Annotated in this window: 49 protein-coding genes (1 of these 49 running past the window's edge); 31 read left to right on the top strand and 18 right to left on the bottom strand. The window is 67.9% G+C overall.

Features of this window, described 5'->3' with window-relative positions:
• Window positions 1-725 (bottom strand): IniB N-terminal domain-containing protein (locus tag GONAM_RS16990; RefSeq protein WP_006867992.1); only part of this gene is annotated, 725 nt, incomplete at its 3' end.
• A gap of 344 nt (window positions 726-1,069) precedes the next feature.
• On the opposite strand from GONAM_RS16990, the gene GONAM_RS16995 reads away from it, so the two are divergent.
• The 4 genes from GONAM_RS16995 (at window position 1,070) to GONAM_RS17010 (ending at window position 6,859) form a co-directional block, all read left to right on the top strand.
• On the top strand, window positions 1,070-2,788 hold the full coding sequence (locus GONAM_RS16995; protein ID WP_006867993.1) for an Hsp70 family protein: 1,719 nt from the start codon (window positions 1,070-1,072) through the stop codon (window positions 2,786-2,788).
• The gene (locus GONAM_RS23040) at window positions 2,775-5,273 is read left to right on the top strand and encodes a LuxR family transcriptional regulator (RefSeq protein WP_006867994.1); all 2,499 of its coding nucleotides are present in this window, start codon (window positions 2,775-2,777) and stop codon (window positions 5,271-5,273) included. The genes GONAM_RS16995 and GONAM_RS23040 overlap by 14 nt, the downstream gene beginning before the upstream one ends.
• A 245-nt stretch (window positions 5,274-5,518) precedes the next feature.
• The gene (locus tag GONAM_RS17005; protein WP_040536799.1) at window positions 5,519-6,208 is read left to right on the top strand and encodes a hypothetical protein; all 690 of its coding nucleotides are present in this window, start codon (window positions 5,519-5,521) and stop codon (window positions 6,206-6,208) included.
• Window positions 6,209-6,361: 153 nt separating this feature from the next.
• Window positions 6,362-6,859, top strand: a complete 498-nt coding sequence (locus GONAM_RS17010; protein ID WP_006867997.1) for a DUF421 domain-containing protein — start codon at window positions 6,362-6,364, stop codon at window positions 6,857-6,859.
• A gap of 120 nt (window positions 6,860-6,979) precedes the next feature.
• On the opposite strand, the gene GONAM_RS17015 is transcribed toward GONAM_RS17010, so the two are convergent.
• The 5 genes from GONAM_RS17015 to GONAM_RS17035 form a co-directional block, all read right to left on the bottom strand.
• A complete protein-coding gene (locus GONAM_RS17015) occupies window positions 6,980-7,444 on the bottom strand; it encodes a hypothetical protein (RefSeq protein ID WP_040536789.1) in 465 nt (154 codons plus the stop codon).
• Window positions 7,445-7,730: 286 nt separating this feature from the next.
• The gene (locus tag GONAM_RS17020) at window positions 7,731-9,020 is read right to left on the bottom strand and encodes a sensor histidine kinase (RefSeq protein WP_006867999.1); all 1,290 of its coding nucleotides are present in this window, start codon (window positions 9,018-9,020) and stop codon (window positions 7,731-7,733) included.
• A gap of 10 nt (window positions 9,021-9,030) precedes the next feature.
• Window positions 9,031-9,669 carry a response regulator gene (locus tag GONAM_RS17025; RefSeq protein WP_006358886.1) on the bottom strand — a complete coding sequence of 213 codons (639 nt, stop codon included), beginning with the start codon at window positions 9,667-9,669 and terminating at the stop codon, window positions 9,031-9,033.
• Between the two features lie 57 nt (window positions 9,670-9,726).
• Window positions 9,727-10,047, bottom strand: coding sequence for a DUF4286 family protein (locus GONAM_RS17030; protein ID WP_006868000.1), 321 nt, complete (start codon window positions 10,045-10,047; stop codon window positions 9,727-9,729).
• A gap of 31 nt (window positions 10,048-10,078) precedes the next feature.
• Window positions 10,079-11,029 carry a hydroxymethylglutaryl-CoA lyase gene (locus tag GONAM_RS17035; protein WP_051992597.1) on the bottom strand — a complete coding sequence of 317 codons (951 nt, stop codon included), beginning with the start codon at window positions 11,027-11,029 and terminating at the stop codon, window positions 10,079-10,081.
• 183 nt (window positions 11,030-11,212) lie between these two features.
• Between GONAM_RS17035 and GONAM_RS17040 the strand changes: the two genes are divergently transcribed.
• The 4 genes from GONAM_RS17040 to GONAM_RS17055 all read left to right on the top strand — a co-directional run bounded on the left by GONAM_RS17040 (window position 11,213) and on the right by GONAM_RS17055 (window position 14,746).
• Entirely contained in the window at window positions 11,213-11,908 is a 696-nt protein-coding gene (locus GONAM_RS17040) for a GntR family transcriptional regulator (protein WP_006868002.1), read from the top strand.
• Window positions 11,909-12,115: 207 nt separating this feature from the next.
• Window positions 12,116-13,348, top strand: a complete 1,233-nt coding sequence (locus GONAM_RS17045) for a CaiB/BaiF CoA transferase family protein (protein ID WP_006868003.1) — start codon at window positions 12,116-12,118, stop codon at window positions 13,346-13,348.
• A 130-nt stretch (window positions 13,349-13,478) separates the two neighbouring features.
• Window positions 13,479-14,261, top strand: a complete 783-nt coding sequence (locus GONAM_RS17050) for a 2OG-Fe(II)-dependent halogenase WelO5 family protein (RefSeq protein WP_006868004.1) — start codon at window positions 13,479-13,481, stop codon at window positions 14,259-14,261.
• Window positions 14,262-14,308: 47 nt separating this feature from the next.
• The gene (locus GONAM_RS17055) at window positions 14,309-14,746 is read left to right on the top strand and encodes a cupin domain-containing protein (protein ID WP_006868005.1); all 438 of its coding nucleotides are present in this window, start codon (window positions 14,309-14,311) and stop codon (window positions 14,744-14,746) included.
• 213 nt (window positions 14,747-14,959) lie between these two features.
• On the opposite strand, the gene GONAM_RS17060 is transcribed toward GONAM_RS17055, so the two are convergent.
• Complete coding sequence (locus GONAM_RS17060; RefSeq protein WP_006868006.1) at window positions 14,960-15,796, bottom strand: mycofactocin-coupled SDR family oxidoreductase; 837 nt, start codon at window positions 15,794-15,796, stop codon at window positions 14,960-14,962.
• A gap of 53 nt (window positions 15,797-15,849) precedes the next feature.
• A complete protein-coding gene (locus GONAM_RS17065; RefSeq protein ID WP_006868007.1) occupies window positions 15,850-16,266 on the bottom strand; it encodes a GlcG/HbpS family heme-binding protein in 417 nt (138 codons plus the stop codon).
• A 353-nt stretch (window positions 16,267-16,619) separates the two neighbouring features.
• On the opposite strand from GONAM_RS17065, the gene GONAM_RS17070 reads away from it, so the two are divergent.
• The 5 genes from GONAM_RS17070 to GONAM_RS17090 are packed head-to-tail and all read left to right on the top strand — an operon-like array spanning window position 16,620 to window position 21,855.
• Window positions 16,620-17,363 (top strand): maleate cis-trans isomerase family protein, encoded by a 744-nt coding sequence (locus GONAM_RS17070; RefSeq protein ID WP_006868008.1) that lies wholly within the window; start codon window positions 16,620-16,622, stop codon window positions 17,361-17,363.
• 47 nt (window positions 17,364-17,410) lie between these two features.
• Entirely contained in the window at window positions 17,411-18,538 is a 1,128-nt protein-coding gene (locus GONAM_RS17075) for a substrate-binding domain-containing protein (protein ID WP_006868009.1), read from the top strand.
• A gap of 46 nt (window positions 18,539-18,584) precedes the next feature.
• On the top strand, window positions 18,585-19,622 hold the full coding sequence (locus tag GONAM_RS17080; protein WP_006868010.1) for an ABC transporter permease: 1,038 nt from the start codon (window positions 18,585-18,587) through the stop codon (window positions 19,620-19,622).
• Window positions 19,622-21,196: a sugar ABC transporter ATP-binding protein gene (locus GONAM_RS17085; RefSeq protein ID WP_006868011.1), complete on the top strand. Its 1,575-nt coding sequence runs from the start codon at window positions 19,622-19,624 to the stop codon at window positions 21,194-21,196. Before GONAM_RS17080 ends, GONAM_RS17085 begins: the two co-directional genes overlap by 1 nt.
• A complete protein-coding gene (locus GONAM_RS17090) occupies window positions 21,193-21,855 on the top strand; it encodes an isochorismatase family protein (RefSeq protein ID WP_006868012.1) in 663 nt (220 codons plus the stop codon). Before GONAM_RS17085 ends, GONAM_RS17090 begins: the two co-directional genes overlap by 4 nt.
• Window positions 21,856-22,085: 230 nt before the next feature.
• Here GONAM_RS17090 and GONAM_RS17095 read toward each other — a convergent pair whose 3' ends face one another.
• Complete coding sequence (locus tag GONAM_RS17095; RefSeq protein WP_006868013.1) at window positions 22,086-23,147, bottom strand: alpha/beta hydrolase; 1,062 nt, start codon at window positions 23,145-23,147, stop codon at window positions 22,086-22,088.
• 564 nt (window positions 23,148-23,711) lie between these two features.
• Here GONAM_RS17095 and gltB point away from each other — a divergent pair.
• The 3 genes from gltB to GONAM_RS17110 all read left to right on the top strand — a co-directional run bounded on the left by gltB (window position 23,712) and on the right by GONAM_RS17110 (window position 30,763).
• The gene (gene gltB / locus GONAM_RS17100) at window positions 23,712-28,295 is read left to right on the top strand and encodes a glutamate synthase large subunit (RefSeq protein WP_006868014.1); all 4,584 of its coding nucleotides are present in this window, start codon (window positions 23,712-23,714) and stop codon (window positions 28,293-28,295) included.
• Window positions 28,288-29,742, top strand: a complete 1,455-nt coding sequence (locus GONAM_RS17105; protein WP_006868015.1) for a glutamate synthase subunit beta — start codon at window positions 28,288-28,290, stop codon at window positions 29,740-29,742. The genes gltB and GONAM_RS17105 overlap by 8 nt, the downstream gene beginning before the upstream one ends.
• A 133-nt stretch (window positions 29,743-29,875) precedes the next feature.
• Complete coding sequence (locus GONAM_RS17110) at window positions 29,876-30,763, top strand: cutinase family protein (protein WP_006868016.1); 888 nt, start codon at window positions 29,876-29,878, stop codon at window positions 30,761-30,763.
• A gap of 1 nt (window position 30,764) precedes the next feature.
• Here the strand turns inward: GONAM_RS17110 and GONAM_RS17115 are convergent, their stop codons facing one another.
• Window positions 30,765-31,379, bottom strand: a complete 615-nt coding sequence (locus tag GONAM_RS17115; RefSeq protein ID WP_006868017.1) for a DUF937 domain-containing protein — start codon at window positions 31,377-31,379, stop codon at window positions 30,765-30,767.
• 613 nt (window positions 31,380-31,992) lie between these two features.
• Entirely contained in the window at window positions 31,993-32,223 is a 231-nt protein-coding gene (locus GONAM_RS17120; RefSeq protein WP_040536805.1) for an RNA-binding S4 domain-containing protein, read from the bottom strand.
• 129 nt (window positions 32,224-32,352) lie between these two features.
• Between GONAM_RS17120 and lysX the strand changes: the two genes are divergently transcribed.
• From lysX to GONAM_RS17165, 8 genes are all read left to right on the top strand, one after another.
• On the top strand, window positions 32,353-35,766 hold the full coding sequence (gene lysX, locus GONAM_RS17125; protein WP_040536807.1) for a bifunctional lysylphosphatidylglycerol synthetase/lysine--tRNA ligase LysX: 3,414 nt from the start codon (window positions 32,353-32,355) through the stop codon (window positions 35,764-35,766).
• 28 nt (window positions 35,767-35,794) lie between these two features.
• Window positions 35,795-36,712: an alpha/beta fold hydrolase gene (locus tag GONAM_RS17130; protein WP_006868020.1), complete on the top strand. Its 918-nt coding sequence runs from the start codon at window positions 35,795-35,797 to the stop codon at window positions 36,710-36,712.
• A gap of 34 nt (window positions 36,713-36,746) precedes the next feature.
• Entirely contained in the window at window positions 36,747-37,235 is a 489-nt protein-coding gene (rraA, locus tag GONAM_RS17135) for a ribonuclease E activity regulator RraA (RefSeq protein ID WP_040536790.1), read from the top strand.
• A 60-nt stretch (window positions 37,236-37,295) separates the two neighbouring features.
• Window positions 37,296-38,849, top strand: coding sequence for a succinic semialdehyde dehydrogenase (locus GONAM_RS17140; protein WP_006868022.1), 1,554 nt, complete (start codon window positions 37,296-37,298; stop codon window positions 38,847-38,849).
• A gap of 58 nt (window positions 38,850-38,907) precedes the next feature.
• A complete protein-coding gene (locus GONAM_RS17145) occupies window positions 38,908-40,128 on the top strand; it encodes a PQQ-dependent sugar dehydrogenase (protein ID WP_006868023.1) in 1,221 nt (406 codons plus the stop codon).
• Window positions 40,129-40,159: 31 nt separating this feature from the next.
• Window positions 40,160-41,011, top strand: a complete 852-nt coding sequence (locus GONAM_RS17150; protein ID WP_006868024.1) for an alpha/beta fold hydrolase — start codon at window positions 40,160-40,162, stop codon at window positions 41,009-41,011.
• Window positions 41,012-41,257: 246 nt separating this feature from the next.
• Window positions 41,258-42,355: a ferredoxin reductase gene (locus tag GONAM_RS17160; protein ID WP_006868025.1), complete on the top strand. Its 1,098-nt coding sequence runs from the start codon at window positions 41,258-41,260 to the stop codon at window positions 42,353-42,355.
• Between the two features lie 42 nt (window positions 42,356-42,397).
• The gene (locus GONAM_RS17165) at window positions 42,398-43,804 is read left to right on the top strand and encodes a fatty acid desaturase family protein (RefSeq protein ID WP_006868026.1); all 1,407 of its coding nucleotides are present in this window, start codon (window positions 42,398-42,400) and stop codon (window positions 43,802-43,804) included.
• 8 nt (window positions 43,805-43,812) lie between these two features.
• Here the strand turns inward: GONAM_RS17165 and GONAM_RS17170 are convergent, their stop codons facing one another.
• The gene (locus GONAM_RS17170; RefSeq protein WP_006868027.1) at window positions 43,813-44,415 is read right to left on the bottom strand and encodes a hypothetical protein; all 603 of its coding nucleotides are present in this window, start codon (window positions 44,413-44,415) and stop codon (window positions 43,813-43,815) included.
• A gap of 98 nt (window positions 44,416-44,513) precedes the next feature.
• Entirely contained in the window at window positions 44,514-45,206 is a 693-nt protein-coding gene (locus tag GONAM_RS17175) for a DUF6474 family protein (RefSeq protein WP_006868028.1), read from the bottom strand.
• A 116-nt stretch (window positions 45,207-45,322) separates the two neighbouring features.
• Here GONAM_RS17175 and GONAM_RS17180 point away from each other — a divergent pair, with 116 nt between their 5' ends.
• Entirely contained in the window at window positions 45,323-46,969 is a 1,647-nt protein-coding gene (locus tag GONAM_RS17180; RefSeq protein WP_006868029.1) for a TM0106 family RecB-like putative nuclease, read from the top strand.
• Between the two features lie 47 nt (window positions 46,970-47,016).
• On the opposite strand, the gene GONAM_RS22985 is transcribed toward GONAM_RS17180, so the two are convergent.
• Window positions 47,017-47,967, bottom strand: a complete 951-nt coding sequence (locus tag GONAM_RS22985; RefSeq protein WP_245548637.1) for a hypothetical protein — start codon at window positions 47,965-47,967, stop codon at window positions 47,017-47,019.
• A 346-nt stretch (window positions 47,968-48,313) separates the two neighbouring features.
• On the opposite strand from GONAM_RS22985, the gene GONAM_RS17190 reads away from it, so the two are divergent.
• The 3 genes from GONAM_RS17190 (at window position 48,314) to GONAM_RS17200 (ending at window position 50,787) form a co-directional block, all read left to right on the top strand.
• Window positions 48,314-48,889 (top strand): helix-turn-helix transcriptional regulator, encoded by a 576-nt coding sequence (locus GONAM_RS17190; RefSeq protein ID WP_040536809.1) that lies wholly within the window; start codon window positions 48,314-48,316, stop codon window positions 48,887-48,889.
• Between the two features lie 183 nt (window positions 48,890-49,072).
• On the top strand, window positions 49,073-49,585 hold the full coding sequence (locus tag GONAM_RS17195; protein WP_040536793.1) for a hypothetical protein: 513 nt from the start codon (window positions 49,073-49,075) through the stop codon (window positions 49,583-49,585).
• Window positions 49,576-50,787 carry an MAB_1171c family putative transporter gene (locus GONAM_RS17200; protein ID WP_006868034.1) on the top strand — a complete coding sequence of 404 codons (1,212 nt, stop codon included), beginning with the start codon at window positions 49,576-49,578 and terminating at the stop codon, window positions 50,785-50,787. Before GONAM_RS17195 ends, GONAM_RS17200 begins: the two co-directional genes overlap by 10 nt.
• Here the strand turns inward: GONAM_RS17200 and GONAM_RS17205 are convergent.
• From GONAM_RS17205 to GONAM_RS17215, 3 genes are all read right to left on the bottom strand, one after another.
• Entirely contained in the window at window positions 50,784-51,545 is a 762-nt protein-coding gene (locus GONAM_RS17205; RefSeq protein ID WP_006358859.1) for an SDR family NAD(P)-dependent oxidoreductase, read from the bottom strand. The two genes, GONAM_RS17200 and GONAM_RS17205, sit on opposite strands and share 4 nt — an antisense overlap.
• A gap of 118 nt (window positions 51,546-51,663) precedes the next feature.
• Complete coding sequence (locus tag GONAM_RS17210) at window positions 51,664-52,386, bottom strand: TMEM165/GDT1 family protein (RefSeq protein WP_006868035.1); 723 nt, start codon at window positions 52,384-52,386, stop codon at window positions 51,664-51,666.
• Between the two features lie 151 nt (window positions 52,387-52,537).
• The gene (locus GONAM_RS17215; RefSeq protein ID WP_006868036.1) at window positions 52,538-53,059 is read right to left on the bottom strand and encodes a hypothetical protein; all 522 of its coding nucleotides are present in this window, start codon (window positions 53,057-53,059) and stop codon (window positions 52,538-52,540) included.
• Between the two features lie 178 nt (window positions 53,060-53,237).
• Between GONAM_RS17215 and GONAM_RS17220 the strand changes: the two genes are divergently transcribed.
• Both GONAM_RS17220 and GONAM_RS17225 read left to right on the top strand, forming a co-directional pair.
• Window positions 53,238-55,358, top strand: coding sequence for an ABC transporter ATP-binding protein (locus tag GONAM_RS17220; RefSeq protein ID WP_006868037.1), 2,121 nt, complete (start codon window positions 53,238-53,240; stop codon window positions 55,356-55,358).
• A complete protein-coding gene (locus GONAM_RS17225; protein ID WP_006868038.1) occupies window positions 55,355-56,107 on the top strand; it encodes an energy-coupling factor transporter transmembrane component T family protein in 753 nt (250 codons plus the stop codon). Before GONAM_RS17220 ends, GONAM_RS17225 begins: the two co-directional genes overlap by 4 nt.
• Window positions 56,108-56,166: 59 nt before the next feature.
• Here the strand turns inward: GONAM_RS17225 and GONAM_RS17230 are convergent, their stop codons facing one another.
• Window positions 56,167-56,796 (bottom strand): superoxide dismutase, encoded by a 630-nt coding sequence (locus tag GONAM_RS17230; protein WP_006868039.1) that lies wholly within the window; start codon window positions 56,794-56,796, stop codon window positions 56,167-56,169.
• Window positions 56,797-57,277: 481 nt separating this feature from the next.
• On the opposite strand from GONAM_RS17230, the gene msrA reads away from it, so the two are divergent.
• A protein-coding gene (gene msrA, locus GONAM_RS17235; RefSeq protein WP_006868040.1) for a peptide-methionine (S)-S-oxide reductase MsrA crosses the window boundary here: on the top strand, window positions 57,278-57,671 show its 5' portion. It continues 320 nt past the right edge of the window; the window shows 394 of its 714 coding nt (coding positions 1-394); its start codon is at window positions 57,278-57,280; its stop codon lies beyond the right edge, outside the window.

Here is a 57,671-nt window from a genome sequence, read left to right on the forward strand (position 1 = left end):
GATGCGCCGAGCTGACCGGCCAGCGCACCGTCGGCATCGATCGCGCCGGCGAGCGCACCGGCGATCAGCGGTCCGGCGCCCGCACCGAGTTCGAGGCTACCGGCGACCAGGGAGTCGAGGGCAGCACCCAGCGTGGCGCCGAACTGTGCCGCCACCGCGCCCCCCGCGCCCAGCCCGGCGGACAGGGCCGCACCGAGAGCGACGGCCAGCTGACCGGCCAGGTCGAGATCACCGAAGGCGATACCGCCGAGGTCCAGGTCGGCGAGAGAGAGGCCGGACAGGTCGACATCCCCGAGCCCGATACCGCCGAGGAGACCGCCGAAGTCGAAGTCGCCCAATCCGATTCCGCCCAGTCCGATTCCGCCGAGGTTCACCCCGCCGAGGTCGAGGCCACCACCCCCGACGTTGATGCCACCGAGATCGACGTCACCGAGGCCCAGCCCACCGAGACCGAACCCGATACCGCCCCCGGCGCCACCGCCGACGGCCCCGCCGATCGCTCCGCCGCCGGCACCGATGGCACCGCCCAGGCCACCACCGGCAGCGCCGCCGGCAGCCAGGCCGGAGTCGGCGACGAGCGGCGCCGCGGCCGAGATGTGGGCGGGCGTGATCCCGGTGAGCCCGGCGCGGTCGATCGCGGCCTGGGGGTCACCGCAGTAGGTGTTGAACGCGTCCTCGTCGCGGAGCAGACCGAGGATGAAGTCGAGTACCGCATTGGTCGGCATGGCGTCGTTCCTTGCGTCGGAGAGATCGCAGTTCGATCCCGTGTCGAGTTCGACGCTAGGCAGCGGTGGGCTCCGGGACATCGGGGCAAATCCCTAGTCCTGTCACGGACCCGGTGAACGGGGGATCGACCCGGGAGTCTCCGTGCACCGGTAGGGGGCAGGGAGTTTTCCCCTAATCGCGGCCGAAACGCTAACGGCCGGGTCATGGCCCGCGACACACTCTGTGACGTGCAGCGCCCGCATCGGCCGCGGCACGCGCCATCAGACGAACACCCACGCCGCGCGAGTGGCCGGACGGTGATCGCCATCGACCACCCCGCGGGTGGGAACAGGAGCTGACCGACATGGGCATCACGATCGGTGTGAAGGTCGGGAGCGCGAACAGTGTCGCGGTCGTCGCCACCGAACACTCGTGGGAGAACTCGCTCTCCGTCGAGACCACCGGCCTGGTGGGTTCCGGCGACTTCCTGGACCGCGTCGGCGATCCGGTACCGGTGCTCGACGACCGCGGACGGAGCCGACCCGCCGCACAGATCCACGCCGAGGCGGTCGCCGCGCTCCTCACCCGACTCGACCTCGCCGATCCGGTCGATCACCTGGCCGTCGTGCATCCGGACACGTGGACGTCGCAGGCCGTCGACGAAGCCCACGCTGCCCTCCTCGAGCGGGACGACCTGCAGACGGGCGAGATCAGCTGGGTGCGGGAGTCGCGCGCGACGCTGGCCGCCGTCGAACACAGCGAGGGTGCCCTCGGCGAGGGCCTCGTGATCGGCTACGACCTCGGCGCATCGGCGCTGACCGTCACCGTGCTCGCCACCGGCGACGAACCCCGTGTGGTGAGTCGGCCGTTGCGCCTCGACTCGGTCAGCGGAAACGAGTTCGACCGGCTGCTGCTGGCGCACACGCTGCGGGTCACCGGTGTCGACGCCGAACTCGCCGACCCCGGTCGAGCCTCGGCGGTCCTCGACGATCTGACCCGGCTCCGCACCGAGTGCCGAGCAGCCAAGGAAGCCCTGTCGGTCGACACCGACGCGGTCGTCGACGTCCGGGTGGGGGAGGCGACCACCGTCGCCCGACTCGTTCGCGACGACGTCGAGGAGTTGGTCCGGGGACCGATCGCGGAATCGGTGGCGCTGATCCGCGAGGCCCTCGCGAGTGCGGGGGCAGACCAACCGGGAGGACGCCCGAGCCCGGTGACGGCGATCGTTCTCGGCGGCGGGGGCGCGTCGATCCCACTCGTCACCGAGGTGATGTCGGCAACCCTGCGCATGCCGGTCCTCCTCGACCCCCAACCCGGTTCGGCGTCAGCGGCCGGCGGTGCACTGCTCGGTATCGCCGCGCTCGGCGCGCGTGCCTCCGCCGCGCTCGAACCGACCACGGAGATCCCGGGGCAGGCGCTCGGACCGTTGCCGGGGGAACGTCCGCTGCGCGAGATCGAGCCGGCGCCCAGTACTCCGGTCGCGACTCCGGCGCCGCGTCTGTCCCGGCGTCGGCGTGGAATCCTGATCACGGCGGGCGCCGCGGCGTTGGTGCTGGTCTCGGCGACCGGACTGTCGGTGGGGACGGGTCTCGTCGGGTCCACCGGCGAGGCGACGCCGCCTCCCGCCGGTGCAGTGACGACGGTCGACGCGACTCCGGGGAAACCCGGCCGACCGGCGCCGACCGTCACCGAGGCCGCTACCGGAACCCGGGCCGCCGCCACCGGCACGGGTACGCGGGCCGCGGGAACCGGCACCGGTACGGGAACCCCGGCCCCGCGACGATCGACCGCGGCCGCCCCGGCGGGTACCTCGGCCCCGGGAACCACCAGCGCGCCCCGCGGCGGTCAGGCACCCTCGACCGGTGGACAGGCCCCCGCACCGGCGGCCCCGCCTCCTGCGCCGGCGCCCGTCGATTCGGTTCCCGCGCCCGTGCCCGATCCGCAACCGAGCCCGGATGTCTCCGAGCAGCCGAGCACCGGGGGCGGAGGCGGGGGCCGCTCGGGCGGTGTCCTGCAGGTGCCCGGCCGGATTCTCGACGGCACCGGTCAGGTCCTGTGTGGCGTCACCCGTGTCGTCTGCTGAGGCCGGGCGGGCGACTGTCTCGCCCACCCCGACCAGCGGTGATCGCCGGGATCCCGCGTCGACCTGGGTCGACGACATCCTCGGCCGTGCGCGCACGAGGTTCCCGCTCTGCGCGGTTGTCGTCGGCATCCCGGGAAGCGGACGCAGTGCGCTGCTGAACGTCGTGCACGAGCGGTTGCGCGAAGTCGACATCCCGGTCAGCGTCGGCATGCCGGCCGGTGGCGACACGGTCGGCCCGACGCTGGTGCTGGCCGACGACCTCCACACCTGGCCGGGTGACCTCGTCGCGCGGATGGCGACGATGATCGACGCCGGAACCATCGGTCTGATCGCGACGACCGAACCACGGGAAACCGACCCGGCCCTTCGCGCGGTGCTCGACCTCGCCCGCCGCTCGGGCGCGGTCCTCGAGCTCGGCACGATGAGCACGGCGGACGTACTCGTTCAGGCGGCTCGTACCGGTCTCACGCTCACGCCGGCGACCGCGTCGCTGATCCGACGACGCTGCGGTGGTGCGCGCAACGTCGTGACCGCTGCGTTGCTCTCGATCCGGGAGGAAGCGGCGGCAGCGGTGCCCGGAGAGACCGTCGACGAGCTGGTGATAGTCGAGCGCGTGGCGCGCGACCGTCACCATCGTCTGCTCCGGGGCCTCGACCCGACGACACTGTCCGTCCTGGCCCTCGCTTCGCTGCGGGCGCCGTTGGACCCGGGGAGCCTCGCCGAGACGCTCGACGTCCCGTACGAGGCAGCGGTCGAGGCACTCGACCGTGCGCGGGGGACCGGCCTGCTGCGCGGTGCCGACGTATTCGTTTCCGCGGCAGGTGATCCGCTACGCGCGGTTGTCGGAAACCGGCGGCTCGACCAGCTCCGCCGTACGTCGGTGGCGGTGCGTCTGCGGGCAAGTGAACTGACCGTCGACGACGCGTTGCACGCAGCGGAAGCGGGGATCGAGGACCCGCGTCTGGTCGACACCCTGCTCGCCGGTGCGGCTGATGCCACGGCGGCACGCGCGGTGGTCCTGCTCCGTGCCGCCGATCGTCTGGAACCGGGGCGTGACGACGTCCGCCTCCTGATGGCCCAGCGCGCCTTGGTTTCCGGTGATGTCGACGGCGCGGGCGAGGTCGCGGACCTCCGGCTCGAGTCGGCTCGACCCACGGAGAAGGGGATCGAACACTGGGTGGGGATCGCGGCCCTCGTCGCGGCCCAGCGTGGTCTCGGTTCTCACGCAGCTGATCTCTACCGTTGGCTCGGTCCCGACAACATTGCGGCCGAATCCCTTTCGGCCGTCACGGCGTTGGTGGCGGTCGGGGACAGGGCATCTGCCGCGGCGGTCGCCGCCGCTGATGCGGGGCGCCCGCCGGTGGGTGCCCGAGCAATACGGTCACGGGCGGTCCGGGGCCTGCTCGCGTCGGTGTGCGCCGACCACGAAGACGGTGGCGACGCGGTCGGTCTCGTGGTCCGCGGGCTCACGTCGGCCGTTCCGGGCGGGCGCGATCCCTCGATCGGGAGGACCCTGCACGCCGCGACCGCACTGGCGCTGAACAGCGGTGACCTCGACGCGGCCCGCGCGCTTCGGAAAGCTGCGGGTGACTCCGCCGCAGGAGCTCTGCTCGATGCCGAGATCGCGCTGACCAGCGGGGACCTCGATGCGGTCATTCGTCTGCTGCCGACCGAGGAGCCCGCCGGGGCAGCCGACCGATTGCGGGCGCATGCCGTCCGCCTCGGCCACGGGCGCCGCAACGGCGACACCTCGGCACTCGCCGCGCTGTGGCCCGAAGCGCCGGCGCTGCTCGCCGCGACCGAGATCGACCTCTATCTCCTGCAGTCCCTCGCCGAGTTCTGGCAGGCCGCTGCACGACTGGACGTCACGGCGTCGATCGACCGGCACATCAGCGCGGCCGATCGGTTGCTCGAATCAGTGGGCAATCCGGTGACCTGGGCGGCACCGTGGCATTTCGCCGGAGTCCAGGCGGCGGTCATCGCTCGCGATGCCGAGCTCGCAACCGAGCGTCAACGACTGCTCCAGGGAGTTGCCGGGAGCAACGAGACCGCCTCGGGCCTCGTGGCGGCTGCCCGCACCTGGATGGCGCTCACCTTCGAGCCGGTCGGCAGCGTCGACGACGCGCAGGTGGCCGCCGCGGTGGCTGCCCTTCGGTTGCGTGGACTGACCTGGGAGGCAAGCCGTTTGGCGGGGATCGCGGCGCTACGCACCGACGACCCGGGCAGGTCGGCGGGCCTGCTGGAGACGGCCCGGTCGGTCGACGCCGATCGTCGCCGCCCCCGCCCCGTCGACGGCCTGCTGACCGAACGCGAGGCCGAGGTCGCACGTGAACTGTTGCAGGGTTTCACCTACCGGGAGATCGGGGCCCGCTTGTTCATCTCGGCGAAAACCGTGGAGCACCATGTATCCCGTATCCGACGCCGTTTGGATGCGGGTTCGCGCTCGGAATTGATGGCCGCATTACGGGCCGCGGGATACAGCTGATTTCGCGATTTCATCCCCAAGAAAGAATTCGATTCATACCCACCTAAGGGCGCAATTCATACCTACGTAAGCACAATGTGAGGGTCGGGTGCTCTGTCCGAGTTGTCGCGAATCGATGTTATTCGATCGGCAATTCACCAATTTCAATTGTGTGATGTGTTCCTCAAAAGGGGTGGTAGCCCTTGTTTTCGTTTGTTACGTTCGCCGATGTCCATAAATCGAAATAAATGGAGGTCGGGAAACACATGAAACGTAATCTCATTCGTGCAACCACTGTCGGCGCAGCTCTCGGAATCGCGGGACTCATCGCACCTGGCGTGGCAAATGCCGCACCGGTGGACGAGAACAATTGCGCAAAGGTCTCTACGCCGGGTAACACCGCCGGCTGGGGAAATGAGTTCTCCGACGAGGAGGGGCAGGCCGGAAAGTACTCCGACGTCAACGTCAACGACGAGGACGGTTCGCTGCAGTTCGTGACCACCGCGACCACGCCGCGACAGGCCTCCTATCACGCCGCAGGCCAGTTGCCGCTCGCTGACGTGGCCAAGAAGCCGCTGACATTCCACAAGTCGGCGGGCCAGGCGAACTGGCAGATCCGCGTGACCGGAGCAGAGACCGGTCAGGGTAACGGCTTCGCGACTCTGGTCTGGGCCGCCCCCGAGGGCAAGACGTTGGCCGACGCGACCGATTCCGACCAGTGGTGGGCGACGCGAAACCTCCCCGGTATCCCGCGGGCTCAGACCGCAACCCTGGCTCAGCTCATCCAGGCTGCCGGTGACGACGCGGTCGTCGACCACTACGGCATCTCGAGCCAGCCAACGGACAGCACCGGGACCGTGAACATCGACAATGTCTCGTTCAACGGCTGCACCACGAACTTCAAGGCCACGGATGACGCCGGTGGCTTCGGCTCGCTGGAGAACCTCTTCCCGTGATGTCGGCCTGATTCGACGCAACGCGTTTGCACGGACCCGCGACCTGGTCGGTCGCGGGTCCGTCGTGCTGCGTCGGGTGTTTGGCACCAACATCACGTAGGTACTTCTGCGACACGCCGTACACGAGGGCCGGGGCGGCAGAAGGGAGCTGCGGTGAACTGGTCGTCGATCTTCGGTTTCTCGGTGCCGGTCGAGGAGTCGATCGTCCGCGGGACCGTGACGTTCTTCGTGGTGTTCGTCCTGATGCGCGTGGTGGGGCAGCGGGAATCAGGTGGACTGGGTCTGACCGATGTGCTGCTGGTGGTGTTGATGTCCGAGGCGGCCGCGGCCGGGCTGCAGGGCAGCCGTATCTCCTCGGTGTCCGACGGCACGATACTTGTCGCGACCGTTCTGTTCTGGAGCGTCAGCCTCGACGCGCTCGCCTATCGGTTCCCGCGTATCGCCGGCTGGGTGAAGGCCAGGCCGCGCCCTCTCATCGAGGACGGCACATTGAACCGAAAGGTGATGTTGCGCGAGTTCATGACCTACGACGAGGTAATGTCCCAGTTGAGGTTGCACGGGGTCGACGAGCTCGCGTCGGTCGAACGCGCCTACGTCGAACCCAACGGAATGATCAGCATCATCCGCGTCCCCGGACCGTCCCCCGACTGAGTGCTCTCCCGCCGAGCCTGTTCTCCGTGCCGGTTGAGCTTGTCCGACACCACCGCAGGCCCCGCGACCTCTCGGTCACGGGGCCTGTGGTGTTTCCAGTGATCAGCAGGCGTCCTCCACTCACCACTGGTCGAATCCGACATTGGCTTGCGGGAAGCCGGTGTCGATGTTGCTGTTCATCCAGTACTGCTGCGACCGGGGGCCCCAGATACCGCTCATGTCGGTGTTCACGTTGAACTTGTGGTTGGTGAGCTGGTAGTTGGCGGTGGGGCCGAAGAGGCCGATGCGGTACATCGCGTTGACGTCGAGGTGATTGTTGAACGGTGCGACGGCCGTGATGGTTTCGGTGGCACCGGGGTAGAGGACCTTCTTCGGTGCGTTCACCCACTGGCCGCCGTCGGCGTTGCTGCCGATCAGGTACTCGGGCTTGTCGGTGTGGTTGGTGATCGTCATCGCGACCGTCGGCTCTCCCGGGCGGGTGATCGGCATGGTGCCGGCGTGGGCTGCTCCGGAGGCACCGAGTGCGATGCCGGCGGCTGCGGCGAGTCCGAGGGTTCCGGCTGCGATGCGGGACGCGATCTTCATGGGGTTCTCCGAGTCTCTGGTGAGGGTCTTTGTGTGGTTGTTCCGGGCTGTCCCGGTGACACCAATGACTTTCCTCGGAAAACACCCCGCCCGGATTCCGCCGACCGGGTGATGCACCGGTGGATTGCCGCATCCACCGATCGGTGGACACAAGCCCAGACCGGCGCTGAAAACCGCCCCTGGGATCGGCCCCCGCAATGCACCCTCCACAGCCCGGCCGACGACATGGTGACAGCGAGGCCGCTGCACAGGGCTCTTATCGGGGGCGCTTTTCGGCGGGCCGGGGTCAGACCTCGCGCGCGGGCACCTCGACCACGACGGCGGTCCCACCGCCGGGCCGGTTCTGCAGGGAGAACGCACCGCCGACCCCCTCGATACGTACTCGCCGCGAGGCCAGGCCGATGTGGCCGGCGGCCTGGCGACGACGCATCAGTTCCTCCACCTCGATCTCGTCGGGGAGTCCGACACCGTCGTCGACGACGACCAATCGCGCGACCCCGTCGTCGAACTCGGCCGTGACCTCCGCGGTGTCGGCGTCCGCGTGTTTGACCACGTTGGTGAGCAGCTCGCGTGCCGCGGCGAACAGCAGCGAGTCGGCGGTGGTGCGCAGCTCGGTCGGCCAGGCGGCGGTGTCCACCGAGATCGACGGTGCGCCCGCGCGGCTGCCGTACGACGACGCGAGGTCGGTCAGTGCGACGGCGAGCCCGGCCTGTTCGAGGACCGCGGGATGCAGTTCGCTCAGGGTCGAGCGGAGCAACCGTGCCGAGTCGCGCAGGGCGCCGTCGACCCGGTCCAGGGTCACGGGATCGGCCGAGCCCCGCAGTGTCGCAAGCTCTTGCCGTGCGGCGAGCACATATTGGAGTGCGCCGTCGTGGAGGCTGTCGGCGAGGTCACGGCGTTCGCGCTCCTCGATCTCCATCGTCGCGTCGAGGAGTCGGGCGCGTTCGGCGGCGAGTGATCCGATGGTAGTCACCCGGGATCGTTGTAGGCGGGACAACAGGACCGCCCCGACCGCGAGAGCTGCGACCACGAGGATGCGCAACACGATGATCGACCAGGGCTCGCCGTTCGAGTCCCGGGCGAGGACGTTGGCGACCGCGTAGACCACCACCGTCGACGCCACGACCATTGCACAGAGGCGCGGCTGCAGCGAGATGGCCGCGATCATCGGGACCAGAGCGAAGCCGGCGATCAGCGCATCGGTGGTCCAGCTGACCTCGTTGGACATACCGGCGACGACAGCCAGGATCGTCAGCAGCAGAAGGTCGATCGGCAACGCGATCCACGAGTAGCGGACCATCCAGGACTGGTGGCTCCGGGCCACGACGGCTCCGGCGACACACCAGGCCGCATAGAGAACGGCGGTGACGACACTGAACACAGCCGCATGGTCGGGCGGATCCAGGCAGACCGTCAGGAGCACGAAGAGTGCCAGGAAGAGTCGCAGGAGCACCTGGATCCGGATTCCGCGGATCGCGTGGTCGACGAGGATTCGGTGGATGCGCGGCTCGTCGGCGAACTCGCCGAAGCCTAGATAGACGGTCAGACCGGCGATCTCGACGTCGGAGTTGCGCATCACCCGCCGGTTACTCGAGAAGGCCACGACGCATCGCCTCGGCCACCGCGGCGGCACGGTCGGAGACCCCGAGCTTCTCGTAGAGACGCTGGGTGTGGGTCTTCACGGTCGCGGCCCCGATGTACAACTCGGCGGCGACCTGCGGAATCGACTGTCCGCGTGCGAAACCGGCGAGGACCTGCCGTTCGCGTTCACTCAGGGCCGGTGCATCCCGCTGGGTCTGGGCTCTAATCTCCCCGGCCAGGCCGGCCGCGAGCCCCGGGGGTACCACGGTCTCGCCCTTGGCGACCCTGGTCACCGCGCCGACGATCTCGTCGCGGTCGGCATCCTTCGACAGGTAACCGGCGGCGCCCTCCTGCAGCGCCCGGAAGACGATGGGTCCCTCGGTGACCGCGGACAGCAGGAGGACACGCGTCGGCAGCTTGTCGCGGGTGACCGCGTGGGCCAGCTCGACACCGGTCATCCCCGGCATCTGATGGTCGACGACGGCGACGTCGGGATTCTCGCGCCGGATGAGTTCGAGGCCGGCGGCGCCGTCAGCGGCCTCGCCGACCACCCGCACCCGACCGCTTTGCGTGAGACCCCGCGACACCCCGTCCCGGAAGAACGGGTGATCGTCGACGACGACCGCGGTCACGAGGGTTTCCATCGCCCCAGAATACGGGGCATACAACGCGTTTCACCCGGTTACACGGGTTTCGGGGCCTTACTCGGCGTGCTGCTCCTCGATGAACTCGAACAGACGGAACTCCGAGCCCGGGTCGGTGCGCGAGGCGGTGGTCGGCGTCCGGTTGCCCGCGTCGGCATGGATCCGGGCGACGATCTCGGGGAGATCACCGTCGAGCGTGTAGGCAGCCATGTACCGGTGGGTGGCCTCGGGATCGGTCGACTTGTATCGCACCGCGCTCGTGACGCCTTCCGTTGCAAGTATTTCCGGAAGGTGATGGGTGGTGTACCACTCGTTGAACTCGTCCTCGACGGAATCGTCGCGCGGATGGGTGAAGGCGATGTAGAGGCCTCGTGCCATGGTCTTTCCTCTTTCTCGAACCGGGATCGGATCAGGCGGACGGGAGTTCGGCCGGGGGAAACAGGCCCGCGCGGGACAGCTGGCCCGGCACCGTCGTCCCGAGCATCTCGCCGAGCCGGCGGGCGCCGTCGATGAGTACGGACGGGTCGACGCCGGTGTCGCATCCGCTGCGGTCGAGGAGGTACCAGAGGTCCTCGGTGGCGATGTTGCCCGTCGCGGCCGGGGCGAACGGGCATCCGCCGATACCGCCGAGGCTCGCGTCGAGGGCCGACGCCCCGAGCTGCAGCGCAGTGAGAGCGTTGGCATAGCCGGTGTTCCGTGTGTTGTGGAAGTGCCAGCGCAGCGGCATCCCGGGGGCTTCCCGGCGGGCTGCGTCGGCGAGTGCGACGACCTGTGCCGGAACTCCGACGCCGATCGTGTCGGCCAGGGCGATCTCATCGGGCTGTACATCGCTGCACCGTCGGAGCAGGTCGGCCACCCGCTCGACGGGAACCTCGCCCTCGAACGGGCAGCCGAAGGCGGCGGCGATGGTCACGGTGGTCTTCAGGCCCGCATCCGATGCCCGCTTGGCGAGACGATTCCACAGGTCGACGCCCTCGTCGGTGCTGGTTCCCTGGTTGCGCCGGCTGAAGGTGTCCGACGCGACGACCACGATGTTGACCTCGTCGAGACCGGCCGCGATGGCGCGATCGAGTCCGCGCTCGTTCAGGACCAATCCGATCCAGGAGACCTCGCCGCGCGGCAGGGCAGCGGAGACCGCCTCGGCATCGGCCATCTGCGGGACCCGCTTGGGATGGACGAAACTCGTCGCTTCGATTCGACGGAGACCCGCTGCCACCAGATGATCGATGAGTTCGAGTTTGGTCTCGGTCGGCAGGAGCGTCGCCTCGTTCTGCAGGCCGTCGCGGGGCGATACCTCGACGATGGTGACCGACTCGGGGGTGATCGACGAGGAGGTTACGGAGGACGGGGTGTGGGGCATGACTGTGTCCGGCTGCTCGGACGCCGTGTTGTTTGCCATGCCCGGATGTTCCCCCAGCCGCAGAATGTATGCAAGTGGACGGACGTCATGTGTCCATTACGTAAGAAGTTCCAGTAATTAACGAGTTTTCGGTTGTAGGCCGACTGTCGCCGGGCTAACATGTATGCAATCTAGGAGGTAAGAGTGTCTCAGGCATCACAGCGCGCCACGGATCTCCTCCGCGCGAAGATCCTCGAAGGTCGATGGAAACCGGGTGATCGGCTCGCCGAGGTCGAACTGGCCGAGATCCTCGAGGTCAGTCGTACGCCGGTGCGAGAAGCGCTGTCGCGATTGGCCGTCGAGGGTCTGGTCGAGATGTCCCCGAACAAGGGCGCCCGCGTGGCGACCTGGTCGGAGGCCAGGCTGAACGAGATCTTCGATCTCCGTTTGCTTCTCGAGCCGGTGGCCACCGGCAAAGCGGTGGGCCGGCTGAACGACGACGAGATCGACGAACTCGAAGAACTCGCCGTTCGTATGCACGAGCACGGCCGCCCCGGTGGAGATCGTGACTTCAGCGAGATCGCCCGGTTGAACCGCAAGTTCCATGCGACGTTGATCGAGAAGGCCGAGAGTCTGCAGCTCGAGGCGACGCTGACGTCGGTCCGGCACATCTCCTTGGCGACCCGCAACTACCAGCACTTCACCGAAGACAGCCTGTCGCGCAGCCTTTCTCATCATTTCGAGATCGTCGCGGCGGTCCGGGCCGGCAACTCCGACTGGGTGGAGGCGGTCATGCGCTGCCACCTGCACAACGCCCGCACCGCGATGCTGGGCGCGATGAGCAACCCGACCATCGGTGCAGACAACACCCGTGACGGCATCGGCGCCATCCTCGCCTGACGCCACACCGACGTATCCAGACCGACCCGGAGAACATCCGGAACCCACCCCGACAGACCACATACCGCTTGCGAACAACGGGCCGTCGACGGCCCGGTGACCCCTTCTTCATCCAGAGCGCCCGCGCAAACCCCTGCGTGTGGTGGCGATGACGCATACATCCATCCGGCCCGGCGCATCGGGCTCCCAACGAACAGGAAGTACGAGATGAGCAACGAGACCATTCAGACCGCCCCCGAGCACGACCAGGTCGGACCGCTGTCCGATCTGCGCGTCGTCGAGATGGGCCAGCTCCTGGCCGGACCGTTCTGCGGCCAGCTGCTCGCCGATTTCGGCGCCGAGGTCATCAAGCTGGAGGATCCGGGCCGTGGTGACCCGATGCGTCAGTGGGGCCGCAAAAGCGCTCAGGGACAGTCACTCTGGTGGCCTGTCGTCGGCCGGAACAAGAAGTCGGTGACCTGCAACCTGCGGACCCCGGAAGGCCAGCAGATCGCCCGCGACCTGATCGCGACCGCCGACATCCTCATCGAGAACTTCCGTCCGGGCACGCTGGAGCGCTGGGGTCTGAGCTACGAGGAGCTCAGTGCGCTCAACCCGAAGCTGATCATGGTGCGGGTCACCGGTTACGGCCAGACGGGGCCGTATGCGCCGCGGGCCGGTTACGGTTCGATCGGCGAGGCGATGGGTGGATTGCGTTACATCACCGGCGATCCCGACAGCCTTCCGAGCCGGACCGGCATCTCCATCGGCGACTCGCTCGCAGCCGTCTTCGCGACCATCGGTGCACTGACCGCACTCCACGGGGTGCGCCGGACCGGCCGTGGCCAGATCGTCGACTCCGCCATCTACGAGGCAGTGCTGTCCCTGATGGAATCGACCGTGCCGGAGTACCAGCTGACCGGTTACCAGCGGGAGCGCACCGGCTCGATTCTGCCGAATGTCGCACCCAGCAACGTCTATCCCACCGCCGACGACTCGAGCATCCTGATCGCGGCGAACCAGGACACCGTCTTCCGCCGCCTCGCGGAGGCGATGGGCGAGCCCGAACTCGCCGACGATCCGCGGTACCACAACCATGCCGAACGGGGCGCCAACCAGGTCGAGCTCGACGACCGCATCGCCGAGTGGACCCGCCGTCAGCAGTCCGACGATCTCCTGGCCCTGCTCGAGGAGAAGGGCGTGCCCGCCGGCCGTATCTACCAGGCCAAGGACATGCTGGCAGATCCGCACTTCGCCGCACGTGAGGCCATCGTCACGCTGCAGCACAAGGTCTTCGGCGACTTCCCGGTCCAGAACGTGGCCCCGAAGCTGTCGTCGACGCCGGGCACGATCCGCTGGCTGGGACCGGAGCTCGGTGAGCACACCGCCGAGGTCCTCGGCGACGTCCTCTCCCGTACCCCCTCCGACATCGACGAACTCCGGACGTCGGGCGTCATCTGACAATCCGGGACAAGACGTAACGCAGAAGCAACCACGGACCGGCAGTTGTATGCAATGCTAAGGATCTGCGCCGTTCCCGGACGTGTCTGCGAACGAAAGTATGCAATAGAGCGCTAGAAAGGAACGTCCAATGTCTGCATGGAAGCAGAGCACTGCGGCCGAGCTGAGCCCCGAGTCGCTCGCGGCCCTGATCCGCAACGAGATCCCCGCCATCCGCATCGAGAACTTCGCCGATGCCGAGGAGTGCGCCGCGTTCACCAAGGCGGTGTACGACTCACCCGACCTGAAGTCGTACAGCGTCGCCACCCCGACCCACTACCTCGGCCTGGTCATGTACGAATACCGCCAGGACGGCGGACGCAAGCAGGAGTTCTTCGACGCAGTCCCCGAAGCCGTTGCGGCGCAGGAGAAGCTGTACAAGCAGTCGTTCGACGTTCCCCAGCGCTTCCGCGACCTGATCGGCGCGCACCACCCGGGTGACGTCCTCGTCCCGTCCGAGCCCGACTACGGGGACTACTGCCCGGTGGTCGTCCGCATCGCGTCCAACGGCGTCCACCTGCACGCCGACTACGCACCGTACAACTCCCCGGACTGGGCCATCGGCGGCATCGAGGACCAGATCACCTGGAACCTCTACACGCAGTGCCCGTCCGTGGGCGGCGAGACCACCGTCTACAACAAGCCGTGGGTGCCCGCCGAAGGTGAGGATCCGGCACGCGGCCTCCCCGACGGCTCGGTGGAGACCGACGACTCGATCGAGAGCTTCACCTTCGCACCCAAGGTCGGAGAAGTGGTGCTGTTCAACCCCCGCAACCCCCACAAGATCGCTGCCGGCGCCACGGAAGGCGAGGGACGCGTGTCCATCGGCTCCTTCCTCGGGACCAAGGGCGCCGACCTGTGGATGTGGTCCTGACCATCGGGACCCGACCTCCCCTGAACCACTGACTCAAGGAGACAGACATGGCAATTGACCCAGAAGACCGGATGATCAAGCCCAGCGGGCGCCTGTTCACCAAGAACTCCGACATCCCTGCCGACCCGGTGAGCCTGATCGAGGACACCGTCGAGGACGGCGAGCTCACCGTTCGCGCGCTGATGGTCGGCGAGGAGATGATCTTCGTCGAGGCGTTCAAGGGCAAGGGAATGATCGATCCCACCCACCAGCACGACGACCACGAGTCGATCGGTTACCTGCTGCGCGGCAAGATGCGCGTCGTCATCGGCGAGGAGGAGTTCATCGCCGAGGCCGGCGACGTCTGGCTGCACCCGCGCGGCGTCCCGCACATGAGCGAGGCCCTCGAGGACTCCATCCAGCTCGAGATCAAGTCGCCGCCGCGCAAGACCTGGTACACCGACGCCGAGCTCGCCGAGCGCGCGAAGCGTCAGCCCGCGAACTGACCACTGCCGCCACCCCTCCCGGCGACAGCGGTACACGAACGACAACGCCCCGGCCACCCGCCGGGGCGTTCTCGTGTCTCCGGACCGGGATGCCAGATCCACAAGCCGCGCAATGCATCCGGTGCTCCGGTGCGTGTCACGGCACGGTCGGCCCAGATACGACAGAGCCCCTCGAGCAGATCGCTCGAGGGGCTCTGTGCGGGAAACGAGATGTCAGGCAGCGCCGTTGGTGGCACCCGAACCGGCCAGGGGGCCGATGGTCTCACCGGTGATGAACTTCGACTCGGGGGAGACGAGGAAGGCGATGGTGCGCGAGACGTCGATGGGCTCGATCCACGGGACACCCATCGGGTTGATGACGTAGGCCTCTTCGATCTGCTCCTGGGTCGGGTTCTCGATGCCCGGCAGGAAGAGTGCCTCGCACGCGTCGTTGCGGATCATGTCGGTGTTGACGTTGGTCGGGGTGACGGCGTTGACGGTGACGCCGCTCTGGGCGACCTCGAGGGCTGCCGACTTGACCAGACCGATGACGCCCCACTTGGCGGCGCAGTAGTGGGCCAGGTTGTTGAAGCCGATGTGGCCGCCGCCCGACGAGGTGGCGACGACGCGTCCGTAGCCGGCCTTGACCATGTGGGGCAGAACGGCGCGGAACGAGTTGAAGACACCGGTCAGGTTGATGTCGACGGTCTCGGCCCACACCTCGCCGCTCATCTCGGCGATCGGGACGGCGGTCATGATGCCGGCGTTGGCCAGGAGGATGTCGATCTTGCCGAAGCGCTCGACGATCTCGTCGGCGAAGGCGATGAGACCGTCGAGGTCCCGGACATCGACGACGCGGGCGTACGCCTTGCGGCCCTCGGCCTCGATGAGGCGGACGGTCTCGTCCAGGTCGGCCTGCGTGGCCATCCCGTAGGGGGTCGTCACGTTGTCCTTGACGGAGTCGACGATGACGATGTCGGCGCCCAGGCTGGCGAGGTGGACGGCGTGCGAGCGGCCCTGGCCGCGTGCGCCGCCGGTGATGAAGGCGATCTGCCCGTCAAAAGTACCCATGTCAGATTTCCTCTTTCCGTTGCTGTTTGACACTGAAGTTCTGGGGGGCCGCGTCAGCGACCGAGGGCGGTGGCGCCTGCGTCGGCCACCGTGACGTCCTGCTCCGTCGATCCACCGCTGACGCCGAGGGCGCCGACCAGCACACCGTCGATGTGCAGCGGGACGCCGCCGCCGAAGGGGGTGAACCCCGGGACGCTGGTGATCGACCCGGCGAACGAGGCGTTGGCGGAGCCCGCCTCTTCCCACATGGAGGTCGGCTGGCCCATACCGACTGCGGTGTAGGCCTTTCCGCCGGCCATGCTCAGCCCCATCAGCGGGCTGTCGTCCATCCGCTGCGAGGCGATCTGCTGTCCGGCGTGATCGACGACGACGAGCGCCATCGGCACCGAGATCTCGGCTGCCTTCGCACGCGCCGCCGCGATCACGGCCTCGGCGTCGTCCAGCGTGAGGACGGTTCGTTGACTGGCCATGGCTACTCCTCTGTGTGCTTGCCCCACCGGTTGTTTCCCGGCTCGGGGCGCAGCGTGATCTTCCTGGTTGGGCTGCCTGCTCAGTATGACCGTCGACGGCCGACTGCGCAATGGACATGTATACAACCGTCCAAGTTCTCTTAACGCTGCTAAACAGCGTTTTAGGGCTCTCCGACGCCGAATCTGGGCCCAACTCGTTGGTAAATACCCTGTTAATCGACGCGATCTGGGCTACTCTTTGCCCGTGGTCCTGCCATATGGTTTGACGCGAAGCAGTGATCTGCCACGACCCCCCATGTACACAAAATCCCCCGAGAACCCCGGATTGTGTGCAGTTTTCCCGAAGGAGATCCATGGTTGACGTTCTTGGCTACCGCAACGTCTTTGGCGTGCTCGCCCCCTCGACGAACACGGTCGTCGAGCCGGACTACTACCGGATGACGGTGCCCGGCGTGACGCCTCACGTCGGCCGCATCCACATCCGCGACCAAACCCTGACCAGCAACGAGGACTTCGAGGGTCTGCTCGAGCAGATTCGCGCCGAGATCAATGCCGCATGCGAGCGCGTGTTGACCTGCGACCCCGACTACCTCGTGATGGGCATGTCCGCCGAGACCTTCTGGGGCGGTGTCGAAGGCAACCGGCAGTTCACCGAACAGCTCGAGAGCTTCTCCGGCCTGAAGGTCGCCACCGGTGCCGACGCCGTGCGCCGCGGACTCGACCTGTTCGGCGCCAAGCGTCTCGGCGTGGTCACCCCGTACCAGCCGATCGCCGACGAGAACGTGCGGCTCTTCCTCTCCGAGGCCGGCTACGACGTGGTCAACCTCAAGGGACTGCGCTGCCCCTCCGCGGTGGACATCGCCCGCGTCAGCGAAGACGAACTGCGACAGGCGATCCTGGAGGTCAACGGCCCCGACGTCGACGCCATCGTCCAGGTCGGCACCAACCTGTCCATGGTCGGCCTCGCCGACGAGGCCGAGCGCTGGCTGGGCAAGCCCGTCATCGCCATCAATGCGGCCACCTGGTGGCACGCGCTGCGTTCCAACGGCGTCACCGACCAGATCCACGGGTTCGGCACCCTGCTGCGCGAGCACTGAGCCCCAGCCCCGAACCACGCTCTGCACAACACTTTCGAGGAGAACCGATGAAGAAGACAGCATCCTGGATGCTCACGACGGTCGCCGCAGGCGCCCTGCTCGCGGGCTGTACCAGCGCAACCGCCGACAACGGCTCGAGCGCGTCCGGTGAGAAGGTCAGCAACGCCTGCACCCAGGCCGCCGGCGCCATCGTCGACAAGGCCCGCGAGGCCACCCCGCTGATCGTGCCGGAGGCCCCGCTCGATCTCGCCGCCGCCAAGGGCAAGAACATCTGGATGATCATGGTTGTCACCAACCAGTTCACCTCCGCTGCCGCCGAGGGCTTCAACGAGGCCGCGGCCGCCGCCGGCGTCAAGGCCACCGTGTACGACGGCCAGGGCCAGACGAACAAGTTCAACGAGGGCATGGCGCAGGCCATCGCACAGAAGGCCGACGCGATCGTCCTGCTGGGCATCGAGCCGGCCATGCTGTCCGGCTCGCTCAACGACGCTGCGCGCGCGGGCATCCCGGTCATCAACGCCCTGTCGGGTGACGCATCGGCCCCGCTGGCCAACGGCGTCTTCGCGAACGTGAGCGCCGACTACACCGCCGACGGCGCCTCCCTCGCCGCATGGACGCTGGTCGACTCCAACTGCTCGGCGTCGACGTTCTTCGCGCAGCCGACCGCGATCGAGATCTACCAGAACATGGCCAATGGAGCCGAGAAGGTCTACCGCGAGAACTGCCCGGACGACTGCTCGCTGGACATCCAGGAGATCGACCTGGCCAACGCCGCGACCGACCTCCCCCAGAAGGTCGAGACGGCGATGAAGCGCAACCCGGACACCACCTACGTGATGACCAACTGGGACTCGGGCGTCACCTTCGTCGAGCCGACCGTCGCCATGACCAACCCCGACGCCAAGATCCTCGGCCGCGACGGCATCGCGACCAGCCTCGACTCGATCCGCTCGGGCAAGGGCCAGGACGTCACCATGGCGGCCCCGCCGGAGGCGTGGCTCGGCTGGGTGATGGTCGACAACGCGGTGCGCGCGGTCACCGGCGCCCAGCCCTCGGGCATCGTCATCCCCACCCGTCTGGTGGACGAGACCAACATCGGCGGCTCGAACGCCGAGGTGAACCCCAATTACAAGGATTTCCAGAACTCGTTCAAAGAGGCCTGGTCCAAGAACTGATCCGCGCGCGGGCTGAGCATGCCCGCGGCACACACACGGAGACATCATGAGCAATGACCTCGGCACCGTTGCGGCGCCCCCCTCACGCCCACCGGCGATCCAGAAGTCACCGACCGAATCGGTGGCCGGCTCCACAAAAGCCCGCCAGAGCACATCGTTCGTGGAACGCTATGCGCTGGTAGGACTCCTGGTGCTCGCGTTCGCGCTGTGCGCCGTCTTCCTGCCCGAGTTCCGGTCGACGGGCATCGTCTCGGCGATGGTCAACTCGCAGGCGATCATCCTGCTCCTCGCGCTGGCCGCGACCCTGGCGCTGCGGACCGGTGACTTCGACCTCGCCATCCCGGGCGTCATGGTCACCAGTGCGTGTGTGGTCGCGGTCATGTCGACCAACGGGTACTCGCCGGCCGCGGTGATCCCGGCTGCTCTGGCGGTCGGGCTCATCGTCGGCCTGATCAACGCCCTTCTGGTCGTGAAGGTCGGGGTGGACTCGTTCATCACGACACTCGGTATGTTCACCGCCCTCTCGGGCATCGGATACGCCATCACGGGTTCCAAGATCGTCACCGGCGTCCCGGACTTCTACGTGGAGCTCTCGCGGGCCAAGCTCCTGGGCCTGCCGATGACCACCTGGTACGGCTGGCTGCTCGTGGCCGTGCTGTGGTTCGTGTACCAGCGCACCCCGATGGGCCGCTACATGCTGTTCATCGGCGGCAACCGTGATGCCGCTCTGCTGGCGGGTATCTCGGTGGCACGTATCCGCACGATCACCTACGTGGTCTCGGGTGTGGCCGGTGCCCTGATCGGCATCATCCTGGTCGGCAACCTCGGCGCGATCGATCCCGGTATCGGCAGCCAGTACCTCCTGGCCCCGTTCGCCGCGACGTTCCTCGGTGCCACCGCGATCACCGTCGGCCGCTTCAACGCGATCGGCACCCTCGTCGCGGTCTACCTCCTGGTCGTCGGCATCACCGGCCTCCAGCTGGCCGGCGCGGCATCGTGGGTCAGCCCGCTGTTCAACGGTCTGGCACTGATGATCGCCGTCGCCCTCGCCAAGCTCGTCGGCAAGCGTCGCGGAGCCGCGTGATGACGCCGGAGTCGGCGGCCGCCACCCTCCCGGGTCGGGGAGGGGGCGGTACCGCGGGTCCCGCACTGCAGATCGAGGGTCTGTCGAAGCAGTTCGACGGCAACTACGCGCTGCACCCGCTCGACTGGGAGGTCAAGCGCGGCGAGGTTCACGCCCTGTGCGGACAGAACGGCAGTGGCAAGTCGACGATGATCAAGTGCCTGGCCGGCTACTACCGGCCGGACAGCGGTCGGGTGCGTCTGTTCGGTCGCGAGCTCGACCTGCCGGTGCGCAACCCGGCCGAGCACGGCATCGCCGTCATCCATCAGGACCTGGGTCTCGCCCCGGAGATGACGGTGCTCGAGAACATCGGCGTCGCAACCGGTTACGGCACCCGTGGCTTCGGCTGGGTGCGTGATCGCCAGGAGGCCAAGGCCTGCCGCGAGATCGCCGAACGTCTCGGCATCGAACTGCCGCTCAACACCTTGGTCGCCGACCTCAGCCCGGCGCAGCGTGCGCTCGTCGGTCTGGTCCGAGCGGTTCGCGCGCTCGGTGACGGGCACGACGGCCACCTGTTCATTCTCGACGAACCGACGGCGTCGCTGTCGCACAGCGAGGCGGCACAGGTCACCGCCATGATGCGCAGTGTCGCCGAACTGGGTTCGAGCGTCATCTTCGTCAGCCACCGGCTCAGCGAGGTGCTCGACGACTGCGACTCCGTCACCGTGCTGCGGGACGGCAAGCGGGTTCTCACCCGGTCCACCGCGGGACTCACCCGTTCGGACCTGGTCGCCGACATCCTCGGCCGGCGGCTGACGGACTACTACCCGGATCCGCCGGAACGCGCCGGTGCCACACCTGCACAGCTCGTGCTGGAGAACGTGAGTGGCGGTGTGGTGAAGGATCTCTCGGTCACCGTCGAGAAGGGCGAGATCGTCGGGTTCACCGGCCTGGCCGGCATGGGTCACGAAGAACTGCCGCTGGTCCTGGCCGGCAAGCTGCCGCGCACCGGTGGCACGGTCACCGTCGACGGCACCACAGTCGAACCGAACCGACCCCGGGCCGCCATTGCCGCCGGCCTGGCGCTGGTCCCGGGCAACCGTCATCGAGACGGTGTCTGGCTCGACGCCTCGGCCGCCGAGAACGTCACGCTGCCGAGCCTGGGCTCGTTCACCAAGTTCGGTGTCGCGACCAACTGGCGCAAGGAGCGGTCGACGGCGATCGACCTCGTCGAGGAGTCGGGTGCCGTTCCGGCGCAACCGCATTGGCCGATCCGCCAGTTCAGCGGCGGCAACCAGCAGAAGATCGTGCTGTCCAAGTGGCTGCACCTCGACCCGACCGTGCTCCTGCTCGACGAGCCCACCCAGGGCGTCGACGCCGGTGCGTCACGTCAGCTGTTGGACCGGGTCGCCGACCTCGCCGCCGACGGTGCGTCGGTCCTGGTGTTCTCCGGTGATCACGAGCAACTCGCGGCGATCTGCCACCGTGTCCTCGTCCTGCACCATGGAGAGGTCGTGGCAGAACTGCCGCGGGCCGAACTCAGCGAGCAGGCTCTCCTGGAAGCGTGCGAACAGAAGGTGGAGGTCGTCGCGTGAGCGATCACGGGAACACGGTCACCGACGCGGACGGCATCGCCGCCGACTACGCGAAGGCGGGATTCGGTGGCGCGCTGGGCTGGGGTTCCCGGCCCGCGCTGCTGATGATCGACATGATCGAGGCCTACTTCCGGCCGGGATCGCCGTTCTGCCTTCCCGATCCGGAGGTGGTCGACCGGTGCGCCACGCTCCTGGAGGCCGCTCGCCGTGCGGGCATCCTGATCGTCCACACGCGGGTGGAGTACACGCCCGGCCTCGCCGACGGCGGTGTCTTCGTCCGGAAGGTGCCCGCACTGGGTGTCCTCGAGGCCGGTCATCCGGACGGCCTGGGTGAGTTCGTCGAGCCGCTGCGTCCGCAAGCGGGCGAGGTCGTCGTGGTCAAGCAGTACGCCTCGGCGTTCTTCGGCACGTCGGTCGCGGCAACACTGGTCGCCAACGGCGTCGACTCGGTGTTCGTCGCCGGCGTCTCGACCTCGGGGTGTGTGCGTGCGAGTGCCACCGACGCCATGCAGCACGGGTTCATCCCGAAGGTCGTCGCCGATGCCTGTGGGGATCGCAACCCCGCGGTGCACGACGCGAATCTGTTCGACCTCGACGCCAAGTACGCCGACGTCATCGATCTCGACACGGCGTGCGCGCGAATGGCGTTCACGGACTGACCATCCAGGCGCCCCGGACGGCGCCACCGCGCACGATCCCCCCACGTGGCGCGACGGTGCCGCCGGGCGTGTCCATCACGTCGACGGGTCGAGGATCACTCCATACATGCCCACCATCCCCCCGGTGGTGGAGCGATCCTCGTGGGTCCTCGTCCGGATGGACACCGCACGGCCGGTGACGATCTCCCAATGTCGTCACCGGCCGTTGTGTCTTTTCCGGGTTCGGCGCCTCAGCTCGCGGAGTCGGTGCGAGTGGGTGCCGTCACCGTGATGAACCGGGCCGCGGTCTCCACGGCCTGGCGGGCCTCGGAGGACAACCGCGGCATCAGCTGGAAGACATGCCCCTGGTCCGGCCACGCCTGGATCACCGAAACGCCACCGGCACCCACGATCTCGGCGTGGGTGGCCCGGGCATCGGCACCCATGACCTCGAGGGCCCCGTACTGGATGAGCGTCTTGGGAAGCGTCATCCCCGGAGTCAGGCGGATGCGCATGCGCGGATGGTCGGGGTCGGCGGTCCGGGTGTACAGACGGAGGATTTTGCGCGCGGTGACCGCGTTGATGATCGGGTCGTGGACGCCGCTGCGCTGATTGTCCACTGCCAGATCGAAAGTCGGGTCGTAGAGCGGGGAGAAGAGCACCATCGAACCGGGCTGCGGGGTGCGGGTCGCGTGGTTGACGGCGAGGATGTCGAGCGCGAGGTGTCCACCGGCGGAGTCGCCGGCGATCACGATGTCCTCGGCGCGATAACCCTGTGCGAGAAGCCATCGGTAGCCCCGGATCGCATCGTTTCCCGCGCAGGGCCACGGATGTTCGGGACCGAGCCGGTAGTCGAGGCTGAATGCCGACAGCTCCGTCAGATTGCCCAGTCGCGCGACGAGCCCGCGGTGGGTGCGCGGGGAACACACCACATATCCGCTGCCGTGGAGGTAGTAGATGACCCGGCTGCCCGGTCGCGGCTCCGCGGCACGACGACCCGTCACCCATTCACCGCGGATCTGACCTCCGCGGAACGTCTCGCGTACCGGCACGACGCTCGTCCCCGACGGCGGCGGGTTGAGCCGTTCGATGGTCAGGTTGAGTCCGGGGCGGGCCCGCTGGATCATCTGCGCCGTCACCCGCGGATGGCTTCGCCGCGCGGCGAGCATCATCGGCCAGGTCACGCGGGCGAGGTAGGCGTTGACGGCACGTGACCGACGGGATCCGTGCGGGTCCACACCGAGTCGGCCGAAGGGGTTCTCGTCGTCCGCGGGCAGGAACGGGGCACCGCCCGGCACAGAGGTGACGCTCATCACCTGACGGTATCGGCGCAGGATGTCCGAAGCGCGGCAATCGGCCGGGGCGTCACCGGACCGGGACCAGGCCGCGATCGAGTGGCTGCCACGATGGTTCCGTGTCGTTACGTGCGAGGGCCGGCGACTTGCTCGGCAGGCACATCGCGGTGATGTCGGTACACGCCCGATTTCTCCTCTGACGTGCAGTAGGGCGGTCGTTGTGGTAGCCGGATTTCGATAGTGGGCACCCCACGTGGAAAAATGACACACAATGCTCATACGGCAGCCCGCGGGCGCCCTCTGTAGTGCTGCGCGTAAGCCGAGATGAGCAGGGTGTTCGGGCCCCGACGATGCGGCCCGGAGGAATCCGTCAGCAACGGCGCTGACGGGGCCCACCGCCATGTGATTGTCCGCTCTGCCCCGGGTCAGCCCCCAGGGGCGGCAGAAGACGCAGCTGTGGGGGACAGCGAGGTCCGCTAGGCGATCAGGCCGGCAACGGAGCCGGTGATACAGGCGGGGGTGGCCCCCAAACATTGACGACGGTTAGTGCGTGCACCCCTTCGCACGCAAAGTGAGGCGAATATGAAGCAGGCTCCGGGACCGGTCGGTCTCTACGACCCACGCAACGAGCACGATTCGTGCGGCGTGGCGTTCGTCGTAGACATGCACGGACGACGCAGTCGCGACATCGTCGACAAGGCGATCATGGCCCTGGTCAACCTCGAGCACCGCGGTGCCGCGGGTGCCGAACCGAACACCGGTGACGGTGCCGGGATCATGATCCAGGTTCCCGACCGCTTCCTGCGGGAGACGGTCGACTTCGAGCTTCCCGCCGAGGGCAGCTACGCGACCGGTATCGCCTTCCTCCCGCAGGGCTCCGAAGACGCTCGGCTCGCCTGCGAGGGCGTCGAGAAGGTCATCGAGTCCGAGGGTCTGACCCTGCTCGGCTGGCGCGAGGTGCCCACCAACGAGAACTCGCTCGGTGCGCTCGCCCGCGACGCGATGCCCACGTTCCGTCAGGTCTTCATCGGCGGCGCCGAGGGCATGGAACTCGAGCGCCGCGCCTACGTCGTGCGCAAGCGCGTCCAGTACGAGCTCGGCAACAAGGGCGCCGGCGCCGACGGCCCCGGCCGCGAGACCGTCTACTTCCCGTCCCTGTCGGGCCGGACGTTCGTCTACAAGGGCATGCTGACGACCCCGCAGCTGCGGGAGTTCTACGTCGACCTGCAGGATTCGCGCGTCGAGAGCTCGCTGGGCCTCGTCCACTCGCGCTTCTCCACCAACACCTTCCCGTCGTGGCCGCTGGCGCACCCGTTCCGCCGCGTCGCCCACAACGGTGAGATCAACACCGTCACGGGCAACGAGAACTGGATGCGGGCCCGCGAGGCGCTCATCAACACCGAGGCCTTCGGTGCCGACGCCGCGTCGAAGATCTTCCCGATCTGCACCCCCGGTGCCTCCGACACCGCTCGTTTCGACGAGGTGCTCGAACTGCTTCACCTCGGCGGCCGCAGCCTGCCGCACGCGGTCCTGATGATGATCCCGGAGGCCTGGGAGCGTCACGAGTCGATGAAGCCCGAGCACCGCGCGTTCTACCGCTACCACTCGGCGCTCATGGAGCCGTGGGACGGCCCGGCGTCGGTGTGCTTCACCGACGGCACCGTCGTCGGCGCCGTGCTCGACCGAAACGGTCTGCGCCCCAGCCGCATCTGGGTCACCAAGGACGGCCTCGTCGTGATGGCCTCCGAGGTCGGCGTCCTCGACATCGACCACGCCGACGTCGTGCAGAAGATGCGTCTGCAGCCCGGCCGCATGTTCCTCGTGGACACCGCCGCCGGCCGCATCGTCGACGACGAGGAGATCAAGGACGAGCTGGCCGCCGAGCACCCCTACGCGGAGTGGCTCGAGAAGGGCATGGTCGCCGTCGACGACATCGAGGCACAGCCCCATGTGCACATGCCGCACGACCGGGTCGCCCTGCGCCAGCAGGTCTTCGGTTACACCAGCGAGGAGCTGAACCTCCTCGTCGCGCCGATGGCCAAGACCGGCGCCGAGGCACTCGGTTCGATGGGCACCGACACGCCCATCGCAGTGCTATCCAAGCGCCCGCGCATGCTGTTCGACTACTTCCAGCAGATGTTCGCGCAGGTCACCAACCCGCCGCTCGACGCCATCCGCGAGGAGGTCGTCACCAGCGTCGGTTCGACCATCGGCTCCGAGGCCGACCTGCTCAACCCGAGCCCCGTGTCGTGCCGCCAGATCGAGCTGCCGCAGCCGGTCATCGACAACGACACGCTGGCGAAGCTGGTCCAGATCAACGACAACGAGTCGCTGCCGGACTTCCGCAGCGTCCACATCCACGGCCTCTACCCGGTGGCCGAGGGCGGTGCCGGACTCCGCAAGGCACTCGACGAGATCCGTGCGAAGGCCAGCGCCGCCATCGAGGACGGCGCAAACCTGATCGTGCTGTCCGACCGCGAGTCCGACGAGAACCTCGCGCCGATCCCGTCGCTGCTGCTGACCGCCGCGGTGCACCACCACCTGGTGCGCGAGCGCAAGCGCACCCGCGCCGGCCTCATCGTCGAGTCCGGTGATTGCCGCGAGGTCCACCACGTGGCGACGCTCGTCGGTTTCGGTGCGGCAGCGGTCAATCCGTACATGGCCTTCGAGTCGATCGAGGACATGGTAGAGCGCGGCGTGCTCGGCGACGTCGACTTCGCCACCGCGAAGAAGAACTACATCAAGGCCGCCAGCAAGGGTGTGCTCAAGGTGATGAGCAAGATGGGCATCTCGACCATCGCCTCCTACACCGGCGCACAGCTCTTCCAGGTCATCGGCCTGTCGCAGGCGACGGTCGACGAGTTCTTCACCGGACTCATCAGCCAGCTCGACGGCATCGGTCTCGACGAGATCGCCGCCGACGTCGCCGCCCGCCACGCTCTGGCGTTCAGCGACCGACCCTCGGAGCGCGCGCACCGCGAGCTCGAGGTCGGCGGTGAATACCAGTGGCGTCGGGAGGGCGAGTACCACCTGTTCAACCCGGACACGGTGTTCAAGCTGCAGCACTCCACGCGCACCGGCCAGTACGGGGTGTTCAAGGAGTACACCAAGATGGTCGACGACCAGTCGACCCGTCTGGGCACGCTGCGCGGCCTCTTCGACTTCAACTTCGGTGACCGCGACCCGATCCCGATCGAGAAGGTCGAGCCGGCCAGCGAGATCGTCAAGCGGTTCTCGACCGGCGCGATGAGCTTCGGCTCGATCTCGGCCGAGGCCCACGAGACCCTGGCCATCGCGATGAACCGTCTCGGCGGTCGCTCGAACTCCGGTGAGGGCGGTGAGGATCCGCGTCGTTTCCATCACGACGAGAACGGTGACTGGCGTCGCAGTGCGATCAAGCAGGTCGCGTCGGGACGTTTCGGCGTCACCTCGCACTACCTGTCGAACTGCACCGACATCCAGATCAAGATGGCGCAGGGCGCCAAGCCCGGCGAGGGCGGTCAGCTCCCGCCGCACAAGGTGTACCCGTGGGTCGCCGAGGTCCGTGGCTCGACGCCGGGCGTCGGCCTGATCTCGCCGCCGCCGCACCACGACATCTATTCGATCGAGGATCTCGCCCAGCTGATTCACGACCTGAAGAACGCCAACCCCAAGGCGCGCATCCACGTGAAGCTCGTCAGCGAGGTCGGCGTGGGCACCGTCGCCGCCGGTGTGTCGAAGGCACACGCGGATGTCGTGCTCATCTCGGGTCACGACGGCGGCACCGGCGCCTCGCCGCTGACGTCGCTCAAGCACGCCGGTGCGCCGTGGGAGATCGGTCTCGCCGAGACCCAGCAGACCCTGCTGCTCAACGGTCTTCGCGACCGCATCGTGGTCCAGGTCGACGGTCAGATGAAGACCGGCCGCGACGTCGTGATCGCCGCACTGCTCGGTGGCGAGGAGTTCGGTTTCGCGACCGCACCGCTCGTCGTCTCGGGCTGCGTCATGATGCGCGTCTGCCACCTCGACACCTGCCCGGTCGGCATCGCCACCCAGAACCCGCTTCTGCGTGAGCGTTTCGCCGGCAAGCCGGAGTTCGTCGAGAACTTCTTCCTGTTCATCGCCGAAGAGGTCCGGGAGCTGTTGGCACGCCTCGGCTTCCGCACGCTCCAGGAGGCCGTGGGCCATGTCGAGGCCCTCGACACCACCAAGGCCCTGGCGCACTGGAAGTCGGAGAAGGCGGGCAAGCTCGACCTGACGTCGATCCTGACCATGCCGGAATCGCCGTTCATGAACCAGGATCTGTACTGCTCGGGCGTCCAGGATCACTCGCTGGAGAAGGCGCTCGACCAGCAGCTCATCGCGCAGAGCCGCGACGCGATCGACCACGGCACCCGCGTGTCGTTCACGTCGAAGATCACCAACGTGAACCGCACCGTCGGCACCATGCTGGGCCACGAGGTCACCAAGACCTATGGCGCACAGGGCCTGCCGGACGGCACGATCATCGTCGACTTCACCGGTTCGGCGGGCAACAGCTTCGGCGCCTTCGTCCCCAAGGGCATCACGCTGCGCCTCGAGGGCGACGCCAACGACTTCGTCGGCAAGGGCCTCTCGGGCGGCCGCCTGGTGGTCCGTCCGGCGCGCAACGCGCCGGCCGACTTCGTCGCCGAGGACAACATCATCGCCGGCAACGTGATCGGCTTCGGTGCCACCGCGGGCAAGATCTTCCTGCGCGGCATCGTCGGCGAGCGCTTCTGCGTCCGTAACTCGGGTGCGACAGCGGTCGTCGAGGGTGTGGGCGACCACGGCTGTGAGTACATGACCGGTGGACGCGTCGTGGTGCTCGGCGAGACCGGCCGCAACTTCGCGGCGGGTATGTCGGGCGGTATGGCGTTCGTCTACGACCCGGACGCCAAGCTGGCCGACAACCTCAACACCGAGCTCGTCGACCTCGAGCCGCTCGAGGCCGAGGACATCGAGTTCCTCGCCGCCATCATCGACGAACACCGCGCCGAGACCGAATCCCCGGTCGCCGCAGCGCTGCTCGCCGATTGGGACACTGCCCAGACCAAGTTCGCCAAGGTCATGCCGCGGGACTACAAGCGCGTGCTGCTGGCCATCTCCGAAGCGGAGAAGACCGGGCGAGACGTGAACGAAGCGATCATGGAGGCCGCACGTGGCTGACCCCAGAGGATTCCTCAAGCACCCCGAGCGGGAGCTGCCCGACCGTCGCCCGGTCGAGCTGCGACTGCTCGACTGGAAAGAGGTCTACACCGACTTCGACAAGGATCACCTGAAGACGCAGGCGAGCCGCTGCATGGACTGCGGTATCCCGTTCTGCCACAACGGTTGCCCGCTCGGGAACCTGATCCCCGAGTGGAACGACCTGGTCTACAAGGACCAGTGGCGCGACGGCATCGAGCGTCTGCACGCGACCAACAACTTCCCGGAGTTCACCGGTCGCCTGTGCCCGGCACCCTGTGAGGCGTCGTGCGTGCTCGGCATCAACCAGCCGCCGGTGACCATCAAGCAGGTCGAGGTCGAGATCATCGACAACGCCTTCGACAACGGCTGGGTCACCCCGGTCCTGCCGTCGGAGAAGACCGGCAAGTCGGTGGCCGTCGTCGGCTCGGGCCCGGCCGGACTCGCTGCCGCACAGCAGCTCACGCGTGCCGGACACGACGTGACGCTGTTCGAGCGGGCCGACCGCATCGGCGGTCTGCTGCGCTACGGCATCCCCGAGTTCAAGATGGAGAAGCGCCACATCGACCGCCGTCTGGCGCAGATGGAGGCCGAGGGCACCGTCTTCCGCACCGGCGTCAACGTGGGCGTCGACATCACTGTCGAGCAGCTGCGTGCCGACTTCGACGCGGTCATCCTCGCCAACGGTTCGACCATCGGTCGCGACCTGCCGATCCCGGGCCGCGAGCTCGACGGCATCCACCAGGCGATGGAGTTCCTGCCCCAGGCCAACCGGGTTCAGCTCGGCGACACCGTCGAGGGCCAGATCACGGCCAAGGGCAAGAAGGTCATCATCATCGGCGGTGGCGACACCGGCGCCGACTGCCTGGGCACCTCGCTGCGTCAGGGCGCCGAGATCGTCCACCAGTTCGAGATCATGCCGAAGCCGCCGATCGAGCGCGCCGAGTCGACCCCGTGGCCGACCTACCCGCTGATGTACCGCGTGTCGTCGGCCCACGAAGAGGGCGGCGAGCGTGTCTTCTCGGTCAACACCGAGCAGTTCCTCGGCGAGAACGGCAAGGTCACCGGCCTGAAGGCGCACGAGGTCGTCATGCGTGACGGACGCTTCGAGAAGGTCGAGGGCTCGGACTTCGAGCTCGAGGCCGACCTGGTCCTGCTGGCGATGGGCTTCGTCGGCCCGGAACGCGAGGATCTCCTCGACAAGATGGGCGTCGAGTACGACGCCCGCGGCAACGTCAAGCGTGACAACAACTTCGCCGCAGTCGGCCAGCCGGGCGTGTTCGTCGCCGGTGACGCCGGCCGTGGCCAGTCGCTGATCGTCTGGGCGATCGCCGAGGGTCGTTCGGCCGCCGCGGCCGCCGACGAGTACCTCACCGGTGCGTCGGATCTACCGGCCCCGATCGTGCCGACCCAGGTCGCCCAGCGCTGACCTGACGGCCACCACGAACGAGAACTCCCGCTCACCGAAAAGGTGGGCGGGAGTTTCGTTTTCTCGGCTACACACCCGGGGGGCGCGGTCATACACTCGGGCTATCGCAATCCATCCACCGAAGGGGCAGCCCATGCGTCGAATCCTCGCCATCATGTGCACTCTGCTGTGTGCGGTCTTGGGAGGGTTCGGGTTGAGCACGCCGCGTGCGGACGCGGCGCCGGCCGGTTGCCCGGAGATCTACGTCCTCGCCGTTCCGGGAACCTGGTCCAACGGCGTCAGCCCCGGCGTCCTGGGCGCGGTCACCTCCGGCCTGGGGCCGGAGACCAGGGTCCAGTACGTCGGCTACGACGCGACCGCGTTCCCATGGGAGAAGGCGATCTACGGCAAGTCGAAGGCCCAGGCCGTCGCCAACACCCGCGGCCTCGCCCTGCAGATGCTGGCACGGTGCCCGGGCACCCGGATCGCACTCGTCGGGTACAGCCAGGGCGCCGACGCCGCGGGCGACCTCGCCTCGGAGATCGGCACCGGCCGCGCCATGATCCGCCCCGGTCAGGTCGCCGGCGTGGTGCTGATCTCCGATCCCCGACGCTCCCGCAAGGACAACGTAGTCGGCCCGGCCCTGCGCGGTGAGGGCAGCGGCGGACCCCGACTCGACGGGATGGGCTGGCTTCTCCCGCGGGCATTCACACTCTGCGAGCCGACCGACATGTACTGCAACACGCCGCGGGACTTCTACATCACCCGTATCGCCGGCTACCTGGCCGAGACCAGCGATCCGACGCCGAGCCAGATCCTCCAGTACCAGGCGGAGGCGGCCGTGATCGTGCGTGAGTTGCTCACGCTCGGCGGCCCCGGCGCGATCGTCCAGGAACTGGGCAACAAGCGGGCCCGCGAGCAGATCATCTCGTTCAACAAGTTCCTGCAGTCGGGCTCGCACGGCACCTACGGCGACTTCCAGGTGAAGCCCGGCGTCAGCGCGGTCACCTGGGCCAACCGTTTCCTCGCCGGTCTGGCCTGACCTACTTCCGGCCGCCCAGGATCGATCCGAGGATACCGCCGAGGAGGTCGCCGCCGCCCTGCTTGGCGCCACCGCCGGCTGCGCCCCCGAGCATTCCGCCGAGCAGGTCGCCGAGTCCTCCGGCAGCACCGCCACTGTTGCCGCCACCCAGCACACTGCCGAGCAGATCGCCCAGGCCGCCGGTGCCGGCCTGAGAGGTACCGCCACCTCCGCCCAGCACCTTCTTGGTGATGTAGCTCAGCACGATCGGGGCGAGGATCGGGAGCAGTTTCTGGACCAGGCCCTGATCGACGGCCGCAGCCGGTACCTGGTTGCTGACGGCACCCGCGACCTCCGGGGTCTTGTCACCGAAGATGTGGGCGACGATCTTCGAGCCGTCGGCGGTGTCGACGTCGTCGACGCTGATCTCCCCGGCCGCGAGGTCGTTGTCGTGTTGCGCGAGGGCGCCGACGAGCTTCTGTGCCGACGCTTCGTTCGCGGTCTGCGCCTGCAGTCCGGCGAGCAGAGCAGGGATCGCCTGTCCGGCGGCAGCGCGAGCGGAATCCTCGTCGACGCCGAGCTGCTGGGCCAGTGTGTCGTAGGGGAGGCGGGACAGGAGGTCGTCGATGTCGGACATGTCGGCGCTACTTTCGGTCAAGAACAGTGAAGGTCCACGTGAACCTACTGGATCCGGCCCCCACCCACCAGAGCCCGAGGTCCCGGCGGGTCCCGCCGCCGATGGGCGAATTGGTCCGGATGGATGGCATACGCCGCCGGGTTCGCTGCGTAGCATTGGCGCTGGTAGATGCCGCGTCGCTACCCGGACCGTAACGCCCTGCATGCCATGATCGATCTAGTCGGCAGGTACGACGGTCACGAATCCGGGACACCGGGGACGTGGAATCTCACATGTCGACGGGGCTCGGGGTGAGTGGTGCAAACCACGAAAATTCCTGGAGACAGCGATGAGTACTGTCGCTACAGTAGATCAAAGTCAGAGTCCGTTGTAACGAATGTGAATGCACCAGGAAGTGATTGGTCATGAAGTTGGCTGACACATTTCACTCGCCCCGCCGGGGCTCATTGCTGAATTCGCTCACCGGGGGGCGACTCGGCGGCCGTCGAGTTCACTCATCGACGTTCCCCGCCGAAGCAGAACGACTCATCACTCCCGCCGAGCTCAGGCGGCTCGGCGTCCGTTCCTGATCCGGGGGGATCAACACCGGGGGTTTCGGTGTCCGGGGGGATTCTCAAACCTCTTCGCGGGCGACCCGCACACTCATCCCGCCCACCTCGACCACATCGCCGAGCGTGAGCTGACGACCCCGCCTGGTCTCGACCTCACCGTTGACGGTCACCAGACCGTCGGCGATGACCTCCTTGGCCTCGGCGCCGGATTCGATGAGGTTGGCCAGTTTCAAGAACTGGCCGAGGCGGATGGAGTCGTCGCGGATCGTCACGTCGTACACGGTCCCGATCATGCCCCGTGTGCGCGGAGTCGGCCACACCGGTACGAGCACACCGGTACACCGACGCAGATATGTGCCGCCGCATGATCGAATCAGCGTGGAGTGCCGGAGCGTTACCGCGCGGGCGACTACCGTCGACGCATGGCCACCGACACCCCCCTTGCGCCGGTCGACCCGTCCAGCCCCGACGAACATCCCGAGGCACTCCGGCGGACACCCACCGCGGCTGACCGCCGCTCCCTCGTCCTCCTCGACAAGATCAGGCGCCCTACCGGATTCGGTCGCAACGCGCCGCACATCGCGGGCACCGTCGTCGGCGTCCTGGCGACGATCGCGTTGTTGTCCAGCCTCATTCCGGCATTCCGGCGGCTGATCCACGACCCGCGGCGCTACGTCGACGACTACATCATCACCCTGCCCGACACGAGCTTCGCGTGGGCGTTCGTCCTGGCGTTGATCGCCGTCGCGCTGTCGGCACGCAAGCGAATCGCCTGGTGGATCAGCGTGATCTACCTCGTGCTGTTCATGGTCGGCAACGTGCTGTACCTGATCCCGTCACTCGAGGACGACCTCGACGTCACGGCCTGGGACCGCACCAACATCTACATCGGCCTGGTCATCGACCTCGCCGCGCTGGTCTTCCTGCTGTCCACCTACCGGCAGTTCCACACCCGCGTCCGCCGCGGTGCGATCCCGGCGTCGCTCGCCACTCTCGTCGTCGGTCTCGGCATCGCGACGCTGCTCGGCTGGGCGCTCGTCTGGACCTTCCCGCACACCCTGACCCGGGCAGATCGGTTGCCGTACGCGTTCAACCGCGTGGTCGCCTTCGGTGCGATCGACCAGGACGCCTCCTTCGACGGTCGCCACACGCACGTCTTCGTCAACGGTCTGCTCGGTCTGTTCGGCGCGCTGGCGCTGATCGCCGCGGCGGTCGTGTTGTTCCGGTCGCAACGACTGCGCTGGCTGATCACCGCGGAGGACGAGTCGTTGATCCGCGCGCTCATCACCCGGTTCAACGACGACGATTCGCTCGCCTACTTCTCCACCCGCCGGGACAAGGCGGTCGTGTTCTCACCGGACGGCCGCGCCGCCATCACCTATCGGGTCGAGGTCGGCGTCGGCATGGCCGGTGGTGACCCCATCGGTGATCCGGAATCCTGGCCCGACGCCATCGCCGAATTCCTCACCCTCTGTGAGAAGTACGGATGGCATCCGGCCTCGATCGGGTCGAGTGCACGCGGCGCCGCGGCCTACGACGCCGCCGGTTTCATCTCCCTCAACATCGGCGACGAGGCAATCCTGCACACCCGTGAGTTCAGCCTGAGCGGCCCGGCGATGAAGGCCGTGCGCCAGGCCGTCACCCGCACCCGGCGAGCCGGTGTGACAGTGCGTATCCGGCGCCATCGGGAGATCGGTGACGCCGAGATGGCCAAGGTCGTCGCCCGTGCCGACGACTGGCGCGACACCGACGAGGAACGCGGTTTCGCGATGGCGTTGTCGCGCATCGGCGATCGCGCCGACGACGACTGTCTGCTGGTCGAGGCCGTGGTCGGCGAGGGCACCCCCGACGAGAAGGTCGTCGGCATGCTCTCCTTCGTCCCGTGGGGCCGTCGCGGCGCCTCGCTGGACCTGATGCGACGCGATCGCCAGGGACCGAACGGCGTCGTGGAGACGATGGTCGCCGAATTGTGCCGCAACTCCGAACAGTTCGGCATCACCGAGGTCTCGCTCAACTTCGCCGCCTTCCGGGCGTTCTTCGAGCAGGGGCCGCAGATCGGTGCCGGTCCGGTCATGCGCGCCGGCTACTCCGTCCTGATGTTCGGTTCGCGGTTCTTCCAGATGGAGTCGCTGTACAAGTCGAACGCCAAGTACCTGCCGGACTGGCAGTCGCGCTACCTGTGCTTCGAGGACAACCGCATCCTGCCGCGCGTCGGACTCGCCGCGATCGTCACCGAAGGGTTCATCACCCTGCCCAAGTTCGGGCGGGCCAGGCACTACTCCGAGGGGCAGCCGTCGATCCCGGCCGGCGTCGACGCGCCGGCGCTGATCGCCGAACTGGAAGCGGAGGCAGCGACTCCCGAGGGTGCCGTCGTGCACCGCCCCGAGCAGGTCCGGGTCCGTCTCGACAAGATGGACCGGCTCGTCGAGCGTGGTTTCGATCCGTATCCGCCCGCCGACCAGCCGACCCACACCATCGCGCAGGCGCGATCCGAACCGGAGGGCACCGTCGTCACCGTCGCCGGCCGCGTCACGCGTCTGCGTGACTTCGGCAAGGTGGTGTTCGCCGACATGCACGACTGGTCGGGCGAGGTTCAGATCCTCGTCGAGGACTCGCGGGTCATCCCGGGTACTCCCGACTTCGGTACCGATGTCGACCTCGGCGACCTCATCCAGGCACGCGGTGTCGTCGGCACCAGCCGCAAGGGTGAACTGTCGATCCTGATCGACGCGTGGCGGATCAACGGCAAGTGCCTGCGTCCCCTGCCGGACAAGTGGGCGGGCCTCACCGATCCCGAGGCCCGCGTGCGCCAGCGCTACGTCGACCTCGCGATCAACGAGGAGAGCCGGAAGAACCTCGCGATCCGCAGCCTGGTGGTGAAGTCGTTGCGCGACTTCCTCGCCGCGCGCGGCTTCCTGGAGGTCGAGACGCCGATCCTGCAGCAGATCCACGGCGGCGCCAACGCGACACCGTTCCAGACGCACATCAACGCCTACAACCTCGATCTCTACCTGCGGATCGCGCCGGAGCTCTACCTGAAGCGCCTGTGCGTCGGCGGTGTGGAGAAGGTCTTCGAGATCGGTCGCAATTTCCGCAACGAGGGCGTGGACTTCAGTCACAATCCGGAGTTCACGAGCCTGGAAGCCTATGAGGCACACAGCGACTACCTCAAGATGCTCGACCTCACCCGCGAGATGATCCAGCACGCGGCGACGGCGGCCTACGGCGAACCGGTGATCATCCGTACCGACGCCGACGGAAACGAAGAGCGCGTGGACATCTCGGGCGAGTGGCCGGTGAAGACCGTCCACGAGGTGGTGTCCGAGGGTGCGGGGGAGGAGATCACCCCGGAGACCTCGGTGGAGCAGCTCCGCGCCGTCTGCGATCGTCTCGAGATCAATTACCGCCCGGACTGGGATGCCGGACAGATCGTGCTGGAACTCTACGAACACCTCGGCGAGGACCGCACGACCTTCCCGACGTTCTACACCGACTTCCCGACGTCGACGTCGCCGCTGACCCGCGCGCATCGCAGCAAGCCCGGCGTCGCCGAGCGCTGGGACCTGGTGGCGTGGGGTGTGGAGCTCGGCACCGCCTACACCGAGCTCACCGATCCGGTGGAGCAGCGCAAGCGTCTCACCGAGCAGTCGATCCTGGCCGCCGGTGGCGACCCGGAGGCGATGGAGCTCGACGAGGACTTCCTCCAGGCCCTCGAGTACGCGATGCCACCCACGGGTGGTCTGGGCGTGGGCGTCGACCGCGTGGTCATGCTCATCACCGGCCAGTCGATCCGCGAATCGCTGGCATTCCCGCTGGCCAAACCGCAGGACGCCTGAGCGCAGGCACACTGGTCGGGTGAACCCGATGACGCGCACCGACGGTGACGAGGCCTCCGCGCCAGGCGACTTCGTCACCGTGGGGGAGCACCGGCTGCATGTGCTCGACGAGGGTTCGGGCCCGCCGCTGCTGCTGATGGCGGCACTGGGCAGCAACTGGTTCGACCTCGATCCGCTGGTGGCCAGGCTCTCCGCGTCGTGGCGGGTGATCCGCTACGACCGTCCGGGTTACGGGTTGTCGAGTCCGGTCGGGCGCCAGCACCTCCCGACCCTGCTCGGCGAGGTTGAACGGATGGTCGCGGTACTGGACGCCCGCGGTGTGACCGAACCCGTTGTCGTGGTGGGGCATTCGCTGGCCTCGCTCTATGTGGAGGCCTTCGCCCGGCAGTACCCCGACCGGACGGCGGGCGTGGTCGTGCTCGACGGCTCCTATGTGCTTGTGCCGTGGCGCCTGGTGCCGTTGTCGTTCCGGGTCGGGAACGCGCACCGCCTGATGGGTGTTGCGCGAGCGGTGACGAGCCGCGTCGGCATCCAACGCTGGCCGAGCCTGCAGGTGTGGAAGCGGGTCGTACCGGCGCCTCCCGAGGGTCGGGGTGAGCAACAACGCCGTTGGGGAGCCCGCATCTTCGGACAGCCGCCGTTCCTACTGGCAATGCTCGTCGAGAACGCCGCCTTCGGTGCGATGAACAAGACCCTGCGCGGTCTGCGTCGAACCGCCCCGATGCCCCGCGTGCCGGTCGTCGTGGTGGTCGCCTCGTCGACGCTGCGCGGATGGCGGGCGTTCTGGGAGTGGAAGCAACGGCGCTATTCGGAGATCCTCGGCGCCGACGAGATCGTGGTCCTTCCGCAGGCCAAGCACTTCCTGGTCTCCGAGCGGCCGGACGAGGTCGCGGAGATCATCGACGGCCTCGGTGGAGAACGGCAGCCCGAACCTACCCGGGAGTAACCCGAAACTTGCGGTAACACCTAAACTGGTCGGCATGAGTGAGCTGACCTTCACCCCGACGGCTGATCTCGTCGACGAGATCGGGGCCGACGTCCGTAGTTGCGACACCCAGTTCAACCAGTACGGCGGGAACCGCGAGTTCGTCGGCCGCGTCACCACGGTCAAGTGCTTCCAGGACAACGCGCTGCTGAAGTCCATCCTGAGCGAGTCCAACCCCGGCGGCGTGCTGGTCATCGACGGCGACGCCTCGGTGCACACCGCGCTGGTCGGCGACATCATCGCCGAACTCGGCCGGTCCAACGGCTGGGTGGGGATCATCGTCAACGGCGCCATCCGCGATGCCAAGGCCATCGGCGGGATGACGATCGGCGTCAAGGCGCTGGGCACCAACCCGCGCAAGTCCACCAAGACCGGTGCCGGCGACCGTGACGTGCCGCTGACGATCGGTGGCGAGACCTTCAACCCGGGCGACATCGTCTACTCCGACGACGACGGCATCGTGCTCGTCAGTCCCGAGAGCTGACCGCCCGGTCCTCGACCGTCCATCGCAACACGTCCCGAGCCTGCACTGAGGAGACCCGAAATGCCGAAGCCCACTGCCGAATATTTCGCCCGTCTCGGGGCCCTCGTCGCGATCGACGACGCCGCGAGCCGTCCCACCCGGTCGGTGCTCGAGGCCTTCAGCGGCACCGAGATGGCCACCATCCCGGTCGCGACGGCGGAGGACCTCGAGACCGCGGTCGCCCGCGCGCGCCAAGCGCAGCAGGGGTGGGCCGCCCGGACCCCGGCCGAACGCGCCCAGGTCCTCGACAAGTTCTCCGACCTCGTCTTCCGCAACGCCGAGTCGCTGATGGACATCGCGCAGGCCGAGACCGGCAAGGCCCGGATCTACGCGCAGGAAGAGGTCATCGACGTCGCGATCACCGCGCGTCACTATGCGACCGCCGGACCCAAGCTGCTCGCCGACCGCAAGGTCAAGGGCATGCTGCCCGGCGCGACCAGCGTCCGGGTGCGCCACCTGCCCAAGGGCGTCATCGGCGTCATCAGCCCGTGGAACTACCCGCTGACGCTGGCCGTGTCGGATGCCGTCGCGGCACTCGTCGCCGGCAACGGCGTGGTGATCAAGCCAGACAGCCAGACCCCGTACTGCGCTCTCGCGCTGGCCGATCTGCTGTACCAGGCGGGTCTGCCGCGTGAGCTCTACGCCGTGGTCCCCGGACCGGGCGGGGTCGTGGGCCAGGCCATCATGGCGTCCACCGACTACGTGATGTTCACCGGCTCGTCGGAGACCGGCGCCGGCCTCGCCGAGCAGGCGGGACGTCGACTCATCGGTTTCTCGGCCGAACTGGGCGGCAAGAACCCGATGGTCGTCACCGCGAACGCCGACATCGCCAACGCCGTGCAGGGCGCTGCGCGCGCCGCGTTCTCCAACTCCGGCCAGCTCTGCATCTCCATCGAGCGGATCTACGTCGACAAGCGGATCGCCGACGAGTTCGCCGAGCGTTTCGCGGCATTTGTCTCGATGATGAAGCTTTCGGGCGCTTACGATTTCACCGCCGACATGGGTTCGCTCGCGTCGGCCGCACAGATCGACACCGCCGAGGCACACGTCCAGGACGCGGTCGCCAAGGGCGCCAAGGTCCTCGCCGGTGGCAAGCGCCGCCCCGATCTCGGACCGTTCTTCTTCGAGCCGACGGTGCTGACCGACGTCACCGACGACATGGTGTGCTACGCCAACGAGACCTTCGGGCCGGTCGTGTCGATCTACCCGGTCGACTCCACCGATGAGGCCATCAAGCTGGCCAACGACACCGAATACGGGCTGAACGCAAGCGTTTTCGCGGGCAGCAGCGCAGAGGCGCAGGCCGTCGCCGAACGACTGCGCGCGGGCACGGTCAACATCAACGAGGGCTACGCCGCCGCCTGGGCGTCGACCGCCGCACCGATGGGTGGCATGGGTATCTCCGGCGTGGGCCGACGCCACGGCGAAGAGGGCCTGCTCAAGTACACCGAGGCGCAGACGATCGCCGAGCAGCGGTTCATCGGCATCGATCGTGCTCCGTTGGTGCCCAAGAACATCTACCGTGCGATCACACCGACCGCGGTCCGCGCGTTGAAGTACCTTCCCGGCCGCTAGATCTCGATCTGGCCGTTTCGCCACGACCCGGCACCGGGTCGTGGTTACCGTGGCTCCTGTGACCCCGACACGTCGTGAACTCAGGAAACCCATCCGGTCGACGGCCCGCGGGCTCACGGCGATCACCGCCTCGGCGGTCGCGATCGCCGGGGTGTTCGCGGCGGTGCCGGCGGCTCACGCCCAGGCGCCGCTGAAGGTGACGACGGTCGCCTCCGGGCTGACGATTCCCTGGGGCGTGGTCGTGGCGCCCGACGGGACGGTGCTGACCGGGGAACGCGCGGGGAGGTTCGTCGCCGTGCGGCCCGGCGGAAAGCGCGTCGACGTCAGGGCCGACCTGTCGAAGACCTTCGCGGTCCACGAGGCCGGGCTGATGGGACTCGCCATCGACCCTCGCTTCTCCGAGAACCGGCGGGTGTACTCGTGTCAGGCGGAATACACCGTGCCGGGCGCCTTCACCGTGCCCGAGCCACTGGCCGGCGCACCCATCCCGGCGCCGCAGACCGGCCAGACCACCAAGGTGGTGTCGTGGCGGGTCAGCGCGGACTGGACGCAGATGACCCGCGAACGAACGCTCCTCGGCAACATCCCGGTGAACTCGTCCGGCAGTCGTGCGGGTTGCGGACTCGCCGTCACCCCCGACAGCATCTGGGTCGGTACCGGCGACAACGGCATCCCGTCGTTTGCCCAGGACCGGAAGTCCCTGGGCGGCAAGGTCTTGCACATCACGCGCGATGGCAACCCGGCACCGGGCAATCCGGACCCCCGCAGTCCGGTGTTCAGCCTCGGCCATCGCAACGTCCAGGGAGTCGCGGTGGCCCCCGGTTCCGGCCGCGTGTACGCGGTCGAACAGGGGACGAGCCGAGACGACGAGCTGAACCTGATCGTCGCCGGCGGCAACTACGGCTACAAGCCGGACCGCACCCCGCTGATCTACGACGAGTCCGTGCCCATGACCGACACGCAGCGCGTCCCGGGCGCGATCGGACCGGTGTGGAGTTCGGGCAACTCGACGATCGCGACACCGGGCATCGCCTTCCTGCCCAACAGTGGCTGGGGTCCCTACAGCGGGGGACTCGTGCTCACCGCGTTGAAGGGCCAGCGTCTGGTCTTCCTGAAACTCTCCGACGACGGACGCCGGGTGGTCGCGAAGACCGAAGCTCTCGAGCAGAAGCACGGCCGGCTGCGGAGCGCTGCCGTGGCACCCGACGGGTCACTCGTGCTGACCACCAGCGACGGTGACGGGGCCGACCGCATCCTGCGGGTGCGCTGGGAAGGCTGACCGTGGCGACAGGTAACGGAACGAGCGGCCGGTGACGACCGAAAGGCTGACCACGTTCCGACGCGGTCCGTACACCTTCGACGTGCTCGACGCCGGTCCGCGCGACGGGGAACCGATCGTGTTGTTGCACGGATTCCCGCAGCGGGCGAGCTCGTGGGATCTCGTCGTTCCTCTGCTGCACGACAAGGGGTTCCGCACGATCGCCCCGGACCAGCGCGGCTACTCGCCCGGGGCGCGACCCACCCGACGCCGGGACTATGTCCAGGGAGAGTTGGTGGCGGACGTGCTGGCGCTGCTCGACGCCGCGGGGGTCGACGATGCGCACGTCGTCGGACACGACTGGGGTGCGGCGGTGGCGTGGACACTCGCGGCCCATCACTCCGACCGGGTGCGGACGTTGACCGCACTGTCGGTTCCGCACCCCGGTGCGTTCCTGCAGGCGATGCCCCGTGGACAGTTCCTCCGGTCCTGGTACATGCTCGCGTTCCAGATCCCGGCGCTGCCCGAGAAGTTGCTCGGGCGGTTGATGACCGCCCGGCCGGATTTCGGTGTGCGCATGGGACTTCCGGAACCGTTCGCCTCCCGCATCGTTCCGGACGTCGCGGAGTACGGGGCGTTGCCCGGCGCGTTGGGCTGGTATCGGGCGATGCCCATCCCAGACAAGAGGTCGACGCCCCGGCAGGTGCGGGTTCCGACGACGTACCTCTGGGGCGACCGCGACATCGCCCTGGGCAGGGTCGGTGCGCAACTGTGCTCGGGATGGGTCGACGCTCCGTACGACTTCGTCGTCCTGCCGGGTGTCGATCACTGGCTCCCGGAATCCCGGCCGGACGAGGTGGCGGCCGCGATCTGCAGGCGCATCGAGTCGTCGGCTGTCCGATAGGTCCCAGTTGTCGGAGAACGTATCCGGATTGATGCTTCGACCTGGGTTTAGATCCTGATCGCGTAGGTAATCCGGCCGATGTGAACCGATCTGATCGAGTGACCCACCCCGAGGCCCCTGAGGTCGTAGGGTCGGACCCAGATCGCTCGGAGGGTACCCATGGAGCAGCTCGTGGGAACGAAGAGGCAACCGACGACCGCTTGCGAGGTCTCGTGACACGAATCGAATTGCAACAAAGGCTTTTCCGTGGCTGAACGCGGCGCAACACCCAAGGTCTCCCCGCTGCGTCGAGGTTTCCTCGGCGCGATCCGGCACCTGTTCAACCCCCTGCACCCCGACGACTACCTGGAGCTGATCAACCCGCTCTGGACCACTCGGGAGCTGCGCGGGCGGGTCGTCGAAGTACGACCCGAGGGTGCGGACGCGGCAACGGTGTGGATCCAACCGGGCTACGAGTGGCCGGGCCACCAACCGGGACAATATGTGCGTCTCGGAGTGGTCATCGACGGGGTGTTCCATTGGCGCGCTTACTCGTTGACCTCCGACCCCCACCCTCGTGACGGTCTGATCAGCGTGACGCCGAAGCTGGTGGAGGAAGGCAAGGTCTCGCCCTACCTCGTCCGCGGCATCCGCCCGGGGGAGATCGTGCGGCTCGGTGAGATCGAGGGTGTGTTCACGCTGCCCGATCCGCTGCCGGAGAAGATGCTGTTCATCAGTGCGGGCAGCGGCATCACCCCGATCATGAGCATGCTCCGCGACCTCGACCATCGCGATCGGGTCGATGACGTGGTCGCGATCCACTCGGCGCACAGCGACGAGCAGGTGATGTTCAAGTCCGATCTCGAGTCGATGGACGAGCGGCACGACGGATTCGATCTGACGTTGCGCATCACGGGGCGGGACGGCCGGATCAAGGCGACCGACCTCGACGAACTGTGTCCGGACTGGCGTGAACGGCAGGCCATGTGTTCCGGACCCCGCGAGCTCCTGGACAGTCTCGTCGAGCATTTCGAGTCCGAGGGCGTCGGCGATCGAATCCATCTCGAACGTTTCCAGCCGATCATCGGCGGGAACGCGGGTGAGGGTGAAGGGGGCACTGTCCGGTTCACGCGCAGTGACACCGAGGTGACCTGCGAGCCGGGCCAGCCGATCCTCGTCGCCGGCGAAGAGAACGGTCTGGAGCTGAAATTCGGCTGCCGGATCGGGATCTGTCACACCTGCACCGGGGTACTCAAGCAGGGAAGTATCCGGGATCTGCGAACCGGCGAGGTGAGCTCGCCGGAGGGATCGAGCATCCGCATCTGTGTGAACACCGCCGAGGGAGACGTCGACGTCGACCTCTGACCGAAGGTCAACCTCTCCATCACTGACCGAAGGGACCAGAAAATGACAGCCACCGATACCGGACAGCGCGTGACCAGCCCGTTGGCGCACCTCGACCAGGCGACGCTCGACAAGCTCGCCGAGGAATTCGACGCCATCCACGACGAGGTCTACGGCGACCTCGGTGACCGCGACCGGCGCTACATCAAGACCGTGATCGCCACGCAGCGACAACTCGCCGCACTCGGCCGCATCGTTCTCCTCAACTCCCGTTCGAGGGGTGCCTGGGTCGCCGGGACCGCCTGCCTCGGCATGGCCAAGATCCTGGAGAACATGGAGATCGGCCACAACGTGATGCACGGCCAGTGGGATTGGATGAACGATCCCTACATTCACTCATCGGTGTGGGACTGGGACACCGCGTCCACGGCCGAGGCGTGGAAGCATTCCCACAACTACATCCACCACACGTTCACCAACATCCGCGGCTTGGACAAGGATCTCGGTTACGAGATCATGCGCATCGACCCGAACCAGAAGTGGCATCCGGTCTATCTGCTCCAGCCGTTCTACAACGTCCTGCTGACCGCCTTCTTCGAATGGGGGGTCGCGCTGCACGATCTCGACCTCGAGGCGATTCGTCGCGGTGAGAAGCCGATGTCGGAACTGGTCAAGGACCTCAAGGGCATCGCGGGCAAGATGCGCCGTCAGGTCGTGAAGGATTATCTCGGTTGGCCTGCGATCAGCGCAGGGGCATTCCTGCTGAGCCAGGCCGCGACCGGTGGCGCCATCCGGCAGCCGTCGACCTCACGGATCGGCAATGTGATCCGACGCCGCGCCGGCCGTCGAGGACGAGCCGCTGCGGCGGCGAAGTTCGCCGACCAGGTTCTGCCCGGCGCAGAGAGCACGTTCGTGCGCACCCTGGCCGCGAACTTCACCGCCAACATCATCCGCAATGTGTGGGCGCACGCGATCATCTTCTGTGGTCACTTCCCGGATCAGACCTACACCTTCAGCAAGGAAGAGGTCGAGAACGAGACCCGCGGCGGCTGGTACGTCCGGCAGCTCGTCGGAGCCGCGAACATCGAGGGCAGCCCGCTGTTCCACGTCATCAGCGGCAACCTCGGCTACCAGGTGGAGCACCACCTGTACCCCGACATGCCGAGCACTCGTTACGCAGAGGTCGCCCCGAAGGTGAAAGACATCTGCGAGCGCTACGGATTGCCCTACAACACAGGGCCTTTCGGCCAGCAGTGGGCACAGGTTCACCGGACCATCGCGCGACTGGCCCTGCCCGGCGGCAAGCCACGGCCGAAGCCCGGCGCCTACCACCGGCCGCCTCACTCCAGGGGAGAGCAACAGGGCCCCAGTGAGGCCGCACGGTTCCGCGGACGGCTGCCTGCCGACCACCCGAACGCCGGACCCGAGCACGAGTCGGGCGGTGTGCAGGTCTCACCGCCGCCCCGGTAGGACGAGTCTCAGCGCAGGACGCGCCGCAGCACCACGAAGACCAGCGCCGCCACGACCGCCGCCAGCCCCGCGTAAGCGGGGGTGAGGTTGGTCGTCGGCGGCTCGGTCGGCGTGCCGGAGCGCAACTGCGCGAAAGTGGCTCGCGCAGCATCGGATTCGGCGACGACATCGACCGGCGGGTGCGCCGGCGCCGGCGCGGGGGCGGGAGTCGCAGGCGAGGCCTCGGATACCGCCGGAGTCGCCGCGGCGGGCGCTTCGGTGACGGGCGGTGCCGACTTCGGCGGTGCCTTCTTCTCCGATGCCTTCTTCGCGGGAGCCTTCTTGGCGGGCGCAGCGCTCGCGGCCTTCTTCGCCGGCGCCTTCTTCTGGGCGGCCTTTTTCGCCGGTGCCTTCTTCGCGGCCTTCTTGGCCGGCAACTTGTCGCCGCCGGATTCCGCTGCGGCCTTCTTGGCAGGCGCCTTCTTGGCCGGGGTCTGCTTCGGCGCAGGCTGATCGGGAGCCGGAGCAGGGTCGGTCGCGGCCGACTCCGGGGGAGTGATCGGGAACAGGGTCGGTTCGTCGTTGTTCGCACCGTCGTCGGACGGCGTGACGTTCGGCTCCTGCTCGGTCATACGGCGCTCCCTTGCGTGTGTCCCGGGCGTGCGTGTGTCTCCGGGGTGTGCGCGCAGGGGAGACCCCCGACGCGACGCGTGGAACCCATCTTAGAGGTTCAGGATCGGACGCCGAGCCTCGCGAGAATGTCGGCGTCGATCGCGACGAGTTCGTCGTCGATCGACTGGTGAGCCGTCCGGCGCTGTGCGGCGGACATGCTCTCGGCCGCGCCGACGGCGACGTCCAGGTTGTCCAGACGCCGAGCCATCGCGGCGACGAAGTCCTTGGCGTCGGCGCTGGTGTCCTGCGCGACGACCTTGTCCAGGGCGGTGCGCGTCGTGGCGATCCGCGCGGACAGGGCCGCACCGTGGCCACTGAACTGGCGCAACACTTCTGGCGACACACCTGCGCGACTGGCCTGCAGCGCCGAGAGCTGTGCGCGGCCGGCGACCGCAGCACGGTAGGCGATCGGGACGGCGATGGGAGCCACGAGGCGCGCGACCGTGAGGTAGCGCTTGACGCTGGCCGGGCTGAACACCTTGGCGTCGGCGGCCGCCTTCGCCTCGGCACTGACCTTCTTGGTCTCGGCCTTGACCACCTTCTCCTGGGCCTTCGCCAACTGCTTGGCGGTCTTGCGCTCGGCCTTCAGATCCTTCTGCAGGTACTTGTGCTCGGTCTTGCGACGAGCCTTCTGTTCCTTCCGCCGGTGCTTGGCGTCGAACTTCGCCTCGAGCTTGGCTTTCGTCTTGAGAGCCTTGGCCTCTGCGCGGCGCTGAGCGCGAGACCTACCGTCGGAGGACAACAAACCCATCGAATGACCTTTCGCTGCTGCCGAGTGGACCGCTGCGGGCGTGGTAACAAGTACAAGCATGACACGTGGCCCGCCGGGGCCATGCGTCCGACTGCTCGAGCCGAGAAAGGGATGGCGTGGCCTCTGTGGTGTTGTCGCCGCGCGATCTGGCGGGTTGCGAGCACCGGGTTGCCCTCGACTTCGGTCACGAGGGCCGTCCCGGCACCGAACCCGACCCGCCCGGTGTGCAGCGACGCAAAGAGGCCGCGGCCGACCATCGGGCCGCGGTCCGTGATCTGCTCCGCGGCATCCACAGCGATCAGCCGGGTGCGTTCCTCGCCGTCGATCCGGAGTCGAGGGCCGCGGACCGGGTCGCCGCCACCATGAAGGCCTGCGACGCGGGTGTGGCGTGGATCTGGAATGCGGCGCTGCCCACCGACGTCGAGCACGGGCGTCGCGGCCACGCCGAACTCCTGGTGAGGGTGGGCGACGGTTACGTCCCGGTCATCGTCGTCAATCACCGGATAACCCAGCCCGCGAAGACCGCCCCGGATCCGAGTCGGCCGCCGAGCCTGGTCACCAGTCCGCTCTGGGGCTGGGCGCCCACCCCGGATCCGTATCGAACCGCCCGGCCCAACCGGCGCGACGCCCTACGCCTCGCCCAGCTCACCGCGATGCTGGTCGAGATCGGTCGCGCCCCGTCGACGGAGAGCGGTGGCCTGCGTGGCGGCGTGATCGGCGTCGACGCCGACTGCATCGTGGTGCACGACACCGGCGCCATGCTCGACGACTACCACGAGGTCCTGGACCGTCGTCGGGCGATCGCGGCGCAGCAGGTGCCGACCGAACCGCGACGCGTCGCCGAATGCCGGTCGTGCCCGTGGTGGGTGAAATGCGGTCCGGAACTGGAGGCCGTTCGCGACGTGTCGCTCGTCGCCACCGGGAACCAGGGCACCGCACTCATCGAGGCGGGCATCACGACGATCGACCAGCTCGCCGCGCACCGCGGGGATCCGCCGGAGAACTGGCCGGGCAGTGCGCGATTCGACGATGCGGTGATCGGTGCGATCGCCTGGCTGACCGGAACCGAACTCGTCCGGCGCCTGGACACCCCGCGGGTGTACCGCGCCGACGTCGAGGTCGACGTCGACATGGAGAGCTACGGCGAGCACGGTGCCTACCTGTGGGGCACGCTGCGCACCGACACCACCGCGCCCGACGAGCCGGTCGTGTACCGGCCGTTCGTCACCTGGGATCCGCTGCCCACGCGCGACGAGGCGAGGTCGTTCGCCGAGTTCTGGGCCTGGCTGACCGCCGAACGGCTCGCCGCCCGGCAGAGCGGGAAGACCTTCGCGGCGTACTGCTACTCGCAACAGGCCGAGAACCGTTGGCTGCTGGGCTCGGCCGACCGGTTCGCCGGCGAACCCGGTATCCCGACACGCCGCGAGGTGGAGGCGTTCATCGCCTCCGACGAGTGGGTCGACATCTACGAGGCCGTCGGTGAGAACTTCATCTGCCCCCGCGGCAAGGGTCTGAAACGGGTCGCGCCCGTCGCCGGGTTCGCCTGGCGCGATGACGACGCGAGCGGCGAGGCGTCGATGGAGTGGTACCGCGCCGCGGTCGCGCTGGGCGGTGGACGCCCCGATCTCGGACAGCGCGAGCGCCTGCTGGAGTACAACGAGGACGACGTGCGGGCCACAAAGGTGTTGCGGGAGTGGATCTCCGGGAGCGCCGTCGACGACGTCCCCCACGAACGCGATCTGCTGGCCCGGACCGACTACTGACCTGCCGAGGCGGTGGGATCAGGCCGGGGGGATCAGGCGGGGGACCGTCAGGAACGCAGGGTGCGCAGCGAGTCCAGGAACGATCCGCTGCCGAACAGGGCGACGGCGCCGAGCAGCATCAGGCCACCTGGGGCCACACCGACCAGGAACTTCTTGACCCCGGTCAGGATCGTGTCGGGGGACGAATCCGGCAATGCCTGAGCTGGACCGTCCGACGGTCCTCGGGGGTTCGGCACCGGCGCGGCGGACTCGTCGGAGTCGGGCGAATCCCCCTCCGGCGATCCGGCATTCGGGGTCTCGCCGACGCGGGGTGCCGATGCTCCGGCGCCTGCGGGTGCTCCGGCGCCTGCGGATGCTCCTGCGGCGGGTGCTGCCGGCGGTGCCGCTGGGGCGGGCGGACCGCTGGGGGCGGCGACGGTCGGGACGGCGTCAGGGGCCGGAGGCTTTCCCTCTCCGTCCCGCGGCGGGGTGGCGGCGCTCGGGGGCAGCGGAGCCGACGGCAGGTTCGGCCGGACGTTCACCGGCGGCGGGGGGATCACGATCCCGGTCGTCGAGGACTCCGTCGACGACCCGGTTGCCGAGGTCTCTGACGTCGCCGAAGTGCCCGAGCTCTCCGATGCGGAGGATTCCGGAGTCGAGCTCCCGGTTCCCGGGCTGCTCGTCGTGGTGGTTCCCGACGGTGTCCCGGTGCCCGACGGGGTGCCGGGCCCGTGGTGCCCGTGCCCGTGTCCGTGCCCGTGCCCGTGGTGCCAGGAGCTCCCCGGGTTTCCGGTGCCGGTCGGCGGGGAGACCCCGAAGTCGTCGTCGGAGTCGTCAGCATCGTCGCTGTCGTCAGCATCGTCGTCGGCACTGTGTGCGCCGTAACCGCCCGAGTCGGAATTGCCCGACCCGCTGTTCCCCGGTCCGGAGTCGCCGGAACCGATCGGGGCCGTCGAGGCGATGCCGGGAGCAAGAGCGAGGAACGCGATCATCGCCAGGGCGGCACAGAAAGATGCCACGGATCGACGCCGCCGGCGGCTGTGGCGAGGCGCCGGAATGCGGTGGGTCATCGATCGGCTCCGGGCGTACAGTTGTGTGTGAGGTCCAAGGGGGCGGGACGGGATCTCGACGCCCTCCGGGCGTCGCAGTGAGGTCCCCAGACCATGTGTCGTAAGCAGTCCGACAACGTGTTACCCCCCGAAATGTGAAGAACGCCACACTAACGTTCGTTACATCATCACCACAGGTGATACGCATGGCGTGCGACGGTCCGGTACGTTCTGACCGTACCGGTCGTTGCAACGGCCGAGTGCAGCGGGCTTTAATGTTTGCAAATTCAAGTTTCGCATTTCGGAGAAGATGGTCATGACTTCAGGAGGGGCGGAGAAGCCTATGGGCGACACCGGACGCACCGACTCCGATCGTTCGAGAACGAAGGAATCGGATGCACTCGATCCGGGGTTGTTCGCCCGGCGACTCGAGGAGCTTTTTCGGACCGTTCCCGGTCCGAACGGGAGGGCATACAGTGCCAAGGCGATTGCGGCGCGGTCGACGGAGCGGGGGTTCCGTCTGGGTGAGTCGTATCTGAGCCAGTTGCGATCGGGGAAAGCCAAGTCCCCGTCGTTCCGAACCGTCGAGGGAATCGCGGCCGCATTCGGGGTCGACGTGCATTACTTCCTCGAGGATCGGGCCGCGCAGCGCACCCGCGACGAGATCGATCTGATGCGGTTGCAGGCGGACACCAACGTGCAGTTGGCGGCATTCCGTCTTGCGGGACTCTCGAGCGATTCGGTCACCGTGGTGAACGAACTGATCAAGGTACTGCGCGAGCAGCAGGGGCTGCCGAAGGATCCGCCGGACGTCATCGCGGCGGGACTCAGCGACGAGAAGCCGTCGGCTGATTCGCGTCTGCGTGTGGTCGGGGAGACGAGCGAGGACTGACCCGGTTCTCGGCCTGACGGTCGAGAACCGCGTCGCACCGGTCGCCGGGCGTCGGACACGAGGATGGGCCGTGGGGTGTCGGCCCAACACCAGTCCGAACCGGTGACCGCCTCGTGGCGTTCTCTTCCGCGCTCGGTGGACACAAATCGCGTGCCCTTGCGGGGTCGTGGTTCGATTGTGCACATGCGTCGATCCGAGCGTGCTCTGGGGGTGCTGTGTCGCACCGCGTTGCGTGGACTCGATCTCGATCTCCCGCTGGACGTCACGCAGTTGTGTGACCGCTACGGCGAGCGACGGGGTCGTCCGATCCGGTTGCTGGCCCATCCGTTGCCCGCGGGTGTGCCCAACGGGATCTGGTTGGCGGCCGCCGACGCGGACTACTTCTTCTATCAGGCGAACACCTCGCCGTTGCATCGCGACCAGATCGTCATCCACGAGTTCGGGCATCTCATCGCCGGACATCAGATGCTGGCCGAGGTGTCCGTCGAAGGGCTGGCCGCACTCACACAGGACTCGTCGGACGCGGCATTGCGTCGTACCTGCTACTCCGATGACCGGGAGTGGGAGGCCGAGATGTTGGCGTCGATGATCCTCACCTGGGCCGAGGACGCGAGTACCGGCGTCGGGAGTACTGCTGCGCACGACGAGCTCCGGGGCCTCCAGCGTCTGCTGGGTGGGCACCGCGGATGGCTGTGACCGGGTCGGCCGCCACGGTCCTCGTCCTCGCTCAAGGCGTCGAGGCGGGTATCGGCATCGTCAACGCGCTCGCGGGCGTGGTCTTCGCGATCGCGTTCTGCTGGCGACTGGACCAGATCCGCCGGGCCGGCTGGGGACTCCAACCGCTGGCGATGATGGTCGCGGTCGCATCGCTGACCGTCGCCTTCGTGGTGGTCGACGAGACGGTGGCGTCCACGCTCAACACCAGGGGATTCGAAGGATTGTCGAGGGTGGCGTTCTACGCGCTCCTCGCGATCGGGGTGGCCGCGCTGGTCGTGGTGTTCTTCTTCCCCGACCGGGTGTCCCGCGAACGACGCGCAGGCTGGGAGGCGCTGCCGCTCGTCGCGGCGCTCATCGGTCTCCAGATCACCATGCTGGTGATCCCGGAAGAGATCCGGACCGAGACCATCAGCGAATGGACCGTCCAGAACTGGGGTTTCGCGCTCTTCATGCTGATCGCGAGCGGCTACCTCACATACGGCTTCCTGGCCTGCGTCAACAGTGTCCGGAAGTTCTATGCGACGGCCGACGGGTACCTGCGGGTGTCGCTGGGTCTGCTGATGGCCGGACTCGGGTTCCTGGCGCTCGGCGCGATCGCGCAGATCGTGTTCGTCGCGGTCAGTGCGACCAATGTCGCGAGGTCCCCGTGGCTCGTCACCACCAACCGGGTCCTGGCGATCATCGGGGTCGTGTCGTTCCTGCTCGGCATCAGCTACCCGATGGTCTACTCCAGGGTTCAGACCCTCGTGGCGAACCGGCGCCGTCGTCGACTCGACACCGAACTCCTGCCGTTGTGGCGCCTGGTCACCGGCGCGGTACCGGAGGTCGTCCTCCCCGGCACGGGGCAGCTGTCGCCGACGACGCAGCTCCACCGCCGTGTGGTCGAGACACGTGACGCGTTGACACAGCTCAGCCCGTATCTGCCGCCGGTGTTCGAGTACGCCCAGGCCGACGTGCAGGTTCGGTTGCTGCGCACCGCGGTGGCGGAGATGAGGGCGGCGGCCGACGGGTCCGGAAACAAGATCAGCGGCGCGGTCCGCGACCTCGCCCCCGCCGACGGCGAGGGTCTGGAAGCGGATGCCGCACCGCTGATCAGGTTGTCCGAGGAGCTGATGGCGACCGAGGGTGCCGAGGTGGCGTCCGTCGGTCGCTCAGCCGAGGACCGGGATCCGGGACTCTAGCGCGGAGCCATCCGGATCGCGCCGTCCATGCGGATGGTCTCGCCGTTGAGGTAGTTGTGCTCGACGATGAACTCGGCCAGCTGTGCGTACTCGTCGGGCTCGCCGAGACGCTGCGGGAACGGGATGGCCTCGGCCAGGGTCTTCTGGAACTCAGGGGTGACGCCCGCGAGCATCGGGGTGCTGATGGTGCCGGGGGCGATGGTGCAGACGCGCACACCGATCCGGGCGAGGTCGCGGGCCGCCGAGATGGTCATCGCGTGGACGCCGCCCTTCGACGCGGCGTACGCGATCTGACCGATCTGGCCCTCGAAGGCAGCCACCGAGGCGGTGTTGATGATGACGCCGCGCTGGCCGTCACCGTCGATGGTGGACTCCTCCGACATGCGGTTGGCGGCCAGCCGCATCACGTTGAAGGTGCCGACCAGGTTGATGTCGATGACCTTGCGGAAGAGGTCGAGTTCGTGGGGGCCGTTCTTCCCGAGGATGCGTGCGGCCCAGCCGACGCCGGCGCAGTTGACGGCGACACGCAGAGGTGCGCCGGACTCGGCGATCGTGTCGATGGCGCCCTGGACCTGCGCTTCGTCGGTGACGTCGGCGGCGATCAGGGTGACGCCGTCGGTGGGTGCTGCCTTGTCGATCGAGGCCTGCAGGTCGAGGCCGAAGACCTGTGCGCCTGCGGCGGCGAAGCGACGGGCGGTGGCTGCGCCGAGGCCCGATGCCCCGCCGGTGACCAGAACGGAAGCGCCTGAAACGTCCATGGGTGAAGTAGTCCTTTCGCGGTACCGATTGCCGCCGGACCCGTGTCCCGGTAGTGGACGACGTGCACCGGCGCGGGGTGCACGTTCACGATAGTCAGCTGTTGCGGGGTGTCCGCGTTCAGCCCTCGTGTACACCGAGCGAACGCTCGGGAACGGCTGCTTCGGAGTCGGAGTCGGCGCGGAGTCGCCGGTCGCGACGGATGAGGAACGTGCCCACGCCGATGATGACGACGGCCGCGGTGATGGTCGCGGCGATCATCGGGGTCGACGCCCCGGTCAGGCCGGTCGCGGTGAGCCACATCGCGAAACCGAAGAACAGTACGGCCGCACCGATCGCGATGACACGCTCGGGAAGGTGCTTGCCGAGCAGGACGCCCACGCCGATGGCCAGGGCGTCGGCGGCCACCATGCCCACGGTGGAACCGATCCATACGCCGAGCCAGTCGTGGTCGGTGGCCAGGGTGATGGTGGCGAGCATGGTCTTGTCCCCGAGTTCGGCGAGGAAGAAGGCCGACATCACGGCGAGGAACACCGAGGCGCCGACTCGCGTCGCGCGGTTCTGGTCCTCGTCGTCGAGGCGGTCGCCGTAGATCGTCCACAGGCCGAAGACGAGCATGGCGAGGCCGGCCAGGACCGACATGAGATCGGTCGGCAGCGACATCCCGAGGAAATGACCGAAGAACACCGAGGCGGCGTGGACCGCGGTGGTGGCGACGGTGATGGCGAGGAGGACGACCCACCAGCGGTACCGCAGGGCGTAGGTCATCGCCATCAGCTGTGACTTGTCGCCCAGTTCGGCGACGAAGATCACGCCGAAACTCAGGAGCAGGGCAGCAATCACGAACGCCAGGTTAGTGAGCCCTAACTGGCGAACGCAACTCGTCAGTAACCCGTATCTGTGCAGGTCGGGGGCACAAAACCTAAAGTTCGGCGACCCTGATCCAGACGTGTGGGCGACCCTGGGAGAACGCCTTCGCCGAGGCCTCGGGGCCCTAAGCTGCGAGAAGCATGGCGAGCACCGCGGTGTCCGGGTCGGCGTTGGGGTCGATGCCCACCTCGTTGCGGAGGTTCACCACCGTCCCGTCGGCCTCCGCCTCGGCCCAGCCGGCCCGGTGCTCGAGCCCGAGCTCGGGGAGCCCCGGCAGCAACACACATCCCGACGCGACCTCGGAACACTCCGGCAGCGACGGACGGGTCTGCGACGGCGGATGCAGCATGACGAGCGCCGGGGGATTGTTCAGGAACTTGCCGGCCTCGACGAAGCTGTCGTCGACGACGTTTCCGATCGCGACCATCATCCCGACCGTGTCCTCGCCGCCGTGCGGTGGACGTTGCTCGACGACGCCGAAGATCGTCGTGGTCGGGAGGAAGCCGGGCCGGCACGCGATCCGCACCGAACCGACGAGGGTCTGCGTCCACTCGAGAGTGGACTCCGGCCAGCGGCCCGAGATGAGGATTCCGTTCAGCGTGCCCTCATGCTGGAACGGGGTGAGTCCGATCGGAATCGACTGCATCGTGTCCTACCTCCAATCCGGGTGGGAGACCTGGTCATTGGGACCCAGGGCCGCCGAAGATCACCCGTGTGAAAAGAATCCACCGCAGGGACGAAACGGACAAGCCGAACCACGTTCTTGTGACGGTTCGTTTACATGCGATCAACCGACGGCTCCGGGACCCAGGCACACTGGACCGGTGAAGAACTCGCCCCCGTTGCGTCCGATGGAGTTCGCGTCCGTCGCGATCTTCGGCGGCCTGACCGTCGCCGCGGTGGTCATCGCCTCGGTCATCCCGCTGGCGCAGGCGGCCGGGCTACTCGCCCCGGTTCCTCTCGCCCTCATCGCGGCCCGTACGCGGCCGCGTGCACTGCTCACCGCCACGGTGGCGACCACGGCGGTCGCGTTCGCGATGGCGGGGACCGGCGCCATGGCCACCGTGCTCGGTTCGGCGCTGATCGGCGGGATCGTCGGCGACCTCAAGCGCCGCCGCCGCGGGCTCGGGGCGCTCGGACTGGCCACGCTGGTGGCCTCGCCGCTCCTCGGTGGGGTCTCCGTCCTGATCCTCTGGGTCCTGGTGCCCCTGCGTGAGCTGACCATCGAGGCGATGACGAACTCCCTCCACGGCGTCGCGAAGTGGCTGCGCGGGTGGGGGCCCACCGATGCCGTGGCCGACGCACTCGACTCGATGAGCCGCAGCATCGCCGGCCACTGGTGGGCGTGGATCTGGATCTCCGGAACGGTCGGCACCGCGATCTCGCTGCTCGCCGCCTGGTGGATTCTCGGCGGTGTGATCGCGCGACTGCGCGACGTGCCCAGCGAGGACACACTCACCTCCGACGGGCCGGCGTCCACCGCAACCGAAGTCGCGCCGCTGCCGATCGTCGCCGAACGTGTCGGCTTCGCCTACAACCCGGACGCGAAACCGGTTCTCCACGACATCGATCTGCGCATCGAGCCAAGTGAGTTCGTGGCGGTCGTCGGCGCCAACGGTTCGGGTAAGTCGACACTCGCGAAGATCCTGGCCGGCCGTGCCCCGACCACCGGCGTCGTACACCGCCCGGGTCTCGCCGGGCTCGGCGTACACGGCGGCACCGCGCTCGTCCTGCAGCGCCCGGAGATCCAGATGCTCGGTTCCCGCGTCGCCGACGACGTGGTGTGGGGTCTGCCGCCGGATGCCGACGTCGACGTGGAGGCGCTCCTCGCCGAGGTCGGCCTGACCGGTCTCGGCGACCGCGAGACCACCGATCTGTCCGGCGGGCAGCAGCAGCGCCTGGCGATCGCTGCGGCCCTCGCCCGCGATCCACAGCTCCTCATCGCCGACGAGGTCACCTCGATGGTCGACCCGGAGGGCCGCGGGCAGCTCCTGCATCTGCTGGCGACGCTACCGGCCCGACGCGGGATCGCGGTCGTGCTGATCACCCATCGCGGCAGCGAGGCCGCGGCCGCCGACCGCGTCATCCACCTCGAGGCCGGCCGGGTGGTTCCGCATCCGCCGCACTGGATGCCGGATCCCCACCTCGACCTCGACCATGCTTCGCCGACCGCATCGTCGACGTCCCTCGCGGCACCGGGGCCGCACATCGGCGGGCCGCTGCTGGTGCTCGACCACGTGGAATATGCGCACCTACCCGGGTCGCCCTGGGAAGTCGTGGCCCTCACCGACGTCACGCTCACCGTGTATCGCGGGGAGGGGTTGCTCATCGTCGGCGGCAACGGGTCGGGCAAGACGACCCTCGCCTGGATCATGGCGGGCCTCCTGTCGCCGCGCACCGGAACGTGCCACCTACTCGACGCCGCCGGAAAGTCCACTCCCGCAGCCGGTTACGACGCCGGGGAGCCGGTCACCGAGCATGTCGGCGCGGTCGGTCTGGGTTTCCAGCACGCGCGCCTGCAGCTGCAGAAGGTCACCGTCGCCGACGAGATCATGGCGGCCGGCGGCGAGAAGGTCGGGACCGCCGAGGTCGCCCGCGTTCTCGAACTGGTCGGTCTGCCCCGGCAGATGGCGGCCGGCAAGGTCGATTCCCTGTCGGGCGGCCAGATGCGTCGCGTCGTGCTCGCCGGCCTCATCGCCCGCAACCCCGACATGCTGGTGCTCGACGAGCCGCTCGCCGGTCTCGACCCGTTGGCCCGAGAGGAGATCGTCGCGCTGCTCGCACGCCTGCGTGCCGAGGGCATGACCATCGTGATCATCTCGCACGACTTCGAGTCGCTGGACTCGGTGTGCACCCGCCGCGTCCGGCTCGTCGACGGGCAGTTGCTGCCCGACACCCATCAGAACGTCGATCAGCCGTCCGGCTGGGACGGAGGTGCCCTATGACCATGCGCACGGTTCCGTTGCGGCAGGTCCCCGGCGATTCCTTCGTCCACCGGTTGTGGGCGGGAACCAAGCTGGTGATCGTGCTGATCCTCGGCATCATGACCTGGGTGCTGCCGTCGTGGCCGGCGTTGGGGATGGTGGCCGCGATCGTCGTCCTCACCGCGCTGATCGCCGGGATCCCGTTGGGCGCCATCCCCCGTCCGCCCTGGTGGTTCTGGGGGTTGATCGGTATCGGCGTCGCCTTCAACGTCTCGTTCGCCGGCCTGCACGGCGGGCTCGTGTTCCTCCGGGCGGTGACCCTCGCGCTCGTCCTGGTGGCGAGTTCGATCCTCGTCATCTGGACCACCCCGATGGCCGACGTCGCGCCTGCGATCGCACGGTTGATGCGACCCCTCCGGCGGCTACATCTGCCCGTCGACGAATGGGCCGTCGCAATCGCGTTGTGCCTGAGAGGGCTTCCGATGCTGATCGAGGAGCTGCGCATGCTGCGCGCCGCGCACAAGCTGCGGCCGACGGCCAAGGGCCGCAGCGATCATCCGTCGGCGGAGATGGGGATCATGGATCTCATCACGGCCGCCATGTCATCGGCGCTGCGTCGTAGCGCGGAGATGGCCGAGGCGATCACCGCCCGCGGCGGCACCGGTCGTCTCACCGCTCATCCGGCCCGGCCGGGACGCGCAGATCTGCTGGCGCTCATCGTGATCGCTCTCGCCTGCGGGGTGGCCGTCGCGGTGACGCTGGTCTTCTGACAAAAACGGCGCCGGCCACCCGAAGGTGACCGGCGCCGTTGGTGTCTGGCGAAAGAGGATCAGGCAGGAACGACGAGGCCGCTGCCCTGGGTCTTCGCGCGACCGTAACGCTCGCCGGCGTCGGCCCAGTTGACCACGTTCCACCAAGCCTTGACGTAGTCCGGCTTGACGTTCTGGTAGTCGAGGTAGAAGGCGTGCTCCCACATGTCGAGCATGACGACCGGGATGATCGCGGCGGGGATGTTGCCGCTCTGGTCGGTCAGCTGCAGGATGACCAGCTTGCCACCGATGGTGTCGTAGCCCAGGATCGCCCAGCCCGAACCCTGCAGGGTGGTGGCGGCGGCGGTGAAGTGGGCCTTGAACTTGTCGAAGCCACCGAACTGCTCGGTGATCGCGGCCGCGAGATCACCCTCGGGCTCGCCACCGCCGTTGGGCGACAGGTTCTTCCAGAAGATCGAGTGGTTGGTGTGGCCGCCCAGGTGGAAGGACAGGGTCGCCGACAGTCCGTAGACCTTTCCGGCGATGCTCTCGTCCTCGCGGGCCGCGGCCAGCTTCTCCAGGGTGTCGTTGGCGCCCTTGACGTAGGTCGCGTGGTGCTTGCTGTGGTGGAGCTCCATGATCCTGCCGGAGATGTGCGGCTCCAGTGCCGCGTAGTCGTAATCCAGATCCGGCAAGGTGTATTCAGCCACGATGTTCCTCTCTGAGGTGCTTTCGTATTCCCTGTTCACACGTGGGTCCGCCGATTGTGTCGGCGCCACGCGGATGTTTCCACCCTTCCCCACACCCTGGGTGATTGCAACAAACAGGCCCGAAGAAATATCAAGTGCGGTTGAAGATCACAGGCTCAGATCAGAGCGAGTGCAACGATCACGGCCAACAGGGCGACGATGCTCAACGCGATGGTGCGGCAGCTTCTCGCGACGTCGTAGTTGGCGCGCGGTGCGCCGCGAGGAGTCCGGAGGGAACCTCGATAGTCTCCGGTCGCGTGCGTCGCCATTGTCGCCCTTCATCAGCGGATCGGCTCAGCATCCCGGTGTCGTCAGCCCGAGGGCCGCAGCGACGTGACGGGAGTCACATGCCAGGATGTGACCGCCATCATAAACAGACTGGGTCGGTTGACTCAACTCGGGAACTCAGGAGACGGCCAGGCGGCGCGCGTAGACTCGGCGCATGTCTTGGCTCGACCAGCTCTTCGCCGCCAGTTCGCACAAGCAGGAACTCATCGCGGCCGATTCCGCACTACCCGGACGCGACACCGAGATCACGGTCCCCGGAGTCCATCTGGTCCTGCAGACCCCCATGCGTGGTCGGCCGGAGGCCGACGGCTCCTACGCCAACGGCGGTGTCGGCACCTTCGACGACGGCCTGTCCGCGGTGATCCTGGCGGGTGGCTGCTTCTGGGGGATCGAGGAGATCTTCTGGCAGGTCCCGGGTGTGTACACCACGGCGGTCGGGTATGCGGGCGGCCACACGCCCAACCCGACCTACGAGGAGACCTGCACCGCGCGCACCGGTCACACCGAGTCGACGCTGGTCGTCTTCGACCCGGCGGTCATCGACCTCG

Origin of the sequence: Gordonia namibiensis NBRC 108229, assembly GCF_000298235.1 — a bacterium.
GTDB lineage: Bacteria > Actinomycetota > Actinomycetes > Mycobacteriales > Mycobacteriaceae > Gordonia > Gordonia namibiensis.

Bases quoted from the DNA above. Each gene is read 5' to 3' on its own strand.
- GONAM_RS16995 (WP_006867993.1), top strand. From the start codon at position 1,070: ATGGGCATCACGATCGGTGTGAAGGTCGGGAGCGCGAACAGTGTCGCG.
- GONAM_RS17005 (WP_040536799.1), top strand. From the start codon at position 5,519: ATGAAACGTAATCTCATTCGTGCAACCACTGTCGGCGCAGCTCTCGGA.
- GONAM_RS17015 (WP_040536789.1), bottom strand. From the start codon at position 7,444: ATGAAGATCGCGTCCCGCATCGCAGCCGGAACCCTCGGACTCGCCGCA.
- GONAM_RS17020 (WP_006867999.1), bottom strand. From the start codon at position 9,020: ATGCGCAACTCCGACGTCGAGATCGCCGGTCTGACCGTCTATCTAGGC.
- GONAM_RS17025 (WP_006358886.1), bottom strand. From the start codon at position 9,669: ATGGAAACCCTCGTGACCGCGGTCGTCGTCGACGATCACCCGTTCTTC.
- GONAM_RS17030 (WP_006868000.1), bottom strand. From the start codon at position 10,047: ATGGCACGAGGCCTCTACATCGCCTTCACCCATCCGCGCGACGATTCC.
- GONAM_RS17035 (WP_051992597.1), bottom strand. From the start codon at position 11,029: ATGCCCCACACCCCGTCCTCCGTAACCTCCTCGTCGATCACCCCCGAG.
- GONAM_RS17045 (WP_006868003.1), top strand. From the start codon at position 12,116: ATGAGCAACGAGACCATTCAGACCGCCCCCGAGCACGACCAGGTCGGA.
- GONAM_RS17050 (WP_006868004.1), top strand. From the start codon at position 13,479: ATGTCTGCATGGAAGCAGAGCACTGCGGCCGAGCTGAGCCCCGAGTCG.
- GONAM_RS17055 (WP_006868005.1), top strand. From the start codon at position 14,309: ATGGCAATTGACCCAGAAGACCGGATGATCAAGCCCAGCGGGCGCCTG.
- GONAM_RS17060 (WP_006868006.1), bottom strand. From the start codon at position 15,796: ATGGGTACTTTTGACGGGCAGATCGCCTTCATCACCGGCGGCGCACGC.
- GONAM_RS17065 (WP_006868007.1), bottom strand. From the start codon at position 16,266: ATGGCCAGTCAACGAACCGTCCTCACGCTGGACGACGCCGAGGCCGTG.
- GONAM_RS17070 (WP_006868008.1), top strand. From the start codon at position 16,620: ATGGTTGACGTTCTTGGCTACCGCAACGTCTTTGGCGTGCTCGCCCCC.
- GONAM_RS17075 (WP_006868009.1), top strand. From the start codon at position 17,411: ATGAAGAAGACAGCATCCTGGATGCTCACGACGGTCGCCGCAGGCGCC.
- GONAM_RS17080 (WP_006868010.1), top strand. From the start codon at position 18,585: ATGAGCAATGACCTCGGCACCGTTGCGGCGCCCCCCTCACGCCCACCG.
- GONAM_RS17085 (WP_006868011.1), top strand. From the start codon at position 19,622: ATGACGCCGGAGTCGGCGGCCGCCACCCTCCCGGGTCGGGGAGGGGGC.
- GONAM_RS17095 (WP_006868013.1), bottom strand. From the start codon at position 23,147: ATGAGCGTCACCTCTGTGCCGGGCGGTGCCCCGTTCCTGCCCGCGGAC.
- gltB (WP_006868014.1), top strand. From the start codon at position 23,712: ATGAAGCAGGCTCCGGGACCGGTCGGTCTCTACGACCCACGCAACGAG.
- GONAM_RS17110 (WP_006868016.1), top strand. From the start codon at position 29,876: ATGCGTCGAATCCTCGCCATCATGTGCACTCTGCTGTGTGCGGTCTTG.
- GONAM_RS17115 (WP_006868017.1), bottom strand. From the start codon at position 31,379: ATGTCCGACATCGACGACCTCCTGTCCCGCCTCCCCTACGACACACTG.
- GONAM_RS17120 (WP_040536805.1), bottom strand. From the start codon at position 32,223: ATGATCGGGACCGTGTACGACGTGACGATCCGCGACGACTCCATCCGC.
- lysX (WP_040536807.1), top strand. From the start codon at position 32,353: ATGGCCACCGACACCCCCCTTGCGCCGGTCGACCCGTCCAGCCCCGAC.
- GONAM_RS17130 (WP_006868020.1), top strand. From the start codon at position 35,795: ATGACGCGCACCGACGGTGACGAGGCCTCCGCGCCAGGCGACTTCGTC.
- rraA (WP_040536790.1), top strand. From the start codon at position 36,747: ATGAGTGAGCTGACCTTCACCCCGACGGCTGATCTCGTCGACGAGATC.
- GONAM_RS17140 (WP_006868022.1), top strand. From the start codon at position 37,296: ATGCCGAAGCCCACTGCCGAATATTTCGCCCGTCTCGGGGCCCTCGTC.
- GONAM_RS17165 (WP_006868026.1), top strand. From the start codon at position 42,398: ATGACAGCCACCGATACCGGACAGCGCGTGACCAGCCCGTTGGCGCAC.
- GONAM_RS17170 (WP_006868027.1), bottom strand. From the start codon at position 44,415: ATGACCGAGCAGGAGCCGAACGTCACGCCGTCCGACGACGGTGCGAAC.
- GONAM_RS17175 (WP_006868028.1), bottom strand. From the start codon at position 45,206: ATGGGTTTGTTGTCCTCCGACGGTAGGTCTCGCGCTCAGCGCCGCGCA.
- GONAM_RS17190 (WP_040536809.1), top strand. From the start codon at position 48,314: ATGACTTCAGGAGGGGCGGAGAAGCCTATGGGCGACACCGGACGCACC.
- GONAM_RS17195 (WP_040536793.1), top strand. From the start codon at position 49,073: ATGCGTCGATCCGAGCGTGCTCTGGGGGTGCTGTGTCGCACCGCGTTG.
- GONAM_RS17200 (WP_006868034.1), top strand. From the start codon at position 49,576: ATGGCTGTGACCGGGTCGGCCGCCACGGTCCTCGTCCTCGCTCAAGGC.
- GONAM_RS17205 (WP_006358859.1), bottom strand. From the start codon at position 51,545: ATGGACGTTTCAGGCGCTTCCGTTCTGGTCACCGGCGGGGCATCGGGC.
- GONAM_RS17215 (WP_006868036.1), bottom strand. From the start codon at position 53,059: ATGCAGTCGATTCCGATCGGACTCACCCCGTTCCAGCATGAGGGCACG.
- GONAM_RS17225 (WP_006868038.1), top strand. From the start codon at position 55,355: ATGACCATGCGCACGGTTCCGTTGCGGCAGGTCCCCGGCGATTCCTTC.